Annotated in this window: 58 protein-coding genes (1 of these 58 cut by a window edge); 45 read left to right on the top strand and 13 right to left on the bottom strand. The window is 67.2% G+C overall.

The features are described 5' to 3' along the window. Window positions 1-108: 108 nt before the first annotated feature. A complete protein-coding gene (locus tag QNO06_RS14990) occupies window positions 109-1503 on the bottom strand; it encodes a sensor histidine kinase (RefSeq protein WP_227911836.1) in 1395 nt (464 codons plus the stop codon). 363 nt (window positions 1504-1866) lie between these two features. Between QNO06_RS14990 and QNO06_RS14985 the strand changes: the two genes are divergently transcribed. After that, entirely contained in the window at window positions 1867-3042 is a 1176-nt protein-coding gene (locus tag QNO06_RS14985; RefSeq protein WP_227911835.1) for a M20 metallopeptidase family protein, read from the top strand. Window positions 3043-3083: 41 nt separating this feature from the next. Further along, on the top strand, window positions 3084-3545 hold the full coding sequence (locus QNO06_RS14980; protein ID WP_227911834.1) for a DoxX family protein: 462 nt from the start codon (window positions 3084-3086) through the stop codon (window positions 3543-3545). 12 nt (window positions 3546-3557) lie between these two features. Here QNO06_RS14980 and QNO06_RS14975 read toward each other — a convergent pair whose 3' ends face one another. Continuing rightward, complete coding sequence (locus QNO06_RS14975) at window positions 3558-4112, bottom strand: hypothetical protein (RefSeq protein ID WP_227911833.1); 555 nt, start codon at window positions 4110-4112, stop codon at window positions 3558-3560. Window positions 4113-4311: 199 nt separating this feature from the next. On the opposite strand from QNO06_RS14975, the gene QNO06_RS14970 reads away from it, so the two are divergent. The 9 genes from QNO06_RS14970 (at window position 4312) to QNO06_RS14930 (ending at window position 11965) form a co-directional block, all read left to right on the top strand. Then, complete coding sequence (locus QNO06_RS14970) at window positions 4312-5115, top strand: Rv1352/Rv1906c domain-containing protein (RefSeq protein ID WP_227911832.1); 804 nt, start codon at window positions 4312-4314, stop codon at window positions 5113-5115. A 14-nt stretch (window positions 5116-5129) separates the two neighbouring features. Continuing rightward, window positions 5130-5690 (top strand): hypothetical protein, encoded by a 561-nt coding sequence (locus QNO06_RS14965; RefSeq protein WP_227911831.1) that lies wholly within the window; start codon window positions 5130-5132, stop codon window positions 5688-5690. A 71-nt stretch (window positions 5691-5761) separates the two neighbouring features. Then, the gene (locus QNO06_RS14960) at window positions 5762-6478 is read left to right on the top strand and encodes a DUF6308 family protein (protein WP_227911830.1); all 717 of its coding nucleotides are present in this window, start codon (window positions 5762-5764) and stop codon (window positions 6476-6478) included. Between the two features lie 371 nt (window positions 6479-6849). Beyond that, window positions 6850-7491: an ABC transporter permease gene (locus tag QNO06_RS14955; RefSeq protein ID WP_227911829.1), complete on the top strand. Its 642-nt coding sequence runs from the start codon at window positions 6850-6852 to the stop codon at window positions 7489-7491. Further along, window positions 7484-8770, top strand: coding sequence for an ABC transporter ATP-binding protein (locus tag QNO06_RS14950; protein WP_227911828.1), 1287 nt, complete (start codon window positions 7484-7486; stop codon window positions 8768-8770). The genes QNO06_RS14955 and QNO06_RS14950 overlap by 8 nt, the downstream gene beginning before the upstream one ends. A 128-nt stretch (window positions 8771-8898) precedes the next feature. Then, complete coding sequence (locus QNO06_RS14945; protein ID WP_227912406.1) at window positions 8899-9558, top strand: ABC transporter permease; 660 nt, start codon at window positions 8899-8901, stop codon at window positions 9556-9558. Then, entirely contained in the window at window positions 9558-10601 is a 1044-nt protein-coding gene (locus QNO06_RS14940) for a glycine betaine ABC transporter substrate-binding protein (protein WP_227911827.1), read from the top strand. The genes QNO06_RS14945 and QNO06_RS14940 overlap by 1 nt, the downstream gene beginning before the upstream one ends. Window positions 10602-10610: 9 nt before the next feature. Continuing rightward, complete coding sequence (locus QNO06_RS14935) at window positions 10611-11273, top strand: DUF6308 family protein (RefSeq protein WP_227911826.1); 663 nt, start codon at window positions 10611-10613, stop codon at window positions 11271-11273. 107 nt (window positions 11274-11380) lie between these two features. Then, a complete protein-coding gene (locus QNO06_RS14930; RefSeq protein WP_227911825.1) occupies window positions 11381-11965 on the top strand; it encodes a DUF3592 domain-containing protein in 585 nt (194 codons plus the stop codon). Here the strand turns inward: QNO06_RS14930 and QNO06_RS14925 are convergent. Next, on the bottom strand, window positions 11962-12258 hold the full coding sequence (locus tag QNO06_RS14925; RefSeq protein ID WP_227911824.1) for an EthD family reductase: 297 nt from the start codon (window positions 12256-12258) through the stop codon (window positions 11962-11964). The genes QNO06_RS14930 and QNO06_RS14925 overlap by 4 nt on opposite strands. 78 nt (window positions 12259-12336) lie before the next feature. On the opposite strand from QNO06_RS14925, the gene QNO06_RS14920 reads away from it, so the two are divergent. The 4 genes from QNO06_RS14920 (at window position 12337) to QNO06_RS14905 (ending at window position 15606) form a co-directional block, all read left to right on the top strand. Further along, on the top strand, window positions 12337-13464 hold the full coding sequence (locus tag QNO06_RS14920) for an NAD(P)-dependent alcohol dehydrogenase (protein WP_227911823.1): 1128 nt from the start codon (window positions 12337-12339) through the stop codon (window positions 13462-13464). An 88-nt stretch (window positions 13465-13552) separates the two neighbouring features. Then, window positions 13553-14098 (top strand): thioesterase family protein, encoded by a 546-nt coding sequence (locus QNO06_RS14915; protein WP_227911822.1) that lies wholly within the window; start codon window positions 13553-13555, stop codon window positions 14096-14098. A 92-nt stretch (window positions 14099-14190) separates the two neighbouring features. Continuing rightward, entirely contained in the window at window positions 14191-14787 is a 597-nt protein-coding gene (locus QNO06_RS14910; protein WP_227911821.1) for a dihydrofolate reductase family protein, read from the top strand. 57 nt (window positions 14788-14844) lie between these two features. Next, window positions 14845-15606: an IclR family transcriptional regulator gene (locus QNO06_RS14905; RefSeq protein WP_227911820.1), complete on the top strand. Its 762-nt coding sequence runs from the start codon at window positions 14845-14847 to the stop codon at window positions 15604-15606. A gap of 113 nt (window positions 15607-15719) precedes the next feature. Here QNO06_RS14905 and QNO06_RS14900 read toward each other — a convergent pair whose 3' ends face one another. Further along, on the bottom strand, window positions 15720-17336 hold the full coding sequence (locus tag QNO06_RS14900; RefSeq protein ID WP_269437358.1) for a hypothetical protein: 1617 nt from the start codon (window positions 17334-17336) through the stop codon (window positions 15720-15722). A 333-nt stretch (window positions 17337-17669) separates the two neighbouring features. On the opposite strand from QNO06_RS14900, the gene QNO06_RS14895 reads away from it, so the two are divergent. After that, window positions 17670-19076 carry an OFA family MFS transporter gene (locus tag QNO06_RS14895; protein ID WP_227911819.1) on the top strand — a complete coding sequence of 469 codons (1407 nt, stop codon included), beginning with the start codon at window positions 17670-17672 and terminating at the stop codon, window positions 19074-19076. Beyond that, complete coding sequence (locus QNO06_RS17050) at window positions 19073-19177, top strand: MFS transporter small subunit (protein ID WP_442860145.1); 105 nt, start codon at window positions 19073-19075, stop codon at window positions 19175-19177. Before QNO06_RS14895 ends, QNO06_RS17050 begins: the two co-directional genes overlap by 4 nt. Window positions 19178-19180: 3 nt before the next feature. Here the strand turns inward: QNO06_RS17050 and QNO06_RS14890 are convergent, their stop codons facing one another. The 4 genes from QNO06_RS14890 to QNO06_RS14875 all read right to left on the bottom strand — a co-directional run bounded on the left by QNO06_RS14890 (window position 19181) and on the right by QNO06_RS14875 (window position 23098). Continuing rightward, on the bottom strand, window positions 19181-19717 hold the full coding sequence (locus QNO06_RS14890) for a hypothetical protein (protein WP_227911818.1): 537 nt from the start codon (window positions 19715-19717) through the stop codon (window positions 19181-19183). A 63-nt stretch (window positions 19718-19780) separates the two neighbouring features. Continuing rightward, the gene (locus QNO06_RS14885) at window positions 19781-20878 is read right to left on the bottom strand and encodes a phosphotransferase family protein (protein ID WP_227911817.1); all 1098 of its coding nucleotides are present in this window, start codon (window positions 20876-20878) and stop codon (window positions 19781-19783) included. 3 nt (window positions 20879-20881) lie between these two features. Then, the gene (locus tag QNO06_RS14880; RefSeq protein WP_227911816.1) at window positions 20882-22135 is read right to left on the bottom strand and encodes an acyl-CoA dehydrogenase family protein; all 1254 of its coding nucleotides are present in this window, start codon (window positions 22133-22135) and stop codon (window positions 20882-20884) included. 117 nt (window positions 22136-22252) lie between these two features. After that, the gene (locus tag QNO06_RS14875; protein ID WP_227911815.1) at window positions 22253-23098 is read right to left on the bottom strand and encodes an SDR family oxidoreductase; all 846 of its coding nucleotides are present in this window, start codon (window positions 23096-23098) and stop codon (window positions 22253-22255) included. A gap of 112 nt (window positions 23099-23210) precedes the next feature. Between QNO06_RS14875 and QNO06_RS14870 the strand changes: the two genes are divergently transcribed. Then, a complete protein-coding gene (locus QNO06_RS14870) occupies window positions 23211-23819 on the top strand; it encodes a TetR/AcrR family transcriptional regulator (RefSeq protein WP_227911814.1) in 609 nt (202 codons plus the stop codon). Window positions 23820-23826: 7 nt separating this feature from the next. On the opposite strand, the gene QNO06_RS14865 is transcribed toward QNO06_RS14870, so the two are convergent. Next, complete coding sequence (locus tag QNO06_RS14865) at window positions 23827-25800, bottom strand: acyl-CoA dehydrogenase family protein (RefSeq protein ID WP_227911813.1); 1974 nt, start codon at window positions 25798-25800, stop codon at window positions 23827-23829. Between the two features lie 186 nt (window positions 25801-25986). Between QNO06_RS14865 and QNO06_RS14860 the strand changes: the two genes are divergently transcribed. The 8 genes from QNO06_RS14860 (at window position 25987) to QNO06_RS14825 (ending at window position 32967) form a co-directional block, all read left to right on the top strand. Further along, window positions 25987-26616, top strand: coding sequence for a TIGR03085 family metal-binding protein (locus QNO06_RS14860; protein WP_227911812.1), 630 nt, complete (start codon window positions 25987-25989; stop codon window positions 26614-26616). Between the two features lie 179 nt (window positions 26617-26795). Beyond that, a complete protein-coding gene (locus QNO06_RS14855) occupies window positions 26796-27182 on the top strand; it encodes a MarR family transcriptional regulator (RefSeq protein WP_227911811.1) in 387 nt (128 codons plus the stop codon). 110 nt (window positions 27183-27292) lie between these two features. Beyond that, complete coding sequence (locus tag QNO06_RS14850) at window positions 27293-27637, top strand: bifunctional 3-phenylpropionate/cinnamic acid dioxygenase ferredoxin subunit (RefSeq protein ID WP_227911810.1); 345 nt, start codon at window positions 27293-27295, stop codon at window positions 27635-27637. Continuing rightward, on the top strand, window positions 27634-28878 hold the full coding sequence (locus QNO06_RS14845; RefSeq protein ID WP_227911809.1) for an NAD(P)/FAD-dependent oxidoreductase: 1245 nt from the start codon (window positions 27634-27636) through the stop codon (window positions 28876-28878). The genes QNO06_RS14850 and QNO06_RS14845 overlap by 4 nt, the downstream gene beginning before the upstream one ends. Window positions 28879-29039: 161 nt before the next feature. Beyond that, entirely contained in the window at window positions 29040-30086 is a 1047-nt protein-coding gene (locus tag QNO06_RS14840; RefSeq protein WP_227911808.1) for an iron-siderophore ABC transporter substrate-binding protein, read from the top strand. Between the two features lie 68 nt (window positions 30087-30154). Beyond that, on the top strand, window positions 30155-31372 hold the full coding sequence (locus tag QNO06_RS14835) for a mechanosensitive ion channel family protein (protein ID WP_227911807.1): 1218 nt from the start codon (window positions 30155-30157) through the stop codon (window positions 31370-31372). A 106-nt stretch (window positions 31373-31478) separates the two neighbouring features. Continuing rightward, window positions 31479-31799, top strand: coding sequence for a PRC-barrel domain-containing protein (locus tag QNO06_RS14830; RefSeq protein WP_227911806.1), 321 nt, complete (start codon window positions 31479-31481; stop codon window positions 31797-31799). Window positions 31800-31890: 91 nt separating this feature from the next. After that, window positions 31891-32967: a YihY/virulence factor BrkB family protein gene (locus tag QNO06_RS14825; protein WP_227911805.1), complete on the top strand. Its 1077-nt coding sequence runs from the start codon at window positions 31891-31893 to the stop codon at window positions 32965-32967. A gap of 120 nt (window positions 32968-33087) precedes the next feature. On the opposite strand, the gene QNO06_RS14820 is transcribed toward QNO06_RS14825, so the two are convergent. Further along, on the bottom strand, window positions 33088-34443 hold the full coding sequence (locus QNO06_RS14820) for an APC family permease (RefSeq protein WP_227911804.1): 1356 nt from the start codon (window positions 34441-34443) through the stop codon (window positions 33088-33090). 69 nt (window positions 34444-34512) lie between these two features. Between QNO06_RS14820 and QNO06_RS14815 the strand changes: the two genes are divergently transcribed. Then, window positions 34513-35493: an NAD(P)/FAD-dependent oxidoreductase gene (locus QNO06_RS14815; protein ID WP_227911803.1), complete on the top strand. Its 981-nt coding sequence runs from the start codon at window positions 34513-34515 to the stop codon at window positions 35491-35493. Between the two features lie 9 nt (window positions 35494-35502). On the opposite strand, the gene QNO06_RS14810 is transcribed toward QNO06_RS14815, so the two are convergent. Beyond that, window positions 35503-36549 carry an NAD-dependent epimerase/dehydratase family protein gene (locus QNO06_RS14810; protein ID WP_227911802.1) on the bottom strand — a complete coding sequence of 349 codons (1047 nt, stop codon included), beginning with the start codon at window positions 36547-36549 and terminating at the stop codon, window positions 35503-35505. Between the two features lie 128 nt (window positions 36550-36677). Between QNO06_RS14810 and QNO06_RS14805 the strand changes: the two genes are divergently transcribed. From QNO06_RS14805 to QNO06_RS14770, 8 genes are all read left to right on the top strand, one after another. Beyond that, complete coding sequence (locus QNO06_RS14805) at window positions 36678-37706, top strand: glutathione S-transferase family protein (protein ID WP_227911801.1); 1029 nt, start codon at window positions 36678-36680, stop codon at window positions 37704-37706. Window positions 37707-37809: 103 nt separating this feature from the next. Further along, window positions 37810-38922 (top strand): FecCD family ABC transporter permease, encoded by a 1113-nt coding sequence (locus QNO06_RS14800; protein ID WP_442860144.1) that lies wholly within the window; start codon window positions 37810-37812, stop codon window positions 38920-38922. 89 nt (window positions 38923-39011) lie between these two features. Continuing rightward, the gene (locus QNO06_RS14795) at window positions 39012-39983 is read left to right on the top strand and encodes a FecCD family ABC transporter permease (protein ID WP_227912403.1); all 972 of its coding nucleotides are present in this window, start codon (window positions 39012-39014) and stop codon (window positions 39981-39983) included. Window position 39984: 1 nt separating this feature from the next. After that, a complete protein-coding gene (locus tag QNO06_RS14790; protein ID WP_227911800.1) occupies window positions 39985-40884 on the top strand; it encodes an ABC transporter ATP-binding protein in 900 nt (299 codons plus the stop codon). 131 nt (window positions 40885-41015) lie between these two features. Further along, window positions 41016-42014, top strand: a complete 999-nt coding sequence (locus QNO06_RS14785; RefSeq protein WP_227912402.1) for a siderophore-interacting protein — start codon at window positions 41016-41018, stop codon at window positions 42012-42014. 90 nt (window positions 42015-42104) lie between these two features. Continuing rightward, window positions 42105-43133, top strand: a complete 1029-nt coding sequence (locus tag QNO06_RS14780; RefSeq protein ID WP_227911799.1) for an iron-siderophore ABC transporter substrate-binding protein — start codon at window positions 42105-42107, stop codon at window positions 43131-43133. Next, window positions 43117-44247, top strand: a complete 1131-nt coding sequence (locus tag QNO06_RS14775; protein ID WP_227911798.1) for a FecCD family ABC transporter permease — start codon at window positions 43117-43119, stop codon at window positions 44245-44247. The genes QNO06_RS14780 and QNO06_RS14775 overlap by 17 nt, the downstream gene beginning before the upstream one ends. After that, complete coding sequence (locus tag QNO06_RS14770; RefSeq protein ID WP_284162469.1) at window positions 44244-45332, top strand: FecCD family ABC transporter permease; 1089 nt, start codon at window positions 44244-44246, stop codon at window positions 45330-45332. Before QNO06_RS14775 ends, QNO06_RS14770 begins: the two co-directional genes overlap by 4 nt. Here QNO06_RS14770 and QNO06_RS14765 read toward each other — a convergent pair. Beyond that, window positions 45284-45991, bottom strand: coding sequence for a hypothetical protein (locus tag QNO06_RS14765; protein WP_227911796.1), 708 nt, complete (start codon window positions 45989-45991; stop codon window positions 45284-45286). The two genes, QNO06_RS14770 and QNO06_RS14765, sit on opposite strands and share 49 nt — an antisense overlap. Before the next feature lie 282 nt (window positions 45992-46273). Here QNO06_RS14765 and QNO06_RS14760 point away from each other — a divergent pair, with 282 nt between their 5' ends. Further along, window positions 46274-47107 (top strand): M23 family metallopeptidase, encoded by an 834-nt coding sequence (locus tag QNO06_RS14760; protein WP_227911795.1) that lies wholly within the window; start codon window positions 46274-46276, stop codon window positions 47105-47107. A gap of 10 nt (window positions 47108-47117) precedes the next feature. Here QNO06_RS14760 and QNO06_RS14755 read toward each other — a convergent pair whose 3' ends face one another. Then, complete coding sequence (locus tag QNO06_RS14755; protein ID WP_227911794.1) at window positions 47118-48080, bottom strand: diacylglycerol/lipid kinase family protein; 963 nt, start codon at window positions 48078-48080, stop codon at window positions 47118-47120. Between the two features lie 94 nt (window positions 48081-48174). Here QNO06_RS14755 and QNO06_RS14750 point away from each other — a divergent pair, with 94 nt between their 5' ends. The 9 genes from QNO06_RS14750 to QNO06_RS14710 form a co-directional block, all read left to right on the top strand. After that, window positions 48175-48948 carry an SGNH/GDSL hydrolase family protein gene (locus QNO06_RS14750; protein WP_227911793.1) on the top strand — a complete coding sequence of 258 codons (774 nt, stop codon included), beginning with the start codon at window positions 48175-48177 and terminating at the stop codon, window positions 48946-48948. Between the two features lie 213 nt (window positions 48949-49161). Then, entirely contained in the window at window positions 49162-50745 is a 1584-nt protein-coding gene (locus QNO06_RS14745) for an MFS transporter (protein WP_227911792.1), read from the top strand. Between the two features lie 144 nt (window positions 50746-50889). Further along, window positions 50890-51384: a MarR family winged helix-turn-helix transcriptional regulator gene (locus tag QNO06_RS14740; protein WP_227911791.1), complete on the top strand. Its 495-nt coding sequence runs from the start codon at window positions 50890-50892 to the stop codon at window positions 51382-51384. Window positions 51385-51464: 80 nt separating this feature from the next. Further along, on the top strand, window positions 51465-52607 hold the full coding sequence (locus QNO06_RS14735) for a glucose-1-phosphate adenylyltransferase family protein (protein ID WP_227911790.1): 1143 nt from the start codon (window positions 51465-51467) through the stop codon (window positions 52605-52607). 374 nt (window positions 52608-52981) lie between these two features. Further along, the gene (rpmB, locus tag QNO06_RS14730) at window positions 52982-53218 is read left to right on the top strand and encodes a 50S ribosomal protein L28 (RefSeq protein ID WP_146360594.1); all 237 of its coding nucleotides are present in this window, start codon (window positions 52982-52984) and stop codon (window positions 53216-53218) included. After that, window positions 53218-53385, top strand: a complete 168-nt coding sequence (gene rpmG / locus QNO06_RS14725; protein ID WP_013602737.1) for a 50S ribosomal protein L33 — start codon at window positions 53218-53220, stop codon at window positions 53383-53385. The genes rpmB and rpmG overlap by 1 nt, the downstream gene beginning before the upstream one ends. A 2-nt stretch (window positions 53386-53387) precedes the next feature. After that, window positions 53388-53693, top strand: a complete 306-nt coding sequence (rpsN, locus tag QNO06_RS14720) for a 30S ribosomal protein S14 (RefSeq protein WP_227902692.1) — start codon at window positions 53388-53390, stop codon at window positions 53691-53693. Between the two features lie 302 nt (window positions 53694-53995). Next, window positions 53996-54280, top strand: coding sequence for an HU family DNA-binding protein (locus QNO06_RS14715; RefSeq protein WP_269437355.1), 285 nt, complete (start codon window positions 53996-53998; stop codon window positions 54278-54280). A gap of 133 nt (window positions 54281-54413) precedes the next feature. Next, window positions 54414-55675 carry the 5' portion of a bifunctional copper resistance protein CopD/cytochrome c oxidase assembly protein gene (locus tag QNO06_RS14710; protein ID WP_442860143.1) on the top strand. 949 nt of this gene lie beyond the right edge of the window, so only the first 1262 of its 2211 coding nucleotides appear in the window; it begins with the start codon at window positions 54414-54416; its stop codon lies beyond the right edge, outside the window.

The raw sequence follows: 55675 nt of genomic DNA, 5'->3' as shown, positions 1-55675 counted from the left end.
CCCCGGCAGCCACGGTAGCGGGCAGCGGCGCGGGTCGGGAGGGAATCCCCGGCGCGGCCCGGGATGTGACGGGACTGTGACCGTTGGCGGCGGTTCGCGGCTCGGGCCTCAGCGCACCGGGAAGCGGACCCGGACCCGCCAGCCCCCGCCGGATCGGGGACCGATTTCCGTCTCGCCGCCGTGCAGTGCGGCCCGTTCCCGGATGCCGCGGATGCCGAAACCGGAGCCGGCGGTACTGCTCGAGCGGGGCCGCCCGTCGTCGACGGTCTCCACCTCCACCCAGCTGCCGGTTTCCGCCTTACCGGTGCGCAGGGCGACGACGGCGGACCCGGCCGTGGAGTGCCGGCGCACGTTGGCCAGCGATTCCTGGATGGTTCGGTAAATGGACAGGGCCATGGGCGCGGGGACTGCGTCCAAGTCCCCGGGAGTCTCTTCGGAGCGGTGGTAGGTGACCGACAAGCCCAGCTTTTGGTGCTCGGCCACCAGCGCCGGCAGCTCCGCCAGCCCCGGCTCGGGCGTGCGCCTCGCCCCGCCGTCGGACGCTGCGGGTGGTTCCTCGCCGGCACGGAGCACACCGAGCAGCGAACGCATTTCCGCGACCGCTTCCCGGGACGAGGCCTCGATGGTCTGCAGGGCGCCGGCGGTGGCCTCGGGCTTTTTCTCCAGGACCCGCCGCGCGGCACCGGCCTGGACGCCGATCACCGCAATGTGGTGGGCGACGACGTCGTGCAGTTCCCGGGCAATGCGCAGGCGTTCGTCCAGCACCGCCTGCCGTGCCAGCTCCGCGGACTGCGCCTCGAGCTGGGCGGACTGCTTCACCAGCAGCTCCCGCCGGTGGGCAGCACGCCAGGCACCCATCCCGAAAATAATGGCCCCGCCGAAGTATGCCGCGTTGATCAGCGAGTTGTAGATGGCCAGGGATGCCAGGGGCGGGAGGACACCGCGGTAGGTCTCGTCGCCCTCCATCAGGCGTTCCAGCATGCCGTCATAGGCGGAGGACACGGTGAAGGAGAGCAACACCCACAAAGCCATCACGGCAATGACCACCGCAGATCCCATCCACAGGATCCGGCGGTCCCGGGACCACGCCACGGCCGTATAGAGGGCGGCGAAGTAAGCGCCCGCGAACGTCAACTGCGTGCTCACCGACGGGACCAGCAGGGACAGGCACAGGAAGCCGGTGCTGCACAGCAGCATGACCGTCACGGGGAAGCGGCGCCGAACCATCAGCGGCAGGATGATCAGGGCCAAGGCCAGGTGCTGGAGCCAGATGGGCCGGGTTTCACCCGCTGCCGCGCCGATGCCGCGGCTAACCTCCAGAACCAGTGCCGAAACCAGCAGCAGGACCACGGCGCCGACTACGTCGTTGCGCTGCTGATTAGGCGTGGGCCCGGGACGTTCCCAGTCTTCGCCGGTACGCCAGGGGAGGCGGGCGCGCCAGTGCGGCGCGGGCGGGGTTTCCGCACGCCGGCCGGGGCTGTCGAAGGCCAGGGTGTCAATCATGCTGCCCAGTCTAGGAGCCGGAAAGGGTGCGGGGCTCCGCCGCGGGGATGAGGGACGTGGGAGGGAAGGCGCCGTCGTCGGACCGGAACCCGGACACGGATGCGGCCTTGCTGGCGCAGCCATTCCCCGCGCTTTGTCCGGTTCGCCGCGTTTTGCGTCATTCCCCGCGCCGCGCAGTGCGGGAATTGCCACAAGGTGCGGGGAGCGGGAGCGGAACGCCTGCGGAGGCGCCGTCGTCGGACCGGAACCGGCCAGGTTTGCCCGCCCAAGGCTGTGCTGGAGTGCAAGGAGTGATTTACTGCGTAGGTAGCGGCAACCGGGTACGGACGGCCGGGCATCAGCGTGGATGACAGGACTCAAAGCATGTTTGTTGAAGAAGCACAGGCCATTCTTCCGGAGCTGGTGGCGCTGCGCCGCAGCCTGCACCGCGAACCGGAGACCGGCCTGGACCTGCCGCTCACCCAGGAGAAAATCCTCGCCGCCCTGGAGGGCCTGGATCTGGAAATCACCCTGGGGATGAAGTCCACCTCCGTGGTGGCGGTGCTGCGCGGCGCCGAACCCGGACCGGTGGTGCTGCTGCGCGGGGACATGGATGCCCTTCCGGTGGCCGAGCTGACCGACCTGGACTATGCCTCCACCAACGGCAACATGCACGCCTGCGGGCATGATCTGCATGTGGCCGGGCTGGTCGGCGCGGCCCGGCTGCTCAGCGCCCAGCAGGAAGACCTCTCCGGCAGCGTGGTCTTTATGTTCCAGCCGGGGGAGGAGGGCCACGACGGCGCCAGCGCCATGATCGCGGAAGGCGTGCTCGACGCCGCCGGGCAGCGTCCCGTGGCGGCGTACGGCATCCATGTGCGGCCGGGCCCGCTGGGGGTTTTCCGGACCAAGCCGGGCACGCTGATGGCCGGCGCCAACGAACTGCGGATTACCGTCAAGGGCTCCGGCGGGCACAGCTCCCAGCCGCAAACCGCCATTGACCCGGTGCCGGCGCTGACCGAGATCGCCACTGCGCTGCAGACCATGACCACCCGCCGGTTCTCCGCCTTCGACCCGGTGGTGCTCACCGTCACCCAGCTATCCGCCGGCGAGGCCATCAACGTCATCCCCGATACCGCCAGCCTGGGCGCCTCGGTGCGGACCCTGTCCGAGGAATCCCTGGACCGGGTGATCATCGAATCCAAGGCGCTCGCCGAGGGCATCGCCTCCGCGCACGGCTGCACTGCCGAGGTGGACTTCACCATCCGCTATCCCGTCACCACCAACGACGCCGGCCGCACCCGTGAGGCGGTCACCGGGCTGCGGGAAATCTTCGGCGAGGAGCGGGTGCAGGAATCCCGGGACCCGCTCATGGGCTCGGAGGATTTCTCCCTGATCCTGAACGAAGTGCCCGGCACCTTCATCTTCCTGGGCGCCACCCCGCCGTCGCTCAATCCGGTGACCGCCGCCTGGAACCATTCCCCGCGGGTGGTTTTTGATGACTCGGTGCTGGGAGACCAGGCCGCCGCCCTGGCCCAGCTCGCTTACAACCAGCTGACCTAGGACCGGCCGTGAGCAGCAGCGGTGGTGCTAGCCTCGGCGGGATGATGGAAAAACTCCGGGCCGCCGTCGTCAGCCCCGCCCCGCCTACCTCGAAACCCCGGCGCGCCGGCGCCGTCGCGCTGGGTGCGTTCCTGCTGTTCGCCGGAACCTCGCACCTGACCGTCGCCCGGCAGGAATTCCGGGCCCAGGTCCCGGACTGGGTGCCGCTGGACGAGGACGCGGTGGTGCTGCTCTCCGGCGCGGCCGAGCTCAGCCTGGGCGCCGCACTGATCCTGCTGCGCAAACGCCGGGTGCCCGTGGGTCTGGCTGCTGCGCTGTTCTTTGTGGCGATTTTCCCGGGCAACATTTCCCAGTACGTCACCCACACGGACGCGTTCGGGCTGGACTCGGACCGGGCCCGGCTGGTGCGGCTGTTCTTCCAGCCGCCGCTGGTGCTCTGGGCACTGTGGTCCACCGGGGCGTGGAAGGCCCTGCGGGCGGGAACCGGCGCTCGGCACTCCTGACGCAAGGGTGGCCTAGGAACGCCAGGTTTTTGACCAGATGACCTTCTCCTCAACCTCGATGGTGATTGAGGGCGTTCCCACGGGATCGGTTTCGTTTAGGGGCGGGCGTGCGCCCTGCTCCTTGGCCAGGCGGCGTTTTTCCCGGCGGAGCCGGCGCTGGGCACGGCGCTGCTTATCCTGGCGCGCCTCCCGTTCGAATTGTTCCGCTTCCCAGTCCCGGTACCACTGCGGGAGCAGCACGGGGCGGAGGAATTTCGGGAGGAAGAACTGGTGCATCACCGCAATGGCGATGCAAACACACCAGAAGGTGGTGAAGACGGCCTCCGAACCGGGAATTCTGACGCCCATCTCCTGCAATCCGATAAGCAGAAAGCATCCGGTGACCCCTAGCCCGCCCCAGAACAGCACGAACCCCAGGCGGGAATGCTTTGCCGTTGACTGCGCTGTCAAAGCCAGCCACGACGTCCACCGGCCGGTGTATGCCCGCAGCCCCATCACAATCATCACCGGACCGAGGCCCAGGGCCGAGGCGCCGATCAGGATGTACGCATACAGGGGTGAGTCCATGGACCGACACTCTAGGGGACGACGCGCACGGCAGCAGGGATTTGTGCGGTGCGTTTATGCATCCTCCTACCGAGTGACCACCATCACGCCCCTCGGGGTGCACCACTCGCCCTGCCGCGCCGATGGTAGGTAGGGGATGGTGCCGACGGCGCTTATTAGCAGCCCCGTTTTGGCCCCTCCGTAGAAAAGAACATCAGCAATGGCGCAGCACCAACCGGACCATGCCCCTTCCACCACGCTCGGCGAGGATCCGGTGGGCGATGCACCTCTACCGGAGGCGCCTGCAGCGCCTGCAGCACCTGCAGCGCCTGCGGCTCCCGCCTTCGACCTGACTATGCCGCCACCACCGCCCGCACCTCCTGTGCCGGACGAACCGGCGGAGACCAGCGGGACGCGCAAGACCCTGAAGGGTGCCAACGCGGCGAAGCAGTCTCCGGCCGGCGTCCCGGGCGGGCGGAAAGGCAAGCGGATCTGGCTGGCCGCGGCCGGCGTCGTACTGCTGGCCGGTGGCGCTGTGGGCGGGCACTTCCTGACCGATCCGACGCGCAGCGACGAATACGCGGCAAAGGCAGGCGAGTCCGAACAGCGGCAGGCGCGGCTGGAGAAGTCCCAGAGCGACTACAACGCCATGAAGGCTGACTACAACAAGCTCTCCGCGGGCATCTATGACCGGGAGAAGAAGGTGGGGGAGCGGGAAGAAGCGGTTACCGCGGCCGAAGCTGCCGTGAAGGCGCGCGAAACCGCGGTGACCTCCGCCGAAGCCACCAAGGCAGCCAACACCATCACCGACGGCACCTGGACGGTGGGAAAGACCGTCGCGGCGGGCACTTACACCACGACGACGGACGTCGGCTCGAGCTGTTACTGGGGCATCTACCGCAGCGGCTCCAACGGCGACGACATCATCGAAAACGACATTCCCGGCGGCGGACGCCCGTCGGTGACCATCTCGGAGGGCCAGGACTTCAAGTCCAGCCGCTGCGGAAAGTGGGAGAAGCAGTAATGAAGGAAAATGGCATGACACAGAACCCGCAAAACCTGACACCGCCCGTCGCCGACGGCGGCATGCCGGTGCCGCCTCCTCCGCCCGCGGCGCCGGTGAACACGGCACCGGCCGCACCGTACGTCATGGAGCCATACCGGACAGCGCCCGATCCCGTATCTCCGCGGCGCAACTACGCGTTGTTCGCAGGCGCCGGACTGGTGCTGGGCCTGGGTGCAGGATTCCTGCTCGCGCAGATCGATTTTTCGTCCGAGCCCGAGCCCTCAGTGGCACTGACCAACGCGGTGAGCAGCTGCGGGGTTGAGGACACGACCGGCATCGAACTCGGAGACGAGGGGCAAAGCCTGACGATGGACAGCGAGGGCAAGGAATCCTACGGGGCCGATTTCGCCGACATCACCTGCGTGCTGGATGCCATCGACATTCCGGACAGCGTCAGTAACCGCATGAATGCCACCCGGTCCCTGGACGGCCGGCTGACCGCCGAGTGGGATGAGTTCGCCGCGTCTTGGAGCTACCACCCGGACAGCGGGATGAACGTGGTCATCGAGATTCTGGAACCCAGCGAAGACTAGCTGCAGCCTGCCGGGTGCCGGACACCATTGTCGGTACTATCGGGCCAGTCATTAGACAAACAAACCACCGAATGGGGAACGTCGTGGAATTGCCTGGAATCCTTTCTGAAGACCGCACCGGCGAAGCTGCCAAGCTTCTGAGCCGGTACTACACGGAGAAGGTGATCACCGGTTCAATCCGCACCGGCGCACGCTTTGATTCGTGGGCAGGCGGCGGCGACGCGCCGGCAGTAGCCAACGCCGTCACCTCCGACGACCTGCTGGCACTGGCCTTCCTGGGCGTGGAGGTTAAGGGCCCAGCTGTAGTGGGGTTGTTGGACACCCATGCTGCGGAGATCACCCGGCTGCTGGAGCAGATTCCCACGGATGTAGATATGGCCGATGTGAAACCGCAGGACTACGAGCGGTTTTACGGTGAGGGCAGTGCCGCCTGGGAACTGTGGAAGGTGATCCGCGGTTCCAAGGGTGCACGGTGGAAAATGGGGTCCACGAAAACCAGCAAGCTGCTGGCCCGAAAGCGGCCCCTGCTGATACCGGTCTGGGATTCCGTGGTTAAGAAAGAGACCCAGCTGAAAGGCTCGCTCACCCAGTGGTCTGAATGGCATGACCTGCTCACCCGGGACGGTGGCTTGGTGGCAGACCGGTTGGACGCAATCCAGCAGCAGGCCAACCTCCCGCACCCCGTCTCCCGGCTCCGCGCCATGGACGTTGTCCTGTGGATGCACGGAACTGACGGAGGGCTTCTGGAGCCGGCAGCCGGCGAAGCCGATGATAGTGGCGCCGCCTAGCTTCCGGACCGCTGGTTCCTGACCGGATGGCGTTTCCGCTGCCATTCCGGGATTCTCCTGCCAGTTTGGGAAATCCCTGCCGCTATGCAGTGGCAGGGATTTCCCAAACCGGTCGATTTTTCCCAAACCGGCAGGGTTTTCCCCCGCCAGCGCTCATTCCCAGCACCGCCCCTCCACCCACCTCCCGCATCCGGCGTCAACCCCGGCCCCGAAACCGGCGCCAAAGCCCCGCGTTGTTCCGCTATGGGGCCTTTAGGCGCTTAATGTGAGGGTGGTAACGGTAAGTTTGCTTGCTCGTTTTCGCCCCGCCGCCTTCGGGCCGGCGGCGGCTTGGACAAGAAACATACGTACCAAAGTGAAGAGGTCTTGATGTGTGGGAATTCGTGGCGGACAGGTATCCGCAGATCCTGTTCGCCGGATGGCAGCACTTCAGCCTAGTTATTCAATGCCTGGTCCTGGCCACTGTGTTGGCGGTGGTCATCGCTGCACTGGTTTACCGGAACAAGACCCTGACCGGGCTGGCCAACGGCGTTTCCGCCGTCGGCCTGACGCTGCCGTCCTTTGCCCTGATCGGCCTGCTGATTGGCCCCGTGGGTTTCGGTGCCACCCCGGCCGTGATCGTGGTGGCGTTCTATGCCACCCTGCCCGTCCTGCGCAACGCCGTGGTGGGGCTGGCCGGTGTGTCGCCCGCCGTCGTCGAATCCGCCCGCGGCATCGGCATGGGCCGGCTGCGTACGCTGCTGCGGATCGAACTGCCGCTCGCCTGGCCGGTCATCCTGGCAGGCGTACGTGTGTCGGCGCAGATGGTGATGGGCATTGCCGCCATTGCCGCATACGCCCTGGGTCCGGGCCTGGGCGGCTTCATTTTCTCCGGCCTGTCCCGGCTCGGAGGTGCCAATTCCCTGGAATCCGTGGTGGTCGGCGTGGTTGGCGTCATTTTGCTGGCCATGATCCTTGACCTGCTCCTGGTCGGCCTGGGCCGGCTCACAACCCCGCGAGGTATCCGTGTCTGAGACAGAATCCCCCCAAGCTAACGACGGCGGTTCCGTCACCGGAGCCAGCATCCTCTTGGAGGACGTCACCAAGCGTTACCCGGGCCAGGAGAAAGCGGCCGTGGACGGGCTCACCCTGGAAATCCCGAAAGGCAGCATCGTGATGTTGGTGGGCCCCTCCGGCTGCGGCAAAACCACCACCTTGAAAATGATCAACCGGCTGATTGAGCCCACCAGCGGACAGATCATCCTGGGCGGCGAGGACGTCACCGGGATGGACGGCGACCAGCTGCGCCGCGGCATCGGCTACGTGATCCAGGCCGGTGGACTGTTCCCGCACATGACCGTGGCCGCGAACATTGCGGTGGTACCCAAAATGCTGAACTGGGACAAGGACCGGATCAGCGCCCGGGTGGACGAGCTGCTGGAACTGGTCTCCCTGGATCCGGCCGCGTACCGGGACCGGTATCCGAAGGAACTCTCCGGCGGGCAGCAGCAGCGCGTGGGCGTGGCCCGGGCGCTGGCCGCGGACCCGCCGGTGCTGCTGATGGATGAACCGTTTGGCGCAGTGGACCCGATCACCCGCCAGCGGCTGCAGGACGAACTGCTGCACATTCAGTCGGCGCTGCACAAAACCATTGTGTGCGTCACCCACGACTTCGATGAAGCTGTGAAGCTGGGGGACTGGATCGCGATCTTCGAGGAGGGCGCTCACCTGGTGCAGTACGACTCGCCGGAACGGATCCTGGCCAACCCGGCCAACGAGTTCGTGGAAAATTTCATCGGCTCCGGCGCGGGCCTGAAGCAGCTCACCCTGACCCGCGTCAACGAAGTGGACCTGGCCATGCCGGTCACCGCGAACGCCGGGGACCTGGCCAGCGACACCCTTTCCCGGCTGCAGGGCGAGGGCCAGCAGAACGCCGTGGTCCTGGACGGGCGCGGCCGGCCGGTGCAGTGGCTGTCCCGCCGCCAGCTCAGCCGGCTGGACCGGCACACGGACACTCCGGACCTGAAGCTTCCGGTGATCGGCGACCAGGCCACCCTCAACGACGCCCTGGACACCATGCTGGTTTCCAGCACCGGCGCGGCGCTGGTGACCGGGCCGAGGGACCGTTTCCTGGGCCTGGTCACCGTGCAGACGGTCATGGAAGCCATCACCGCTGCGAACGAAGCCGCGCAGCTGGGCTCCTCCGGGGCGCCGGTGGGGATCAACAGCGGCCTCATTGCACGGAACGGCGCCGACGGTTCCGGCAGTACGGTCGACGACGCCGGTGCCGCCGCCGGGCGGGGGTCCCGGTGAGCGCGGCCCAGCCGGCGGTCCCGCTGACGGCCCGGACCCAGGTTGATGCTCAGACCGGCATGGATCCACAGTCCTGGCGGCCGCTGCTGCTGCAGCTGGCAGGCATTGCGGTGGCCTTCGGGCTTCTGATGCTCTGGCTGACCACCGTGGAGCTGAGCGCCACCGAGCGGGCCACCCTGGCACCGGAAGCCCTCTGGGCGTACACCGTGCAGCACCTGCTGCTCACGGGAGTCGCCGCCGTGATTGTGCTGGTGGTAGCCATTCCGCTGGGCATCCTGCTCACGCGCGGTCCGCTGCGCCGCCTGACCGGGCCGGTGATAGCGGTGGCCAACATCGGTCAGGCCGCCCCGGCCATCGGGCTGCTGGTGCTGCTGGCCTTCTGGCTCGGTTTCGGGTTCTGGGCGGCCATTACCGCGCTGGTGGTGTATGCCCTGCTGCCGGTCATGCGCAACACCATGGTGGGGCTGCAGCAGGTGGATCCGCGCATAGTGGAGGCCGGCCGCGGGGTGGGCATGAGTTCCGCCGGGGTGCTGTTCCGCCTGGAACTGCCGCTCGCCGTGCCGGTGATGCTCTCCGGCGTGCGCACCGCCCTGGTGCTGCTGGTGGGTACCGCCACCCTGGCCACGTTCGTCAACGGCGGGGGGCTGGGCATCCTCATTACCACCGGGGTGAACCTGAACCTGGACAAGGTGCTGGTGGCGGGGGCGCTGCTCGTGGCGCTGCTGGCACTGGTGGTCGACTGGATCGGGCGGCTGGTGGAACACGTCGCCCGGCCGAAAGGACTGTGATGGTTCGCCCAAACAACCCTGCCCGCCCAAAACCGGCCCGCCGCCGCCCGAACCTGCGCCGGGCTGCCGGCGCCGCCGCAGCCGGTACCGCCGCCGTCGGGCTCCTGCTTTCCGGCTGCGGCCTGCAACCGGCTGATTCCTACGTGCCCGAGGCCGATCCCGGCCTGATCCAGCCAATCGAGGGCCTGCCGGATCCTGCCCCGCTCACGGTCACCGGCAAGAACTTCACCGAACAGCTGATCCTGGGCAAGATCTCGGTGCTGGCCACCAAGGTTGCCGGGTTCGACGTCACCGACCTGACCAACATTCCCGGCAGCCAGCCGGCCCGCGAACTGATGGTTTCCGGCCAGGCGGACATGACCTGGGAGTACACCGGCACCGGCTGGATTGCCTACCTGGGGCAGACGGAAGGCATAGCGGATAAGCAGGAGATGTGGCAGGCGGTGCATGACGCGGACCTGGCCAACGGGCTGACCTGGGGCGACCCGGCGCCAATGAACAACACGTATGCCTTCGCCATCCGCAGCGAAGCCGCCGAGGAGCTGGGGGTGGACAGCATCTCCGACATTGCCTCCCTGCCTGTCCAGGAGCGAACCTTCTGCCTGGAATCCGAATTCAACTCCCGCCCGGACGGCATGAACCCGATGCTGGAGAAATACGGCATTCCGCGCGGCTCCCCGGACGGGGTGCCGGACGGGAACATCGGCATCTATGACACCGGTGCCGTGTATTCGGCCACCGACGCCGGGGAATGCAACTTCGGCGAGGTGTTCGCCACGGACGGGCGCATCGATTCGCTGGGGCTGACGGTGCTCGAGGATGACCTCGCTTATTTCCCGGCCTACAACGGTGCTCCGGTCTTCAACACCAAGGCGCTGGAGGAATATCCGGAGCTGGTGGACGTGTTTGCGCTGATCACCCCGCTGCTGACCGATGAGGAGCTGCGGAAAATGAACCTGGAGGTGGACGTCAACGGCCAGGAACCGGCCGAGGTGGCGTACGACTGGATGATATCCAAGGGGCTGATTACCGCTCCGGAATGAGGTGGCTCCGTGGATCTACCGGCAATCCTTGGGCAAAGGAACGTGCAGCAGGCGGCCGGGCTGCTGCGCAGCTATTACACGCGGAAACTGACCTCCGGGCACGTCCGCACGGGCGCGTTCTTCGACACGTGGGCCGGCGGGGGAGACGCGCCCGACGCCGTGAATCGGCTGACGGCCGATGACCTGGTGGCGGTCACCCTGCTGGGCGAGGACATCAAGGGCCCGGCCGCCCTGGGTTTGCTGGGCACCTACGCCGCTCCGGTTGCGGAGCTGCTGGAACAGATCCCGGCGGATCTGGACATGGCGGATGTTCCGCCGCAGGACTACATCCGGGTGTACGGCCGGGACAGCGCCGCCTGGCAGCTGTGGGACGTGGTCCGCGGCTATGCGGGCGGACAGTGGCGGATGGGGGCGGCGAAAACCAGCAAGCTCCTGGCCCGGAAGCGGCCGCGGCTGATTCCCATCTGGGATCCGGTACTGGCCCGGGCCGCGGACCTGGATACTTCGCTGACCTACTGGGAAGAGTGGCACCGGCTCCTCACAGCCGACGACGGCGCCCTGGCCCGGCGGCTTGGTTCCGTCCAGGACGCGGCGGACCTGCCGGTGCGGATCTCCGCGCTGCGGGCCATGGACGTCATCCTCTGGATGGACGCCAAGCAGCGCAGCTACTGACGCGCGGGAGCCGGAGGGCACCGGGGCGGCGGTGGTTGGCGGTAGGATCCCACGTGGCAGAAACTGCCGCACTTTTGACAAAAATACTGATTTCGGGGGGATTTAGTATGACGGTTAACACCGATCCGGGTTTGCCCAGGGAGGACGGCAGCAGCGCCTCCGCCAAGGGTGCCAAGACCGCCAAGGGCAAGCACCATCCGCTGACCGACCTGGCCGTTGGGCTGGTGCTGCTGCTTGCGGGCCTCTTTCTCGGCATTGACGATATCTCCGACAGCCATCGGGATCATCAGCTGATATCAACGGGTGTCCAGACGCAGGGCACCGTCACCGAAGTGGTCTTCGAGCACCGACGCAAGAAGGGCGACAAGAAGGTTGTCACCGCTTCCTATCAGGACACCAAGGGACACACGCATTCGGTGACCTACAGGGATCCGTACCGGAGCAAGGAAGAAGGTTCCAAAGCCGAGGTGTCCAAGAAGCTGCGCGGTGCCGGCGTTACTGTCTTTTATGAGCGGTCCAACCCCGGGGAAGCCGTAGTGCAGGGCCAGGAGGCTTCTACTGGCGTGGGCTACTTCATCATTGCGTTCTTTGGCCTCTTGAGCTGCCTTTTCCTGGTGCCGCTGGTCAAGGGCCTGAAGAAAAAGGCGAAACCTGCTGACGAGGGCGCCGGATCGGGAGCTGCGGGCAGCTAGCTCGCGTAGGTAAACACCGTCACCCCGCCGGAGGCGAAGTTGGGGATGTCGGCGTTGGCCAGCTGGCCCTCGGCGGTGGTCATGGCCTCCTGCATGGCCGGCTCGTCGTCGAAATCCGCCTCGAACAGCGCGAAGAACGGAGCCTGTCCCTCCGGGGAGCTGAGCCGCTGGGACTGCCGGAAAGCACGGATACCCGGAATGTTCCGCACCAGCGGCAGATGCACGTCCCGGTAGTGCCGGCGGAACGCGTCATGGTCCAGGGGATGGCCGTAGAGGACAACAAGGGTGTGCATGCCGGGCAGGGTAGCGCGAACGACGGCGGCGGGCACGAGTGGTTCCGGCCCGCGGCCGCAGGGGCTAGGGTCCTGTCTATGTCGCTTACCACCAGCCCCGCTTCCGCCGTCCCGACGCCGGACCTTCCGGCCACCATGCGCGTCTCGGTCCTGCGCGTCCCCGCCGCCCACCCCGGTGCCGATGACCCCGGTGCCGACGATCCGGCCGCCGCCGCCGGCACCGAGCACCCCAACACGCTCACCGTCGAGGAACGTCCTGTCCCGCAGCCGGGCGCGGGCGAGGTGCTGGTCCGGGTGGCCGCCGTCGGCGTCTGCGGCAGTGACGTGCACTATTACCGGCACGGGCGGATCGGGCCCTTTGTGGTGGAGGATTCGCTGGTGCTCGGGCACGAGGCGTCCGGTACCGTCGCCGCCGTCGGGCCCGGGGTGGACCCGGAACGGATTGGGCAGCGGGTCTCCATTGAGCCGCAGAAACCCTGCCGTAAATGCGGGCAGTGCAAGCAGGGCCGCTACAACCTCTGCCCGGACATGGCGTTCTATGCCACTCCGCCGGTGGACGGCGCCTTCGCCGAATACGTGGTGATCGAGGCCGACTTCGCCCATCCCGTCCCGGACTCCGTCTCGGACGAGGCCGCCGCCCTGCTGGAACCGCTGTCCGTGGGAATCTGGGCCTGCCAAAAGGCGGGCATCGGCCCGGGCCAGCGCCTGCTGGTAGCCGGGGCCGGTCCGGTGGGCGTCATCATTGCGCAGGTGGCGCGGGCCTTCGGGGCCAGCGCCGTCTACGTCAGTGACATTTCCCGGGAACGGCTGGACTTCGCCGCCGGGCACGGTGCCACACACACCCTGCACGCTTCCCAGCCGGTGGACCGGCTGGGGGTGGACGCGTTTATCGACGCGTCCGGTGCTCCCTCCGCTGTGCGCGCCGGCATCCGGGCGGTAGCGCCGGGCGGCCGGGCGGTGCTGGTGGGCATGGGCGCCGACGACGCCGAGCTGCCGGTGAGCGTGATCCAGAACCGCGAGCTCTGGGTTACCGGAGTCTTCCGCTACGCGAACACCTGGCCCACGGCCATAAGCCTCGCCGCCGAAGGCAGGGTGGACCTGGATGCGCTGGTGACAGATCTGTTCGGCCTTGGGCAGGTGGCGGAGGCGCTCGACGCCGGACGCCGGCCCGAGACGCTCAAGGCACTGGTCCAGCCGTGGCGCTGACGCCGTGGCGGACCTGCTTTTCAGGCCAACCCGCCGCACCGCGCACGAGTCCTTCCGCCTCAAGTTACTGAGCGGTAATATAGCGGCCATGCACCTGATTCTGCGCACACTGCTGATCCTCTTCCGCGCCCGCCGCCGCTCCAAGCTCGGCTTCTTCGACAACTCTTCGGTGCCCATGCGCGTGCTGCCCACGGACATCGACGTTGCCATGCACCTGAACAACGGCATGTACCTGTCCCTGATGGACCTGGGCCGGTTTGACCTGCTGGTGCGCAGCGGCATGTGGGACATCATGAAGAAGAACAAGTGGAGCCCGGTGGTGAACAACGAGACCATCAGCTTCCGCAAGTCCCTGCAGCTGAACCAGCAGTACAGCATTGAAACCAAGATCATCGGTTTTGATGACCGGGCCATCTACCTGGAGCAGCGGATGGTGGCCGACGGCGAGATTTACGCCAGCGCGGTGATTGGCGCCCGCTTCCTCTCCGCCAAGGGCCCGCTGAGCAACGAGGAGATCTTCAAGAAGGTGGGCGCCGTCCCGCCGTCGGACCTGGTCCTGCCCGAGTGGATCAGTGAATGGCGGGCCAGCGTGGCCCTGCCCAGCACCCGCCGGCCCGCCCCGCACATCTGGTAGAACGCCGGCGCGGCCCAGCCGCCGGCAAAACCGTTGACACCCCCGCACCCCGGGCAGAACCTTGAAGCAGCAGGGGAGAACAGGGGTGTCCGGTGAAACTGACAGTTAATGCCTTCCTGACGCTCGACGGCGTGATGCAGGGTCCGGGCAGTGCCGACGAGGACACATCCGGCGGGTTTGCCGGCGGCGGCTGGATGATCAACCACATGGACCCCGCGGTGGCCCGCATTGCTACGGAGTGGTTCGACTTCGGGGACGCGCTGCTGCTGGGGCGGACCACCTACGAGCTGCTCTGGCCCTATTGGCAGGACGCCCTTGACCCGCTGGACCTGGTGGCTGACCACATCAACCGCATGCCCAAGTACTTGGTTTCGACAACCCTCACGGACCCGGGCTGGAACAACACCCGGCTCATCCGCGGCGACGTGCTGGCCGGTGTGCAGGAGATCAAGGCCCACGGCACGGGCGAGGTCCAGGTGCACGGCAGCTACCAGCTGGCCCGGTCCCTGTACGACGCCGGGCTGGTGGACGGCTACCGGCTGCTGATCCTGCCGGTCACGGTGGGGGCGGGGAAGCGGCTGTTCAACAGCGCGGCCGATCTGGGTGACTACGCCTTGACCCGCAAGGAAACCACGGACTCGGGTGCGCTGGCGGTGACCCTGGTCCACCGGGCAGCGGACTCCTCCTGACGAGAACCCTTTTCCGCCATGCGATAAACTCCCCGCAGATCGTCGGAAGGGTCAACAATGGCTGAACGTGCCGCCGGGGCCGGCGTGCAGTCGGTGGAGCGCGTTTTCGAACTGTTGGAACTGATTGCCGATGCGGGCGGGGCCGTGTCGCTGAGTGAACTCGCCGGGTCCGCCGGGCTGCCCCTGCCCACCATCCACCGGCTGCTGCGCACCCTGGTGGGCCTGGGCTACGCGCGGCAGCTGCCCAACCGCCGCTACGCGCTGGGCCCGAAGCTGATCCGGCTGGGGGAGGGCGCCAACCAGCAGCTCGGCGCGCTGGCCATGCCGCAGCTGAAGCAGCTGGTGGACGCGCTGGGGGAGACCGCCAATATGGCGGTGCTCGACGCGGACATGGTGGTTTACGTGGCCCAGGTCCCCTCCCCGCACGCCATGCGGATGTTCACGGAAGTGGGCCGCCGCGTGCATACCCATGACACCGGCGTTGGCAAGGCCATCCTGGCCCAGCTGCCCGAGGAGAAGGTCCGCAGTTTGGTGGCCCGGGCCGGGATGCCGACCCCCACCGGGCACAGCATCGGCAGTGCGGAGTCGCTGCTGGCGGACCTGGACCGGATCCGGGAGCGCGGATACTCGGTGGACGAGCAGGAACAGGAGCTGGGGGTGCGCTGCTTCGCCATGGCCGTGCCCGATGCCCCCGCGCCCGCCGCCGTCTCGGTCTCCGGGCCGGTGTCCCGGGTGGACGCGGCCTTTGCGGAACGGGCGGTGCCGGCGCTGCAGAGCGCGGTGGAGCAGATTTCCGCTGAGCTGAACCGCGCGGGCTAGCGGGCCCGCCAACACCGCACCGAACACGCGGCAGTACGGGGAAGGGCCGGTACCGCAGCTGCGGTACCGGCCCTTCCGTTAGTGGTGCGAGGTGATGCGGTAGTGCTTAGTGCTTAGTACTGGCTCTTGCGGCGGGTGCCGGCGATCAGCATGCCGATCGGGACCAGCAGGAGCAGCAGCGGGATCAGCACGGCCAGGATCTTCGGGGAGGTCATGATCTCGCCCGGAGTCAGTGCCGTGGTGCTGGCCCGCATGGTGTCGGCGCCGTCAGCGATCTTGCCGTTGCCGTCGGCCAGGGTCTTGCTGCCGTCGGCCAGCTTGCCGTTGCCTTCAGCCAGGTCCGAGGCGCCGGTCTTGAGCTCCTTGGTGCCTGCCGTCAGGGTCTTACCGCCGTCGTCGAGCTTGGTGACGCCCTCGTCCAGGGACTGGGTACCGGTGTTCAGGCGGCTGGTGCCGTCGGCCAGGGTGATGGTGCCGTCGTAGATCTTGTAGTTGCCGTCGGCCAGCGTGTACGCACCGGTTTCCAGTGTGTCTATGCCGGTGTAGAGGGTGCCTGCACCGGTGGCCAGCTGGCCGTTGCCCTGGGCGAGGGTGCCTGCGCCGGTTTCAAGGGTCTTCAGGCCCGTGTTGAGCTCGGTGGCACCGGCGGAAAGCGTTCCGGCACCTGCGTAGAGCTGGGCAATGCCGTCAGCGGCGGACCGTGCACCCGCAGCCAGGGCGGGAGCTGCAGCCGGATCGTTCAACTGCGCGAGGCCCTGGGCGATGGCTCCGGTGCCGTAGATCAGACCGTCCGTGTCGTATTTGATCGTTCCATCCTGGTTCAGGTGATACGGAACAGGCCCATCAACCTTGGGGTCGTAGCCGGTGAGGGCGTTGTCGACCCCGGCAACAATTCGTTCCAAACCTTCGAGCTTGTTTGCAACGTCTGCCAGACCCGGTACGGGAAGCGTGCGAAGTGTGGCGGCGCCCGCGGATACTCCGTCCCTGCTGTAGGGAACCAGATCTTTGCTGATGTTTTCGTAGGCGGTCTTCCCGTCCGCTCCCGGGGTAGCGTGAATGGCCTTCCAGATTTCAATCTCTGCACCGCTGACCTTTACGGAGCCGGGGGCCAGCTGCGCGACGCCCGCAGCAGCAGCCTCTGCGCCCGCAGCCAGCGCCGGTGCTCCTTCGGCCAGCGGAGCCATCTTCGTGTAGAGCTCGTTGGCGCCAGCGGCAAGCTTGTCGGAGCCTGCGCGTGCATTCGTGGCACCAGCGGCAAGCTGGTTGGCACCCTCAGCAGCGCTCTGCGCACCGGCAGCCAGGGTTCCGGCGCCGGTCCGGGCGGTGGTGGCGCCGGCGGCGAGCTTGTTGGCTCCGGTGTTGGCGGCTTCCGCGCCGGTGAGGAGCTTGGCAGCGCCCTCATCCAGGCTGGTGGCGCCGTCCTTCAGGGTGGTGACCCCGGACTTGGCGCTGGAAATGCCGGTGGCCAGCGTGTTGGCGCCGGTATCCACCTTCTCGGAACCGGCGGCAACCTTGTCCGCGCCTTCCTTGGCCTTGTCCGCGCCTTCCTGCAGGTCACTGGCTCCCGTGTTGGCGCGCTCAGCGCCGTCGCTCAGCTCCGTTGCACCGGCGGACACTTTGCCCGTGAACAGCACAAAGAAGGCCAAAAGGAGGATCAGGAACAAGGCCAGGAGTGCGGTTAAGAGTGTGTGGGGGCGGGAAGTGGCACGCCCGGACGTGGAACTCGTCATTGAATATCCTTTTTCTGCTTCATGCTGTCGAGACTGACTGGGCTGCGTGCAGCACGCCGGTAGGCGCAGCCTTCGCGGTGCGACCGGACGGGTCCGTCCCACCGAAGTGGAAACAACATGACGAAATCAGTCCGGGCTAGTGTGATGTCTGTTACATCTAAGCTACCCAGCGGTAACAAAGCAAGCATTTCGAGAAATTAGTTACCGAAGAGTAGGTTGCGCGGTATGTTTCCCTCCGCTAATGGGAAAACGCGTGTCGCACCGGGACATGGCGCGCGCGGAGGGGCATCCTGACTCCTGATGCACCGTCCGACCTCTGACAAGGGAGTCCGCATGAGCTGGCTGGATCGTGACCGCACCATTGCCCCGCCCGGCTTCAACCGCTGGCTCATCCCGCCGGCAGCTCTGGCCGTCCACCTGTGCATCGGCCAGGTGTATGCCACCAGCGTCTACAAGACGGCCCTGGTTGACTACTTCGACGCCAGCCTCACCCAAATCGGCATCATCTTCTCCATTGCCATTGTGATGCTAGGGCTTTCCGCCGCGGTGATGGGCACTTGGGTGGACACCAACGGACCCCGCAAGGCCATGTTTGTCTCGGCAATGTTCTGGGTAGGCGGATTCGTGGTCGGGGCCGCAGGCATCTTCACCCATCAGCTATGGCTGCTGTACCTGGGATACGGGGTGATCGGCGGTATCGGCCTGGGGATCGGCTATATCTCCCCGGTCTCCACGCTGATCAAGTGGTTCCCGGACCGGCCCGGGCTGGCCACCGGCATGGCGATCATGGGATTCGGCGGCGGGGCGCTGATCGCCAGCCCGCTGTCCTCGGCGCTGCTCACCTTCTACGATCCGGAGTCCGGAACCCCCGGCTGGGTGGCCAGCGGCGACGCCGTGGGCAAACTGTTCCTGACACTGGCAGCCATTTACCTCATCTACATGCTCTACGGCGCCGCGACCATCCGGGTTCCGGCCGCCGACTGGAAGCCGGCGGGCTTTGACCCCGCCACCGTCGCGTCAAAGTCCCTGGTCACCACCAACCACGTTTCGGCGGCCAACTCCATTAAGACCCGGCAGTTCTGGCTGGTCTGGATTGTGCTCTTCTGCAACGTGACGGCCGGCATCGGCATCCTGGAACAGGCCGCCCCCATGATCCAGGACTTCTTCCGCCAGCCCGACGGCGCGTCGCTGGTGACCGCCGCCGTCGCCGGCGGTTTCGTGGGCCTGCTTTCGATCGGCAACATGGGCGGGCGCTTTGTCTGGTCCGCCACCTCGGACCTGATCGGCCGCAAGCGCATCTACATGCTCTACCTCGGCGGCGGCGCCGTCCTCTACACCCTGCTCTCCTTTTTCGGAGACACCTCCACCATTCTCTACGTGGCCCTGGCCTTCGTGATCCTGTCCTTCTACGGCGGAGGATTCGCCACGGTTCCGGCGTACCTGCGGGACCTCTTTGGCACCTACCAGGTGGGAGCCATCCACGGCAGGCTCCTCACCGCCTGGTCCGCGGCAGGAATTGCCGGTCCGCTGATCGTCAATTCGTTCCTCGACGCGCAGGGCACTCCCGGTGAGCTGACCGCCAGCGCTTATATCCCGGCATTGCTGACCATGGTGGGCCTGCTGGTAGTCGGGTTCATTGCGAATCTGCTGGTCACCCCGGTGAACTCCCGCTACCACGAACCGCAGTCCGCGCCGCCCGCTGCGGCCCAAACCGCAACCCCGGACGGAGAACACGCATGAGCAACAAAGCCATGGTGACAGTGAGTTGGCTGCTGGTGGGGATTCCCCTGGCCTACGGTGTCTTCCAGACCCTGACCCGTGCCGCGGCGCTCTTCGGCTGAAACCTACTGACGAGCAGTCGGGGTCCCCTTGGAGCCCCTGCCGTCCTTGCCGTCCATCACCGCGTCCATAACAAGGGACCACAGTGCTGCCGCCCCTGCCATCGCCACGCGGGGCTTGGCCACGCCGCGCCGGACCAACCAGGTTTCGATGCGCGCGTCAACCAGCAGGGACACTGCAGTGGTTCCGCTGACTGCTGCCCCGGCGACGGCGCCCAGGCCCAAAAGCGCCATTTCCGTCCCTCCGGTCCCGGAACCGGAGGGGCGGGCGGCCACATACGAAGGAACGGCGGAATCGGCGCCCGCCTCCTGTGCACCGCGGGCAGTGGTGAACGGCGTGACAAGGTCAACGGTGCCGGCAGCGGCCAGTTCCCTCCCTTTCCGGCTTCCCTTGCGGACCGCTACGGCGGCCATGGCGCCGACGGCGGCGCCGGGAACCAGAATGTAGGCCCGGCGCAGCCGAGGGGGCCAGCCGGCCGGACGGGACAGCGTGAAGGCTCCGACGAAAGCGGCCAGCGCAAGCGACCGGGGAAGATTCTTCATGCCACACACGGTACCGGATGCTCCCGGGGCCCGGGCTGGGGCCGTCGAGTATGACGCCCGGAGCTACAGCGGCGCCGGGGCCAGGCCGGCGAACCCGGCAGCGCTGCGCAGCAGCTGCGGCACTCCCGCCTCCAGCGACGGCGCGAAGCGCGTGTCATGGGGCCGTTCCCCCTTGAGCCACCGGGTGTAGATGGCTTCACAGAAGATGGACGCCTTCCACAGCGCCAGGGCCTGGTACCAGGGCAGCGCCTCCAGGTCCAGATCCGTCCGGTCCCGGTACGCGTTGATCACCTCCGCCCGGGTGAAGTAGCCGGGGTTGCGGGTGACGCCGGTCAGCTCCAGCGGCGTGGATTCACTGCCCGGTTCCGAATACGTGGCGGTGAGATAGCCCAGATCTGCGAGCGGATCGCCGATGGCGGACATTTCCCAGTCCAGGACGGCGATCACGCGGGCCGGGGCGGAGGGGGCGAACATCAGGTTTCCGGGCCGGTAATCCCCGTGCAGTACCGCCGCGGCGGAGCTGGCGGGAATGTTATCCGCCAGCCAGCCGCCGATCCGGGCCACCTCGGGCAGGCTGCGGGTGGTGTTGATGTCCCACAGCCCGGAAAACCGGGCAACTTGGCGCTGCAGGTAGCCGTCCGGCTTACCGAACGCCGCCAGGTCCCCGCTGCTGACGTCTACGGCATGGATGCGGACCAGAGTGTCAACGACGGCTTCGCTGGTGGCCCGGCGCTGCTCCATGGAGGACAGGGAGTCCGGAATGCTGTTGGTGATCACCAGTCCGTCCAGATAGGCCATGACATAGAACGGCACCCCGAGCACGGCGTCGTCTGCACAGACAGCCAGGATTTCCGGCACCGGCACGCCCTGGGTCCGCAGCAGCTGCTGGATCCGTGCCTCGCGGACCATGTCATGGGTGGAACGCGGCAGCGGCGGGCGGGGCCCGCGGCGGAGCACAAAGTCCTCGGCGCCGCGGCGGATCCGGTAGGTGATGTTGGACTGCCCGTCCCCAATCGGTTCCCACGACAGCGGGCCGCTCCCCAGATTATGGGCGTCAAGGAAGGCGGTGACCTCGTCCAGGATCAGCAGCGGGGGAGAATCCAGCGCTTCGGCGTCGGCGCGGGTGGCCACAACTTCACGGCCGTCAGGAGTGGTGTGCATGGGTCAGGCTTTCGCGTCGGCGGGGGAGGCGGCGTCGTTCTCCGCCACATCGGCAAGGAAGGGTGCGCCGCGTTCCACTTCGCGGCGGCGCGCGGCGGAGGCGCGGCGGGCAATGGCCCACTTGTGCGTCTCATTGGAGCCGTCATAGATGCGGAAGGCGCGGACCTCGTTGAGGTAGGCGGCCAGCGGCAGCCGGTCGGTGACGCCGTCGCCGCCGCACAGCTGCAGACTGCGGTCAATCACCCGGTACACGGCCTCGGAGGTGTGGGTCTTGGCCACCGAGGACAGGGCCGACCCGGCTTTGGCGTCCGTTTCCAGCAGGGCGGCGGTCTTGGTGATGATCGCGTCCGAGGTTTCAATGTCGATCACGGACTGGGCAATCATTTCCTGCGCCAGGCCCAGCTCGTTCATCACGGATCCGAAGATTTCCCGGCGGTTGGTGCGGTCCAGGGCGATATCCAGGGACCGGCGGGCGAGCCCGAGCCAGCGCATACAGTGCGTCAGCCGCGCCGGACCCAGCCGAACCTGCGCGTACCGGAAGCCTTCGCCGGGAGCACCCAGCACGGCGCCGTCGGGCACAAACACGTCCTCGAAGTGCACGTGCGGATGCCCGCCGCCGATGGCCCGGTCCATGGTGTGCAGCTGCTCGCCGATCCGCACCCCGGCGGCGTCCATGTCCACCAGCAGCATGGTGGCGCCGGCCGGCGCGCCGTCCACCGCGTCCGTGCGGACCATGGCGATGCAGAACGAGGCGTTGTTGGCGCCGCTGGTGAAGCGTTTATGGCCGGTGATCCGCCAGCCGCCGTCCACCTTTTCCGCCCGGGAACGCAGCGCGGCCGGATCCGAGCCGGCGCCGGGGTGCGGCTCGGTCATGCCGAAGCAGGAGCGTGCCTCCCCGGCGACCAGCGGAGCCAGATAGCGGCGCTTCTGCTCCTCGCTGCCGATCAGGTGCAGCATGTGCATGTTGCCCTCATCCGGGGCCATGCAGTTCAGCGCGGACGGTCCGATCAGCGAATACCCGGCCTCCTGGAAGATGGGGGACCAGTGCTGCAACGGGACCCCCTGCCCGCCGTACTCGCGCGGGGCGTGCGGCGCGAACACGCCGGCGGCCTTCGCGGCGGCGCGCAGGTCCGCGAGCAGCTCCTCGGGCACGACGGCGCCCGGCCGCCGTTCGGCGGGCAGCACCGTCCCCCGGATGAACTCCCGGGTGCGCAGGCGCAGGTCTTCGATCTCCGGAGGCAGGGAAGCGGTGCTCATGGGCGGGTCCTTTGGCTGGAGCGGGCTGCGTGGGGGAGGGGCTGGGGAGGCGCTGCTTGGGAAGGGGGAGGGGGAAGGCGGCCGGTGGTGTTGCCGGGCGGCGGAAACTGCGGCGGGCTAGGCGGAGCCGCCGGCCACCAGCAGGCCGCCGTCGAGGTTCAGGACCTGCCCGGTGACCCACGCGGCGTCGTCGGAGACCAGGAAAGCGGCGGCGCCGGCCACGTCTTCGGGGGTGCCGAGGCGCTTCAGCGGATAGGTGGAGCTGACCTTTTCCTCCCGGCCCTCGTACAGTGCCCGGGCGAACTGGGTCTTCACCACGGCGGGGGCCATGGCGTTGACCCGCACGGAGGGGGCCAGTTCCATGGCGAGGGTGCGGGTGAGCTGTTCCACGGCGGCCTTGCTGATGCCGTAGAAGCCGATGCCGTGCGCCGGGGTCTGTGCCGAGACGGAGGAGAGGTTCAGGACGGACCCGCCGCGGCCGGTGAAGTCCAGGGCGGGATGCGCGCAGAGGGCCTGCACCCAGGCCAAGGTGCCCAGCACGTTGACGTCCAGGATGCGGCGGGCGGCCTCCGGGTCCAGTTCCGTCAGAGGGCCGTAGACGGGGTTGATGCCGGCGTTGTTCACCAGGATGTCCAGCGTGCCCCAGGTCCGGGCCACGGTGTCCAGCACCTCGGCACGGTGGTCCGGGTCATCGGACTTGCCGGCCAGGAACAGGACGCTGCCCTCCGGGAACTCCGCGGCGGCCTCCTTGAGCGGACCGATGTTGCGGGCGGTGATGAGCACCTTCGCCCCTTCGGCCGCGAACCGGCGGGCGATGGCCAGCCCGATGCCCCGGCTGGCACCGGTGACGACGGCGGTTTTGCCCGCCAGACGGGATTGGTTGGCCGGTGCGGGCTCCGGCAGGTCCTGCACCGTGTACTGCCCCTGGTCCGCTGACTCGTCCGCTGCTGACTGCTCTGTCATATGCTCCGCCTGTCCCTACTACCGAGCGACCGCTCGGTATGGGTAGTCTGGTGCAGGCCCGCAAGTTGTGTCAAGGGTCACAACTGTTCCCCGCGAACCCCGGAAGGATGCCATGAGCGCCGCACCCCAGCCCGACTGGCGGGACTTTTCCGTTCCCGTCCTGCCGCCGCTGCTGGCCGCCGCACTGGAATGCTTTCTGGAACACGGCTACCACGGCACCGCCATCCGCACCGTGGCCGCACGCGCCGGACTGTCCGTGCCCGGGCTGTACCACCACTATCCGTCCAAGCAAGCGCTGCTGGTCGGGATAGCCGAGTCCGCCATGGCGGATCTGTATGCCCGCAGCACGGCGGCCTTGGCCGAAGCCGGGGAGGATGTGGAGGAACGGTTCGCGCTGCTGATCGAATGCCTGGTGCTGGTGCACGCCTACCGGTGGGAGCATGCCTTTATCGCCGCGAGCGAGATCCGCAGCCTGGAGGGCGCGGCCCGCAGCGGGCACATTGCGGCGTGGGACCGGCAGCAGAAGCTGCTGGACGACGTCGTGGCCGATGCTGTCCGGCTCGGGCGGTTCTGCACCGCCCATCCCAAGGACGCCAGCCGGGCGGTGACCACCATGTGCACCGGGGTGGCCCAGTGGTACCGCGCCGGCGGGCCGCTCAGTCCCGAGGAGCTGGCGGCCCGCTATGTGCAGATCTGCCGGGGCGCGGTGGGTGCCCGCTAGACGGTCCTTACCGGTACCAGCGGTGCAGGTTCTCCTTCGGTTCGTCCCCGCGGGCAGTCTCGGAGATCCACGGGCCGGTGCCCTCGGACGCGTCCAGCACGCCCTCCTCGAGCCAGGTGTAGCGCCCGTCCAGCACACCCTTGGACACCTTGCGGTCCGCGGCGTCCGAATTGCGCCAGAGTTCTTCGAACAGGGTCTCGATCCGCACCCGGGATTCGGTGCTGAACGCGTCAGCCAGCTCAAAAGCGCTCCGGCCCTCCTCCGGATCCTTCCCGCGGATGTTCATGGCCCGGGCGCAGGACGCGGAAATGGCAAAAATCTCCGCGCCGATGTCCACAATCCGGCCCAGGAACACCTGGTGGTGCTCCAGCCCCGCCTGCCAGCGGGCCATGCCGTAGAACGTAGACCGGGCAAGCCGGCGTGAAGCCCGCTCGGCGAAACGCAGGTGCTTGGCGAGGATGCCGAACTCGGCGTACGACGTCGGCACGCTGCCCTTGCCTGCCGCGAGTGTGGGCAGCCACTTGCCGTAGAAGCCGCTGGCCTTCATGGCCGCCTTTGCCTTCGCGCCGAGCGGGGCATCCGCCACGGCCAGGTCTCCGGCGGCGGAGAGGTGTGCGTCCACGGCTTCCCGGGCAATAAAGAGGTGCATGATCTCGGTGGAGCCCTCAAACACGCGATTGATCCGCAGGTCCCGCAGCTGCTGCTCGGCCGGCACCGCGCGCTCGCCGCGGGCGGCCAGGGAATCCGCGGTCTCAAAGCCGCGGCCGCCGCGCACCTGCACCAGCTCGTCCGCTATGTTGTACGCCATTTCGCTGGCCCACAGCTTGGCAAGGGCCGCCTCGATGCGGATGTCCTTGGTGCCGGCGTCGGCCAGTTCTGCGGATAGCTCGAAGACCGCCTCCAGTGCGAAGCCGGTGGCGGCAATGTAGGCGAGCTTTTTGCCCACGGCCTCGTGCCGGCCGATGGGCCGGCCCCACTGCTCCCGGGCATTGGCCCAGCCGCGGGCAATCTTCAGCGACCACTTGCCTGATGCCGCGCACATGGCCGGAATGGACAGCCGGCCGGTGTTGAGCGTGGTCAGTGCGATCTTCAGGCCCTGGCCCTCCCGGCCCAGGCGGTTCGCGGCGGGGACCCGGACGTTGGTGAACCGGGTGACGCCGTTTTCAATGCCGCGCAGGCCCATGAAGTTGTTGCGGTTCTCCACCGTGATGCCCGGCGAGGACATTTCCACCACAAAGGCGCTGATTCCGCCCTTGGATTCCCCGTGCGGGGGCACTGCGGCCATCACCACCACCAGTTCGGCAATCACGCCGTTGGTGGTCCACAGCTTGACCCCGTCAATGACGTATTCGCTGCCGTCTTCGGACGGGATGGCTGTGGTGCGCAGCCGAGCGGGGTCGGAACCGACGTCGGGCTCGGTCAGGAGAAAGGCCGTCACGGCTCCGGCGGCGCAGCGCGGCAGGTATTCCTGCTTCTGCTCATCGTTGCCGAAAACCTTCACCGGCTCCGGCACGCCGATGGACTGGTGCGCCGAGACCAGCGCCCCCATGCTGGGATGCACGGTGCCCAGCAGCATCAGCGCGCGGCCGTAGTGCAGCAGTGACAGCCCCAGCCCGCCGTAACGCCGGGGGATCTTGATGCCGAACACACCCAGGTCCGCCAACCCGCGCAGGTACTCGTCCGGGATGACGCCGGTGCGTTCAATCAGGCGGCCGTCCAGGGTGCGGCAGTACGCCGCCAGCTCCTCCAGGAAAGCCTCCGCCCGGGCCTCCTCGGCCGGATCCGGGGCCGGCAGGGACCGGATGAGGTCCAGGTTGTAACTGCCCAGGTAGATTCCCTTGGCGAAGCTCGGGCGGGATTCGCCCGTGTCCCGGGCTTCTTCGGTGGCGTTGCGGGCATCCTGTTCCGTGACCACCCGGTCCTTGATTTTTCGAGCGCTGCTGTCGGGGCCGGACCCCTGGGCAAGATCAGTGGTGCTCATGGGATTTCTCCTCTGTTTTGGCCGCATGGAGGGGCGGCCTCGGCTCACTGTGGGGACCATGCTACGCCGCGGTAGCTAAGGGTAAAGAGGGTTCGCGGCTAATGTGGGGCGCAGGCAGCATTGCCGTGGGAAAGTACCTCCAACGGGTGGAAAATCGGCGGCAGTACAACGCAAAAGGAGACGGTTATGGCTTGGGTGGACAGCGAACGCGCGGAATTGGTCCGGACACTGCGGGAGGCGGATCCGCTGGCGCCCACGCTGTGCGAGGGCTGGGATGTGCGCCGGCTGCTGGCACACCTGGTGCTGCGCGAGCACGCGCCGTGGAAGATGGCCGCGGACGTGCTGCGCCGGCCCAAGCCCGGGCAGGAGAAGAACCTGGGCGCCGAGGCCTCCGCTGCAGCCACCCCCCACGGCTATGCCGCCCTGGTGGACCGTTTCGCTGCCGGACCGGGCCGGTTCTCCCCGTTCCGGGCCGACGCCGCGAATCTGGTGGAGTACGTGGTGCACCACGAGGACATCCGCCGCGGCACCGGTGCCGCCGCACCGCGTGAGCTGCCGGCCGGGCAGCAGCAGGCACTGTGGAAGCAGCTGGGGCTGATGGCGCGGATGGGCTACCGGAGCTCGCCGGTGGGTGTGGAACTGGCCGTTCCCGGGTTCGGCCGGAGGCGGGTCCGGGCGGGCGACACTCCCGTGCTGGTCTCGGGAAACGTGGTGGATCTGGCCCTGCACGCCATGGGCCGGCGGGCAGCGGCCAACGTCAGCGTGGAAGGCAGCGGCGAATCCGTGCGTGCCTTCCGGGAATGGGCCGGCGAGTAGGTGCTCCCGGCTTGACAAGCACCCCTCCTATGCCGTTGAAATAGTAAGCACACTGATTTGTTTCAGCGGAGCTGGATCGCCTACCAATGACGTATCAGGGAAGCAGGAAGATGCAGAACGAGGGGGATTGGGAACCCGTGCGGCTGCTGTCAACAGCTGCACGCTTGGTAAGACGGGAAGTGGATAACAAGCTGCGCGCCCTGGGGCTGACCCAGGAACGGGTGACGGTTCTGCGGGTGCTGCTCACGGACGGACCCATGCGGCGGGCGGAACTGGCCCGGCGGCTGCGGGTGACCGCGCAGACTCTCGGAACATCACTGGTGAGCATGGCGGGACAGGGCCTCGTTGAAGAGGTTCCGCCCGAAACTACGGGCCGCAGCGGCCGGCTCATGGCCATCTCGGAGCGCGGCCAGAAGATGCTCGCCGACGCGGAAAACCTGGAGCAGAACACTTCCACGGCCGGCATCGGCCCGGAACTGCGCGCAGAACTAATATCCCTGATCCGCGGCTTGGAACCGGCCCGGCAGTACGGGACGGCGTCGTCGACCGGACCAGGCACGGCCTAACGGACCGCCGCGGTGTCCACCGCGGCAGCAGCCGGCCGACCCGCTGGGCCGGGGTAACGTGTTGAGGTAAGAGCAGCACGTTTTTGGTCTTGGCGCCGGGAAGGACAGGCATGAGCGAGGGTATCCGAGTTGCCGATGCGGATGAGATTGAAGAGGGCGAAGCCCTCACGGTAGACGCCGAAACGGCGGGCACCGCGGATGACATTGCCGTGTTCCACAGCGACAACGGGAACTTCTACGCCCTGAATGACACCTGCACCCATGAAGAGGCCTCCCTGGCGGACGGCTGGATTGAGGGCGACGAGGTGGAATGCCCCATCCATTCCGCGCGTTTCTGCATGCGCACAGGCGAAGCGCTCTGCCTGCCCGCCCTGGTCAACACCCGGGCGCACCGGGTGGAGGTGCGCGACGGCGAAGTGTGGCTGTACCCCAACCAGGCTCCGCAGGACGCGTGAATGCAGGCCCGGCCCCTGCAACGGTAGCCGTTGTGGGCGGGGGCATCGCCGGTTTCAGTGCGGTGCGCGAACTCCGCCGCCGCGGCTACGCAGGTACCCTGCAGCTTATTGATCCCGACGGGTTGCCCTATGACCGACCGCCGCTGAGCAAGGCGTTCCTGGCCGGAACCCTGGACCTGCCGCAGCTGGAACTGGCTCCGCGCGGCTGGTACGCGGACAACGCCGTCGAGGTGGTCACGGACACTGCGGTGAAGCTCGACGCCGGACACGGCACCCCCGCCCTCACCCTCGCCTCGGGCGGGCAACTCCGTGCCGACGCGGTGCTGCTGGCCGCGGGTGCGCGCGCCCGCCGGTTGCCGCTGCCGGGCATGGACCTGCCCGGTGTCCTGACCCTGCGCTCCGCCGCGGATGCCCTGGCGCTGCGGCAGCGGCTGTTCCCCGGCGCGCACCTGGTGATCATCGGTGCCGGACTGGTGGGGGCGGAAACCGCATCGACGGCCCGGGCCCTGGGCGCTGCCGTGACCATGGTGGATCCGGCTTACCTGCCGTTTGAGCGGGCGGCCGGTCCGGATATGGCCCGGTACCTGCACGGACTGCACGCCGCACACGGCACTGCCTACCTGCAGGACACTCCCGCAGCCATCGTCGCCGGTGCCGGTGATGACGCCCTGACCGTGGTCCTGGCCGCAGGAGCCGCGCTCCCCGCCACCACCGTCCTGGTCTCGGTGGGCAGCGAGCCGGAAACTGCGCTCGCAGAAGAGGCCGGGCTCCAGGTCCACGACGGCATCCTGGTGGATGGCTCCGGCGCCACCTCGCAGCCCGGAATTTTCGCCGCTGGTGACTCCTCCCGGCTGCGGAACAGTGACGGCACGCCGGGCCGGCGGTTCGAGCACTGGGACGCAGCCCGCCGCACCGGTGAGGCAGCTGCGGCCGGGATCCTCGGCGTCGAGCCCCCGCAGGCCGCACCCGACTGGTTCTGGTCCGACCGCTACGGGATCCACCTGGAGATGGCCGGCAGCATGGCCGGTCCCGGCCGGACGGTGCTGCGCGGAGAACCCGGACCCGGGTTCATGGTGTTCCGCGTCTCTCCCGCCGGCACGCTGGCCGGAGTGGCTGCCGTGGACGGCGGGACGGCCGTGCGTGCGGCGCGGAAGCTGATCGAATCGGGCCGGGCGGTTGATCCGGCGCAGTTGCAGGACCCGGCGGCTGACCTGCGCAAGATGGCCCGTGGGAAGTCCTGAACCGCCCTTCCATATGGAACTGGCCGGTGTAACTGGAAGCTGTGCGGAGTATTACGCAACGTTAGCGTTGCGTAATTGAGCCAAACCTAGGTTAACCTTATTTTGGATCCGCGTCCGCAGGGTCCGTTCCGTCCGTTTTACGTGATTCCAAGGAGCCCCATATGGCCCTGTCCAGGATGCGCCGCGCCGCTGCCGCGGCCGCCGTCGCCGTTCTGTCCCTTTCCGCATGCTCCACCGGTGCCGCAGGCGAAAATGAGTCCACCGGCAGCGCCGCCGCCGGTGACCAGTTCCCCGTCACCATTGAGCATGCCTTCGGCGAAACAGTTATCGAAGAGGCCCCCGAACGGGTGGCGACAGTTGCCTGGGCCAACGCCGAGACCGCGCTGGCGCTTGGTGTTGTTCCCGTAGGCATGCCCACCATCGAGTTCGGCGGCAACGAGCAGGGCACCACGCCCTGGATCGACGAGGCCCTTGAGGACCTGGACGCCCCCATCGGCTCGGAGAACGCCCCGGCACAGTACTCCGAAGCGGACGGGATTGCGTTCGACGACGTCGCTGCCACCAACCCGGACGTCATCCTGGCCTCTTATTCCGGACTGTCCCAGGAGGACTACGACAAGCTGAGCAAGATCGCTCCCGTCGTGGCCTACCCGGACGCCCCCTGGGGCACCTCCTGGCAGGACACCGCCACCATGACCGGCAAGGCGCTGGGCCTGGAGGATGAGGCGCAGCAGCTGGTGGCGGACACTGAAAAGGCCATCACCGAGAAAGCCGCCGAATACCCGCAGCTCGAAGGCAAGACCTTCATCTACGGCAACCTGGCACCGGGGGCGGAGAACTCCGTCTACACCGCGCTGGACAACCGCCCCAAGTTCATGGAATCCCTGGGCCTGACCCAGGCACCCGTGGTGGCCGAGAACACCAAGGGCGACGAGTTCTACATCCCCTGGTCCGATGAAAACCTCAACCAGCTGGATTCGGACATCTTCATCAGCTGGGTGGCCAGCGAGGACGTTGCCGACACCATCGCCGCCGACCCGCTGCTGAGCCAGATCCCCGCCGTGAAGAACGGCGCACTGGTGGCCGACGCAGACCCGACCCGCGTGTTCTCCACGTCCGCCATCAATGTCCTGAGCATCCCGTACGCCCTGGACAACGTAGTGCCGATGATCGCGGACGCCGCCACCGCCGCGGACAACGCACAGTAACCGCACTTCCGCCCGCAACGAACATCCGATTGGACAGCACCCCACCGGGGTTTGGGATCATCGAAAGCATGGAAGACCTGCTTGACCTTGCAGTTAGCCTCAAACCGCTCTTCGCCGTCCTCGTGGCAGTGGGCATTGCCCTGATCATCGCCTGGATCGCACGCGAGGGCGCCAACCGGGCGTTCCGCAAGGTGCCCAGCATCCGGGAGATCTCCGTCAAGGCCCGGAACCCGCTGCGGCTGGTGCTGGGACTGATCGGCATCAGGATTGCCCTGGGCGCAACAGCGCCCGGGGCGTCCTGGCTGCCGGTCCTGGACTACCTGCTGGTGCTGGGGCTGATCGGCGCGCTGGCCTGGTTCGGCGTCGTGACGCTGCTGATCATCGAGGCGATGATCCTCACGAAGTACAGCACCGACACCCGGGACAACCGCAGGCTGAGACGCCTGAAAACCCAGGTGAACCTGGGCCGGCGGATCGGCATCGCCGTGCTGATCACCATCGCCGTGGCCTTTGTGCTGCTGACCATTGACGAGGTCCGCGCGCTGGGCGCCGGTATCCTTGCCTCCGCCGGTTTGCTCTCCATTGTGGCCGGCCTTGCCGTGCAGGGAACCCTGAGCAATGTCTTTGCCGGGCTGCAGTTGGCCTTCACCGACGCGATCCGCGCCGACGACGTCGTAGTGGTGGAAGGCGAGTGGGGCACCATCGAGGAAATCACCATGACGTACGTGGTGGTGCATATCTGGGATGACCGGCGCCTGATCCTGCCCTCCACCTACTTCACCACCACCCCGTTCCAGAACTGGACCCGCCGGCAATCCGCAATCCTGGGCACAGTGGAACTGGACCTGGACTGGCGGGTACCGGTGGGAGACCTGCGCACCAAGCTGAAGGAGACCCTGGCCGGCACCGAACTGTGGGACAAGCGCACCAGCGTGCTGCAGGTCACCGAGGCCGTGAACGGCGTCGTGCGGGTCCGCATCCTGGTCAGCGCCGTGGACAGCGGCACCCTGTTCGACCTGCGCTGCTTGATCCGCGAAACCATGGTGACCTACCTGCAGGAATGGCACCCGGACGCCCTCCCGCGCCAGCGCTGGGAAGAGGTGCGCAAGACCGGCACGGATGTCCACAGCGGACCGCGGACCGCGCCGTTGGTGCGCAGCTCCGACACCAGCGATTCCCAACTGTTCACCGGCAGCATCGACGCCGTCGAACGCCGGCAGAGCTTCTCCGGTCCGGGTGAGGACGTCATGGCCGAACGCGAGGAGAACGCGGACACGCCGCGCTGATTTCCCCTGCCCGGCCGCCGTGCGTCCGGCACTGTTGACAGGAGGCCGCCCGCCGGGCGGCAATAAGAGCCCCGGCTGTTGCGCCGGACCGGCGAAGGGATCAACGATGGCGGACGCCTTTGTGCTTCACGAAATCCAGGGATCGAGTGTGTGGGCGAATGACGGCGAGCGGCTGGGCCTGGTGGGGGAAGTCCACCTGGACCGCGACACCGGGCAGCCCGCGTGGATCACCGTTAACCTGGGCCTGTTCGAGTCGGCTGAACACTACGTGCCGCTCGCTGCCGCGCGGCGCGACGGGCAGGACATTTTTGTGAACTACTCCAAGGAAAAGGTTTCCAAGTCACCCGGCGCCAATCCGGAAAACCCGTTGAGCCCGGCCGAAGAAAGTGTCCTGATGGAGTACTACGGCCTGGGCCGGAACACTTGAACCCGGCCGGCCTGTTTGTGGTGCCCCTTTGTTACTAAGGACACTTACAAATACGATGGGGATCTGACATCGATCCACCCAGGAGGCCGTAGTGGCGCAGGACACCAACAGCAAAGCCGAGACAGCACCAAGTCCCGACGATGCAAGCAAACCGGACAAACCGACCGAGGTCTCCAAGCCCAGCTGGAAATACATCCTCAAGAAGACGGTGCGGGAGTTCTCCAAGGACCAGTGCACCGACCTGGCTGCGGCACTGACCTACTACACGGTCCTGGCGATCTTCCCGGCACTGCTGGCCATGGTTTCCATCCTCGGTCTGGTGGGGCAGGGGGAAAGCACCACCAATGCACTGCTGGACTTCGTCAAGCAGTTCGCGCCGTCAGACGCTGCATCGGTCCTTGAAGATCCCATTAAGCAGCTGACCACCTCCAGCACCGCCGGACTCGCGCTGATTGTCGGTATTCTCGGCGCCCTGTGGTCCGCCTCCGGCTTCGTGAAGGCGTTTGGCCGTTCCATGAACCGCATCTACGAAGTGGATGAAGGCCGGCCCGCCTGGAAGCTGCTTCCCACCCAGCTGCTCGTGACCCTGATCCTGGTCCTGATGGCGGCGGCACTGCTGCTGATGCTGGTGATCTCCGGCCCGATCGCCGAAGCCATCGGCAACGTCATCGGCCTGGGCAGTGAAGCGGTGACCGTCTGGAACCTCGCCAAGTGGCCGGTCATGCTGATCTTCGCAGTTCTGATTATCGCGGTCCTTTACTACGCCACCCCGAACGTGAAGCAGCCCAAGTTCCGCTGGATGAGCATGGGCTCGCTGATTGCCCTGGTGATCCTGGCGATTGTGACCGCGGGCTTCAGCTTCTACGTCTCGAACTTCGGCAACTACAACGCCACCTACGGTGCCATTGGCGGCGTGATAGTGCTGCTGCTGTGGATCTGGCTGGCCAACGTGTCCCTGCTCTTCGGTGCCGAGTTCGACGCCGAGGTGGAACGCGGCCGCGAACTCCAGGCCGGTATCCAGGCCGAGGAATCCGTGCAGCTTCCCCCGCGCGACACCCGCCAGACGGAGAAGCGCCAGGAACAGGAAGAGGAAGACATCGCCGAGGGCCGCAAGCTGCGCCAGCAGCACGCCGGCAAGGACTACGACGACGACCTGCACGAGGACTGACCTGCCCGGCTAGCCCTGGCACGCCCGACCTAAAAAACCGCCCCCGGACCAACTGGTCCGGGGGCGGTTTTGTTTTAGGGGCCCGGCTGGACGTTCAAAGTGCAGCAGGTGCCGGGTGGGCTAGTGCCCGGTGTCCTTGGCGCCGCCGTGGTTCCGGGTGCTCAGGTTCTTGCCCTTGGAGAACCGGCGGGCGAAGTACAGCACCAGGCCAACGGCCATCAGGGCAGCTGCCCGCAGCCACGTGTCACCGCTCTGCTGGGTGAGCAGCAGGACGCAGGAGGCAATGGCAAGGTAGGGCAGCACGATGGGGGTGCGGAAGTGCTTTTCCTCCACCTTGTCCTTGCGCAGCACGATCACCGCCACGTTGGTGCTGATAAAAACGAAGAGCAGCAGCAGGACCACGGTTTCGGCCAGCGCGGCCACCCCGCCGGTCAGGGTCAGGAGCATGGCCACCGCGGTGGTGGCGACAATGGCCACCCACGGAGTCTTGCGGTTGGGCAGCACCTTGCTGAAGACCTCGGGCAGCAGCGATTGCTCGGACATGCCGTAAACCAGCCGCGAGGACATGATCATGGTCAGCAGGGCGCCGTTGGCCACAGCTACCAGGGCAATCGCGCTGAAGATCCAGTCCGGGATGCCGAAGCCGGTGGCGCTGACAACGTCCAGCAGCGGCCCCGTGGAACCGGAGAGGTCCTTGGTGGGCAGGGCGATGGACGCCGCGATGCCGATCAGCACGTAAATGAGCCCGGCGGTAAGCATGGCGCCGAAAATGGCCCGGGGATAGACCCGTCGGACATCGCGGACCTCTTCGGCGATGTTGGCTGAAACCTCAAACCCTACAAACGAGTAGTACGCCAGGATGGAGCCCGCCAGGACAGCCAGCGCTGGATTCGTATCCGCAGGGAACTGCGTGATCTGCTCGGGGTGTCCCTCGCCCTTGCCCACCATCAGGGAGACGAGCACAATCACCAGGACCAGGCCGGAGACCTCGATAACCGTCATCACCACATTGCTGCGGACGGACTCGGAGATGCCGCGGGCATTCAGCAGCGCCACGAGCAGCAGGAACACAATTGCGGCCGGCACCGTGGGGACGTCCAGGAAGGACTTCAGGTAGTCGCCGGCGAATGCCTGGGACAGGCCGGCGGCACTGGTCACTCCGGCAGCCAGCATGGCAAAGCCGACCAGGAACGAGATGGCAGGCACCTTGAAGGCACGTTGGGCGAACACTGCCGCACCGCCGGCTTTGGGGTATTTGGTGACCAATTCCGCGTAAGAGGCTGCGGTCAGCATCGCGAGCACGAGGGCAACCACGAGCGGAACCCAGATGGCGCCTCCGACTTGCACGGAAACATCGCCCACCAATGCGTAGATTCCTGCCCCGAGCACGTCGCCGAGGATGAACAGATAGAGCATGGGGCCGGTGATGCCCTGCTTGAGTTTGGATGCAGGTTTTTCCTGCGTGGTTTCTCCCATAAATGGAAAGTTTAGACAAGATACTAAGAATGCTGATGATTTCCCGCGGATCCTGTAGAAATATTGTCTATGAGCACTCCCACACCCTCTTCTTCCACGTATGACGCAGTGATCGTGGGCGGCGGAATCGCCGGCCTGACGGCGGCCCTGGTCCTGGGCCGGGCACGGCGCCGGGTAGCGGTGATCGACGCCGGCAGCCCCCGCAACGCCCCGGCCGGGCACGTCCACGGCTTCCCGACCCGGGACGGCGTGCCGCCGGCAGAACTGTTGGAGCTGGCCCGGGCCGAGGTGCGCGGGTACGGCGTGGAACTGGTGGAAGCAACCGTGGCACGGGTGGCCGCCGACGGCAGCGTGCGGACCACCGACGGCCGGGACTTCCGCGGACGGCAGGTGGTGCTGGCCACCGGACTGCGCGACGTCCTGCCGCAGATTAACGGGCTGCGGGAACGCTGGGGCCGGGACGTGCTGCAGTGCCCCTACTGCCACGGCTACGAAAACGCGGACAAGGTGCTGGCCGTGCTGGGTACCGCGCAAACCTCCATCCAGCAGGCGCAGCTCGTGCGCACCTTCTCCGACGACGTGACGCTGGTCCTGCAGGCCGGCCTCGAAGTGGGCGAGGAGGACGCCCGCGGGCTTGCCGCCATGGGCATCCGGGTAATCGACGGCGAGGTGGCCGGCCTGGAAATCGAAAACGACGCCCTGACCGGCCTGGAACTGGCGGACGGGCACACTCTGCGGTGCGAGGCGCTGTTCCTGGAACCGGAGGCCGAACTGGACGCGGACCTCACAGCGGACCTGGACCTGGACGACGACGGCTGCATTGTCACCGACGAGCTCGGCCGTACCAGCCGGGAACGGATCTGGGCGGTGGGAAACGCCACGGATCCCTCCGCGCAGGTGGTGGCCGCCGCCGGAGATGCCTACCGGCTGGCCGTGGTGGTCAACGCCAAGCTCCTCGAAGAGGACCTTGGCCTGGCTGTAGGCGGCGACGGCGACGGCCCGCGCCCGGTGGGTCCGGTTGAGGCAGCCGCCGTGCGCGAAGCCCTCTAGCCGTACCCGCTAGCTCCGGGCCCGGCTGCGCGGGGCGAGCAGCGGGGAGCCGGCCACGCCGTCGCCGGCGCTCATCCCGTCCAGCACAAACTGCAGGGCTTCCAGGGAGGTGCGGCGCGGCCGCCAGCCGAGCACTTCGCGCGCCCGGGTGGTGTCCATGACCGGGGCCCCGGCGGCCATGTCCACCCAGCCCGGATCGGTGGCCTGCAGGTGCGCGGCCCAAGTGAGGCCGACGAAGGCGCGGACCAGTTTCACCGGCACGTTCAAGACCCGTTTGGCACCCAGCATGCCGGCGAGCAGCTCCGGGGTGATGATCGGATCCGCTGCAATGTTGAAGGCTCCCTCGGCCCGCTGGTCCACTACGCGCCAGTAGGCGTCCGCAATGTCGTCGGCGTGCACGGCCTGGAAAATGAAGGAATCCGGCAGCGGGATCAGCGGCAGGGACAGCTTGTTCAGGAAGAACTTGGGGATCAACCGGCCAATGAAATAGTGCCCTATTTCGCTGCCCGCGTCGGAGGAGAAGATGAGTCCGGGCCGCAGCCGGGCCACCGGAATTTCCGGGTACTCCAGTTCAAACCGGTCCAGCAGGGCCTCCTGCTCGCCCTTGTGCCGGCTGTAGTGGGAGCTGGCAATGCCCCGGGCGGGCCAGGATTCATCCGTGAGCCGGTCCTTGGGGGCGGGACTGTACGCTCCAACGGAGGAAGCGCAGACAAACTGCCGCACGCCTGCCGCCGCAGCCGCAGCCAGGGCGTTTTCCGTGCCCTGGACGTTGACCCGGTGCAGCTCCGCCTCATCCCGGTTGGGCTGGATCAGCCAGGCCAGGTGGATCACGGCTTCGGCGCCGCGCAGCGCTTCGGTCAGTTCCGGCACGTTGGCCGTGTCGCCGACGTCGATGCTGTGCCACTCGACGCCGTCGTACGGAGGCTGGGTGGTGTCCGGGATCCGGCGGGCAATTCCCGCCACTTCCAGCTCTCCGAGTTCCTGGCGGGCCTCCGCCAGCCGGCGCAGAACTGCGGTCCCCATGTTTCCGGTGGCCCCGATTACGGCTACTCGCATGGTCAAAGTCCTTCCGTCGCACTGCCGGCTGCATTGCACTCGACTCTACCGCCGCACCGGATTTCCGGCAGCGGGGCGGCCCTTCGGAAGCCGTTCGCAGCTCAGGGTGCAGGGGCTAGTGTGAGCGTATGACTTCGCACAGCACCAAGGGCTCCTACGTGACCGGTGGAACCGAGTACACCCGGGACACCAACTACATTGAAACCCGGATCACCCGCGACGGGCGGGACGGCTACCCGGTAGAGGCCGGACGGTACCGGCTGATCGCGGCCCGGGCCTGCCCGTGGGCCAACCGGACCATCATTGTCCGGCGCCTGCTGGGACTCGAAGACGCCATTTCCCTGGGCCTGCCCGGCCCCACCCACGACGCCCGCAGCTGGACCTTCGACCTGGATCCGGACGGCAGGGACCCGGTGCTCGGCATCGAACGGCTGCAGGAGGCCTTCTTCAAGCGCGTCCCCGACTATCAGCGCGGCATCACCGTTCCCGCCGTCGTGGACGTCCCTACGGGTGCGGTGGTGACCAACAACTTCCCGCAGATCACCCTGGACTTCTCCACCGAGTGGAAGGACTTCCACCGCGAAGGGGCCCCGGACCTGCTGCCGGCCGAGCACATGGCGGAAATGGAGGCCGTGAACAAGCGGATCTTCACCGAGGTCAACAACGGTGTGTACCGCTGCGGGTTCGCCGGTTCGCAGGAAGCCTACGACGCCGCGTATGACCGCCTGTGGGCGGCGATGGACTGGCTGGAGGACCGGCTTTCGAAGCAGCGTTACCTGGTGGGGGACACCATTACCGAGGCCGATGTCCGGCTGTTCACCACGCTGGTGCGTTTTGACCCGGTCTACCACGGGCACTTCAAGTGCAACCGGAACAAGCTCACCGAAATGCCGGCGCTGTGGCGTTACGCCCGGGACCTGTTCCAGACCCCCGGCTTCGGTGACACGGTGGACTTTGAGCAGATCAAGGCGCACTACTACGTGGTCCACGAGGACATCAATCCCACCGGGATCATCCCCAAGGGACCGGACCTGTCCAACTGGCTTTCCGAGCACGGACGCGAGGAGCTGGGCGGGCGCCCGTTCGGCAACGGAACACCGCCCGGACCGGTACGCGACTCTGAGCGGGTGGCCCCCGGGCACGGGGCCGGGAACTAGGCCGCCGGGCGCTTCCTAATACGCAACACAAACGTTTCTTAAAGCACCTGAGCATAGGCTAGCCTTACTTAAGAAATTGCTGCTGCTTAGGGGAGGTGCCTACGTGAGCGTTGCCGCACGCCCTGCCGGCGTTCCTTCCCGCGCACCCTCCGCCACGGCCCGGGACAACGGGTCCCCGGGCACACTGGTCCCGGGCGGCGGTACCCCGCACGGCAGGCGCGGACCCGGCACCCGCACGGCCCTGCTGCTGCTCACCATTGCGGTTTTGGTCCTGGCCTGCACCGCCTCAGTGGCCATCGGCGCCCGGCCTGTCCCGCTGGCCACGGTCTGGGACGCGCTCACCAACTTCGATCCGTCCAACGGAGACCACGCCGTGGTCTCCTCCCGCATTCCCCGCACCGTCCTGGGCCTGGTTACCGGCGCGGCCCTGGGCCTGGCCGGCGCAGCCATGCAGGGCGTGGCCCGCAACCCGCTGGCGGACCCGGGCATCCTGGGCGTCAACGCCGGCGCCGCGTTCGCGGTGGTGCTGGGCATCTACATCTTCGGCATCACCAACCTGACCGGCTACATCTGGTTCGCCCTTGCCGGTGCGGCGCTGGCCGCCGTCGTGGTCTACGTAGTGGCGAGCATGGGCCGTGACGGCGCCACCCCGGTGAAGCTGGCCCTGGCCGGCGCCGCCCTGAGCGCCGGGCTCATGTCCGCGCTCAGTGCCGTGCTGGTCTCCAGCCAGCAGACCCTGGACACGTTCCGGTTCTGGCGGGTGGGCAGTGTATCCGGCAGGGACTGGGACACCATCCTGTCCGTGCTGCCGTTCCTGGCCATCGGCGCCCTGATCACCCTGTTTGCCGGCCGGGCGCTCAACGGGCTGAGCCTGGGGGACGACGTCGCCCGCGGCCTCGGCCAGCGCGTGGGACTCAGCCGCGGCATCACCGCGCTGGGGGTGGTGCTGCTGTGCGGTGCCGCCACTGCCGCCGCCGGTCCCATCGCCTTCATCGGCCTGGTGATTCCGCACATGGTGCGCAGTTTCACCGGCCCGGACTACCGCTGGATCCTGCCCTTCTCCATGCTGCTGGCCCCGGCACTGCTGGTCGTGGCCGACGTTGTGGGACGGGTGCTGCTCCCGCCGGGCGAAATCCCGGTGGGCATCACCACCGCGGTGCTCGGTGCACCTGTGTTCATCTGGCTGGTCCGCCGCCGGAAGCTGGCCGAACTGTGAGCGCCGCCGTCGACACCCGCCCGGCGGCTCCCGCCGCAGCAGCCGGAGCCGTCCGCGCGGCCCGGAAACAGTCCCGCCGCCGCCGGGTCCTGGTGCCCTCGCTGCTGGCCGCCGCCGTGCTGGTCCTCTTCGCGGTGTACGTGCTGCTGGGTACCTACACCTTCACCATTCCGGACTTCTTCCGCATCCTGTCCGGCGAGCAGATCCCCGGCGCCAGTTACATCCTGATGGAGAGCAAACTGCCGCGCGCGGTGATCGGCACCATGATCGGAGTGGCTTTCGGTCTTGCCGGAACGGTGTTCCAAACACTGCTGCGCAACCCGTTGGCCAGCCCGGACGTGATCGGCATCAGCTACGGCGCCAGCGCCAGCGCCGTGGCTGCCATTGTGCTCTTCGGCGCCGCCGGAACCACTGTGTCCGTTGTGGCCCTGGTCGGCGCGCTGGTGGTGGCGCTGGCCATCTACCTGCTGGCCCGCCGCGGTTCAGTGGCCGGCTACCGGCTGGTCCTGGTGGGCATCGGCTTCGCCGCCGTGATGCAGGCCCTGGTCAGCTACCTGCTCACCCGCACCGACATCCGGACGGCCTCCGAGGCGCTGGTGTGGCTGAACGGGTCCCTGAACAACAGCAGCTGGGACCGCGCCGCCGTGCTGGCGGTGTCCCTGCTGGTGCTGCTGCCCGCCGCGGCCGTGCTGGCGCGGAGCATGCGCGGCTTGGAACTGGGCGACGACGCCGCCGCCGGGCTGGGCATCCGGGTGGAAACCGCGCGGCTGGCCCTGATCATTACGGCGGTGGCCCTGGCCGCCGTCGCCACCGCCGCCGCCGGTCCGGTGGCCTTTATCGCGTTCCTTTCCGGGCCCATTGCCCGCCGCCTGATGCACGGGGAAACCACGCTGCTCACGGCCGGGCTGGTGGGCGCCTGCATTGTCCTCGCCGCCGATTTTGCCGGCGCCAACCTCATCCCGGGCGTCGCCATGCCCGTAGGGGTCGTCACCGGCGCGCTGGGCGCACCTTTCCTTCTGTGGCTGCTGGTCACGTCAAACCGCGTAGGCCAAGGAGGCTGACATGGAGAACCTTCTTTCCGCAGAGAAACTGGAGCTCGCGTACGACGAGCGCAAGGTGGTGGATTCCCTTTCGCTGACCCTGCCCGCGGGCAAGATCACCATCATCGTGGGCGCGAACGCCTGCGGGAAGTCCACACTGCTGCGCGGGCTGGCCCGGCTGCTCAAGCCGACCGGCGGCACGGTCTACCTCAACGGCAAGGACATCCACTCGGTGCCCAGCCGCCAGGTGGCCCGGACCCTGGGCCTGCTTCCGCAGACCCCCACGGCACCGGAGGGCATTACCGTGGCGGATCTGGTGGGCCGCGGCCGCTACCCGCACCAGGGCTGGTTCCGGCAGTGGAGCGCCGACGACGACGCCGCCGTCGCCGCCGCGCTGGCCGCCACGGACACCGTTGACCTGGCGGCACGGAACGTGGACGAACTTTCCGGCGGACAGCGCCAGCGGGTCTGGATTGCCATGGCCCTGGCGCAGGAAACGGACATCCTGCTGCTGGACGAGCCCACCACCTTCCTGGACGTCACCCACCAGATTGAAGTGCTGGACCTGATTACCGACCTGAACCGGCGCGCCGGCACCACGGTGGCCATTGTGCTGCATGACCTGAACCTGGCCGCCCGCTACGCGGACCACCTGGTGGCCATGAAGGACGGCCGGATTGCCGCCGAGGGAGTCCCGGCAGATGTGGTGACCGAGGACCTGGTCAGCACCGTCTTCGGCCTGTCCTCCCGCGTGATTCCGGACCCGGTGTCCGGCACGCCCATGGTGGTTCCCCTGGGCCGCCACCACAGTGCGGCACCGGAGCCGGAGGCGGAGCCGGAACCGGAACCGGAACCGTCGCAGGGGTATATGCCCAACCCGGCGGACCGCCGCCCCACCGAACGCCTGGAGGCAGCATCATGACCCATGGTTCCACCAACGGGGCCACGGCTGCCTCGGCTGTGCCGGCTGACGCGGCTGTGCCGGCTGACGCGGCTGTGCCTGCCGGTACCGCACCCGTCCGGCCGCGCCGGGCACGCACTGCCGGGGCGGTAATGTCCTTCGACGTCGAGGTGAAGCGGATTGTCCGGCTGGGGGCCAACTTCCAGCGCATCACCTTCGCAGGGGCCTGCCTGTCCGACTTCGGCATCTCCGGTGAAACCCATGACCTGCGGATCAAGGTGATTGTGCCCTGCGTGGACGCCGAAGGCACCTCGCTGCCGCTGCCGGACCTGTCTGAGCTCTCGGCCGGCTGGTACCAGGACTGGCTGAAGCTGAACCCGGCCACCCGCGGCTGCATGCGTACCTACACCGTCCGCGGTGCCCGCTGCACCGGCCCGGAGCCGGAGATCGACGTGGACTTCGTGCTGCATTTCGATGAAGACGGCAATGGCGGGCCGGCCTCCAGCTGGGCCGCTGCCGCGCAGCCCGGCGACCGGGTATGCATCATCGGCCCCAACGCGGCCCAGTGCGTGACCGCCGAAGCCTACGGCGGCATTGAATGGCGCCCGGGGATGGCCCGGCATGTGCTGCTGGCCGGCGATGAAACTGCCGTCCCGGCCATCACCGCCATCCTGGAATCCCTGCCCGAAGATGTCACCGGCCACGCCCTGATGGAAATCCCCTCCACCGCCGACCGCCAGCCGGTCCGCACCGCTTCCGGGGTGCAGATGATCTGGCTGGCCCGGGGTAACCGGCCCCACGGTGAACTGCTCGACGCCGCGGTGCGGCAGACCGTGGCACTGCCGGGCTGGGCCTCGGTGGAAACCGCTGACGGCGTGCCGTTCCGCCAGCGGCCGGCGCTGTCGGAACCGGAGGAAATCAACGTGGACGAGGCAATCCTGTGGGAGACCCCGCAGCGCCTGGACCCGGCCGCCGTGCAGGCCACCCCCAATCCACACGCCCCTTCCGGTGCCCTGCCCTTCTATGCCTGGATTGCCGGCGAGGCGGCCGTGGTCCGCGGACTGCGCCGCTACCTGGTCCGCGACGTCGGCATTGACCGCAAGCAGGTGGCCTTTATGGGCTACTGGCGCAAGGGACGCGCCGAGTCCTAGCCCTGCCGGCGGACCCGCCGGCCCGCTCCACCCCGTTTTTGGCTTTACCGGCCCGCCGTTCGGCGGGCCGGACTTCTGAGAGGACAAACCATGAAACGTGCCCCCAAGGCCGCCCTGCTGGCGGTTCCCGCGCTCCTGCTCGGTTTGAGCGGCTGCGGTGCCGAGGCTTCGGACTCGAGCCCGGTCGAAGAATCCGGTACGGCGTCCGCGCAGTTCCCGGTGACGGTGGAATCCGCGCTGGGTGAGGCCGTCATCGAAAAGAAGCCCGAACGCGTGGTGACCATCGGCTGGGGATCCGCAGACACCGCCGTCGCGCTGGGCACCACGCCCGTAGGCGTGGAAGAAGTCACCTGGGGCAATGACGGGCACGGCAACTACCCGTGGGTCACCGAAGCCATCGAGGAACGGGGCGACGACCTCCCCGCCACCTTCACCGGCGGCACCGACATCGACATTGATGCGATCGTGGCGCTGGAACCGGACCTGATCCTGGCCCCGAACTCGGGCATCACGCAGGAGGACTTCGACATCCTCAATGACCTGGCGCCCACGGTTGCCTACCCCGAAAAGGCCTGGAACATCGACTGGGATGACCAGATTTCGGTGATCGGGAAGGCACTGGGCGAGCCGGAGGCCGCAGAGGAAGCGGTAGCCGGTATCAAGACGTCCCTGGCCGACAGCGCCGCGGAGCACCCCGAATTTGCCGGCAAGACCTTCGCCTATGTGTGGGGCGGCGGCGCACCCGGTTCCCTGGTGCTGTACAACGAGGGTGACGCGCGGGTGGACATGCTCACCGCTCTGGGCATGACCGTGGCGCCCGAGGTGAAGGACATTCCCTCGAGCGAAGGCAGCTTCACCTCCGAGCTGGGACTGGAAAACGCCGAGAAGCTCAACAACGTGGACGTGCTGTTCACCTGGTACAACGATGAAGCCGAGCAGCAGCGCACCGAGGAACAGCGGCTGTTCGCCTCGATTCCCGCCGTGGAACGCGACTCCGTGGTCCGCAACCTGGACCGCCAGGTAGGCATGGGCTCCAGCTTCCTCACCCCGCTGAGCGTCCCGTGGGTCCTGGATCGGTTCGAACCGATGATCGAAGAAGCAGTTGCCAAGGTCGGCTGATTCGCTTCCGCCTGGGGTCCGGGCGGAAGCCGCGGACCCCGCAGCGGCCGGTGCATCAGCACCGGCCGCTCCCGGCGCTCCGGCGGGGCCCGCACCGGCCCGGCGGGCGTCCGTTGGCGCGGGCCGCGGGGCGGTGCTGCTTAGTGCGGGTGCAGCCCTCCTGGTCCTGGCCGTGGTGACCAGCCTGGCCGTGGGAGCACATCAGCTGAGTCCCGGCGAGGTGGCTGCCTCCCTGTGGACCGAGCTCACCGGCACCGGCAGCACCTACGCGGATGACGTGGTGGCCAGCCGGATCCCGCGCACCGTCCTGGGCATCATGGCCGGTGCAGCACTGGCCGTGGCCGGGGTGATCATGCAGGGCCTGACACGCAATCCGCTGGCGGACCCGGGCATCCTGGGCGTTAACGCCGGTGCCGCCGCGGCCATGGTCACCGGCATGGCGTTCTTCGGGGCCGGCGCGGCCGGCGCCAATGTATGGCTGGCCCTGCCCGGCGCGCTGCTTACCGTCGTCGTGGTGTACGGCCTGTCCTCGGGCCGGCGGGGTTCGACCCCGGTGCGCCTGGTGCTGGCCGGCACGGTGATGTCGGCGGTGCTGATGTCCTACATCCAGGCCGTTGCCCTGACGCGTCCGGACGTTTTCACCATGTACCGGTTCTGGGCCGTCGGGTCCCTCAGCGGCCGCACCCTGGAGCAGGCCCAAGACGTCCTGCCGTTCTTCCTCGTGGGACTGGCCGCGGCCCTGGCAACCGGCCGGTCACTGAACGCGCTGGCGCTGGGGGAGGAAGCGGCGGCGTCGCTGGGCCTGCACCCCCAGGCTGCCAAGATTACCGGCGCCCTGGCCGCCACACTGCTGTGCGCCTCCGCAACCGCCGCCGTCGGCCCCATCGGGTTTGTCGGCCTGGCCGTGCCGCACATAGTGCGCAGCTTCGCAGGCCCGGACCACCGCTGGCTGCTGGTCCTCAGCGCCCTCACCGGCCCGGCACTGCTGCTGTTCGCCGATGTCCTCGGCCGCCTGGCGGCGCAGCCCGGGGAACTGCTCACCGGCGTCGTGACCGCCCTGCTCGGTGCACCGCTGCTGATCCTGGCCGTGCGCCGGATGCGGGCCGTCGCATGAGCGCCCGGACGCGGGTCGCACCCGCTGCGGCCCGTGGGTCCAGTGCGGTGCCACCCAGCGGCGCGCGTACCCTCCGGCTGGGCTCAAAGCTGAGTATCCGGTACCGCCGGCGCAGCCTGCTCCTATCCGTTCTCCTGGCCGTGGCCGTGCTGCTGGTTGGTGCGTTCACTTTGACCGCCGGGAAGCTGGGACTGTCCTGGACCGAGCTGCTGGCCCTGGCCGTGTCACCGCCGGAAGGCAGTGGCGCCTTTGTCCTGGAACGTTTGCGCGGGCCCCGATTCCTGACCGCTGTGGGCGCCGGGATGGCGCTGGGTGTCGCAGGTTCCCTCTTCCAGACTGTCACCCGCAATCCCCTGGGCAGTCCTGAGGTGGTTGGCCTGACCAGCGGCGCTGCCGCCGGCGCCGCAGCCACCGCCCTGTGGCCCGGCTACGTGCCCGTCCCCGTGGCGGCGATCCTGGGCGGCGGACTGGCCGTGGCCCTGGTCTGGCTGGGCACCGGACGGGGCTTTGCCCGGCCCGGGAAAATGATTGTGGCCGGCATCGGCATTTCCGCCGTCGCCTCCGCGCTGACTTCGCTGGCGATGACGACCCTGGGCGAGCAGCAGGCCCAGACGCTGGCGTTCTACCTCAACGGATCCCTGGCATCCCGGTCCTGGTCCCACGTTGCCATCATTGGGATTGCCGTGGCCGTGGTGCTGCCCGCGGCGGCAGCCCTGCAGCGTCGGCTGAACCTGGTGGCCCTGGGCGATGAGCTGGCCGAATCCCTCGGCGTCCGGGTGGATCGGACCCGGACGGTGGCCGTGCTGCTGGCCGTGGTACTCGCCGCTACCGCCGTCAGCGTCTGCGGGCCGGTGGCCTTTGTGGCCCTGGTGGCCCCGCAGATTGCCCTGCGGCTGCTGGGGACCTCCTCGCCCGGAGTCGTTGCCCCCGCCCTGGTGGGTGCCCTGGTGCTGACGCTGTCCGATTTCACCGTGCAGCAGATCGACGTCGGCCCGGCCCTGCCCGTGGGGATTTTCACCGCGGGCCTGGGCAGCCTCTACTTGGGCTGGCTTTTGTGGACCGAAGCCCGGAAAGGCTTGTTCTGAGGAGAATCCTCCTCATCCAGGCCCCAATCCTCCTCATCCGCCAGGGGCTCCGGGTACTCCGCCGGCAGCGCCAGCTCGGAATACCCTGCCGGCAGCGGCTTCAGTTCCAGCGGTGCATGCGGCCAGGGCAGCGGATCCGCCTTTGCGTTGTCGCGCACGTAGGCGTCCCACTTGGAAAGTTCACCCAGCAGGAGCCTGACCTGCCGGCTGGCTTCGCCCCAGTTCAAGGTGCCCTTGGGGTGTTCCGCGGCAACCCGCACCAGCGTTCCACCGTCGGGGCCGGGCGCGGACACCACGAACAAAGGTTCGCTCGCCAGCACCGTGCGGTTCCGGGCCAGCGTAAAGACGCCTCCGGGTACCTCCTGGATACCGCGGTAATACAATCCAACCGCGCCAAAAACGGTGTCCAGCAGTTCGGCGCACTGTGCAGGGGAGCGGTTGACCAGTACCTGGCGGTCAGCCCTCCGGCCCTGCAGCCGGATGCCGGCGGCCCGTGCGGCGCGCCGGTTGTTCAGCACATAACCACAGGTCCACAGCGTCAGGACCACGATCACCGCAACCACGGCCGGACCGAACCGGGGAGCGTTGCAGTAGGACAGGACGAGCCAGGCTGCAGCAAAGGTGCCGGCGCTGATGAAGAACAGGTGATGCGGCCGCATGAGTATCCCCCGGGATGGTTCGGCCCGCCGTCTACGGCAGGCACTTCAGCTAGTGATGCTAATCCATCTACAACCGGTCCGTGACGGCGGACACAGGAGCAGGGGCGCCGGTCACGCAGGAATTTGGGATTGCCCACATATTGTCGAATGGGCTCACCGCCCTTCCTAGAATCGAAATATGGCCGGTGTCGAAGGCACACCAGGCCCGATGCATAGACAGGGACCCGGACAAGGGTCCGGTGCATGAAGAGTCCTTGACCAATACTCACGCTGAGGTGATTGTTGACCGAGCACTTTTTTGAACCCGCACAGGCATATGAAACCGTCTCCGGCCGGATCCTGCTCCGCACCATGCATAACGTCCGGGACCGGGCCCGCGACCTGGTGGAACGGCGCCCCCGGGGAGCGCACGCGGCCACCCCCAAGCCCCGCGACCTGCGTACCCAGGCGAAGGACTGGATCCACGAGCACGACACCCCGGCGAACCGGACCGGAGCGCTGGGGGTTGCCGCCGCCGTCGTTATTGCCGGCCTGGTAGGCGGGGCGGCAGGTTCCGCCGAACCGGAGCTGCAGCTGGAACGGCAGGCAGTGGTTGCGTCGCTGAGCGCTGAAGCCGCGGCTGCGACACCGGCGGCCCCTGAGTCCGGAGGAGGTCCGGCCGCCCCGGCGGCGCAGGCCGGGCCCGCAGGCGGGGGCACGGAAGCAGTTTCCGTGCCCGTCCCGCAGGGACCGGTGGCTCCGCTGGACGACGCCCCCGTCACGTCCCCGTTCGGCTACCGCGAGAATCCGCTGGCGCCGGGCGCCCTGGAGTTCCACACCGGCACCGACTTCGGTGCAGGCACCGGCACTCCGGTGAAGGCTTCTGCCGCCGGCACCGTGGTGGAAGCGGGCTGGCACACCACCGGCGGCGGCGGGCTGCGGATCGTCATTGACCACGGAGACGGCCTGCAGACCACCTACAACCACCTCAACAGCATTGACGTTGAAGTGGGCCAGACCGTCGAAGCGGGGCAGGTCATTGCCGGCGTGGGCAGCACCGGCAACTCCACCGGCCCGCACCTCCACTTCGAGGTGCTGCGCCACGGAGCCTACGAAGACCCGATGGGCTGGCTGTAGCCGGGGCGGGCTACGGCACCGGGTTGCTCAGGACTGCCGGATCCTTCTTGCCGTACGGCATCCGGATGCGCAGGGCATTCGACTCCGTTTCGAACAGGATGTGCGTGGCGCTGCCGAGGTGGTCCCCGTCCATCTCGAAGTCCAAGGGGGACTCGGCCCACACCTCGGCGCGCTTGCACTGGTAGTACTCCACGGCGGTGCTGCTGCCCTTGCCGCGGCGCAGCAGCCCCGTCACTACACCGAACCAGCCCAGCTTGCCCTTCGGAGCCAGGGTCAGGATGTCCAGCAGGCCGTCATCAAGGCGGGCGCCGGGGAAAATTTCCAGTCCGCCGGTGATCTTGCCGCAGTTGCCGCCCATCACGCTGCGCAGCCGGCGCTGGATCGGCTTGCCGCCGTCAATCGAGATGGTGGTCTTCACCGGTTTGCCGGGCAGGTTGCGGATGCCGGCATCCACGTAGGCCAGCCAGCCGATCTTGTCCTTGAGGGCGTCCTTGGTGTCCGCCATCATGCCGGCGTCGTAGCCCAGTCCGGCCATCACCAGGAACGTGTCGCTGTCCACGTTCTCGTCAACGGTCACGTGCACGACGTCGATGCGCCGCTCGGTGCCGTTCAGGGCGGCGCGGACCGCCTGCTCGGGATCGTCGACGCCGATGTCGAGGTTCCGTGCCAGCAGGTTGCCGGTGCCCAGCGGCAGCAGTCCCATGGGGAAGGTGGTGCCGGCCAGTTCGGCAGCCACGCAGCGGACGGTGCCGTCGCCGCCGGCGGCGATGACCAGGTCCACGCCGGCCTCCATCGCCTTGCGGGTCATGGAATGCCCCGGGTCCTCCGCCTCGGTGTCGAAGAACAGCGGTTCCTCCCAGCCTTCGTCCGCGCAGATCTCGGCCACGCGGACGCGCACGTCGAAGTCCGTTTTCTTGATGGGGTTCACAATGACAGCGGCGCGCTGGCGCTTCTGTGGTTCCTGGCTGGTCATGGTGTCCTTATCGTAAGCATGCGAACTGTTCCGCTCCGAGTCTAGCCCGGGGGTGTGGTGAAAGGGTCCGGGTCCGAGCTTGTAACCTGTGGTGGTGAACTTTACGCAACGATATGTGGCCCTGGGGGATTCGTTTACGGAAGGTGTGGGGGATGAGGATGAAACCCGCCCCAACGGTGTGCGGGGCTGGGCGGACCGGGTTGCCGAACAGCTGGTGCTTGCCGACAGCTCCTGGGGGTACGCGAACCTGGCAATCCGGGGCAAAAAGCTGCACCAGGTCCTGAACGAGCAGGTGGATGCGGCTATTGCCATGTCTCCCACCTTGGTCACCATCTACGCCGGCGGCAATGACATCCTGCGCCCGAAGGTGGACATTGACGCCATCGTGGCTGCCTACGAAGGAGGCATCGCGAAGCTGCGCTCCAGCGGCGCAGCGGTGATGGTCTTCACTGGGTTTGACTCGGGCAGCGCACCGGTCATCGGCCGGACCCGGGGGCGCACAGCCGTGTACAACGAGCTGGTGCGGGAAATCGTGGAGAAGAACGAGGCCGTGCTGGTGGACTACTGGCGGATGCGGGAGCTCCAGGACGAACGCTACTGGGCGGTGGACCGGATCCACATGTCTCCCGCCGGTCATATGCTCACCGCCAAGAAGGTCCTGGAAGTGCTGCGCGGAACCGACGCAATCGACGTGCCGGAACTGGAGAACCTGCCCTCCCGCAACCGGGTGGAACAGCTGCGCCGGGACGCCCAGTGGGCTCGGGTTTACCTTGGCCCCTGGGTGAGCCGCAGACTGCGCGGCGTCTCCTCCGGAGACAACCTCACTGCCCGTTATCCAGAGCTGACACACCCACCGCTGCCTGCCTGAACCGGCGGTTATGGGCCAAATCACATAACTGAAGATAAGTCCCCTGTTTATTGGGCTGAATCGCCTTCCCTGCCGCGTAAAACCGGCGGAATTCGCCCCTTCGATTCGGTGTGGCCAGGAGATTTTCCTAAACTTGTAGGTCTGCCCGGCCCTATTTGGCGCCGGGCGGCTGCTTCTGTTCCCAGCAGCTGACTTCATCGAGGGAAGGCCGACATGTCGAAAGATGCACCGCCCCACATTTCCGGAACCCCGGAATCATCCGCTAAGGCAAGGGCCCGCAAGCTGCGGATGCCACCGCTGAGGCGGCGCAGGCTGGAGTTTGACGACGTCAACGTGGTCGACAAGGCCATGATGAAAAAGGCAGTGGGCGGAACCGTCGTTGGCAACACCATGGAGTGGTTCGACGTCGGCGTATACGGCTACCTCGCCGTCACCATGGGTGCCGTCTTCCTGTCCGACGCCGACAAGGATGCGCAGCTGCTCTTCAGCCTGGGTGTCTTCGCGGCCACCTTCATTGCCCGCCCGCTGGGCGGCGTCGTCTTTGGGCGCCTCGGTGACCGCATTGGCCGGCAGAAGACCCTGGCCATCACGCTGATCATGATGGCTGCGTCCACGTTCATCATCGGCCTGCTGCCCAGCTACGACACCATCGGCATCTGGGCTCCGATCCTGCTGGTGCTCATGAAGCTGCTGCAGGGCTTCTCTACCGGCGGTGAGTATGCCGGTGCCACCACCTTCGTTTCGGAATACGCCTCCGACAAGCGGCGGGGTTTCCTGGCCAGCATCCTGGACCTTGGCAGTTACATGGGCTTTGCCCTGGGCGCCGCCGTCGTTTCGGTGATGCAGCTGCTGCTCTCCGAGTCCGACATGGTGGGCTGGGGTTGGCGCATTCCCTTCCTTATTGCGGGACCGCTGGGTGCCTTCGCCATCTACTTCCGGCTGAAAATCGAAGAATCCCCGGCTTTCCAGGCCACGCTGGACGCCCAGGAAGCCAGTGCCAAGGCCGGTGACGAAACCGAGTCGCTGGGCACCATGGGAATCTTCCGCGCCTACTGGCGTCCGATTGTGTTGGCTATGGTCCTCGTGGCCGCCGTCAACTCGGTGGGCTACGCACTTACGTCCTACATGCCGTCCTACCTGACTGATTCCAAGGGCTACGACCCGGTCCACGGCACCCTGCTGACCATTCCCGTCCTGGTGGTTATGGCCCTGTGCATTCCGCTCGCCGGCAAGCTGTCGGACCGGATCGGCCGCCGCCCCGTGCTGTGGATCGGTGCCGGATCCACCATCGTGCTGGCTGTTCCTGCCTTTATGCTGATTGGCCAGGGTCCGGTTGCCACTACGCTGCTGGGCCTGCTGCTGCTCGCCGTCCCGGTGACCTTCTATGTGGGCAACCTGGCCGCCACGCTGCCCTCCCTGTTCCAGACCTCCAGCCGGTACGGCGCCATGGGCATCTCCTACAACGTTGCCACCGCCGTCTTCGGCGGTACCGCTCCGCTGATCATGCAGGGCCTGATCGCCCTCACGGACAATGACATGTCCCCGGCGTACTGGCTGATGTTCACCTCAGTGGCCGGCGCCATTGCGGTGATCTTCATGAAGGAATCCGCGCAGCGGCCCATGCCGGGGTCCATGCCCAGCGTGGACACGGAGGCCGAGGCATACGAGCTGGTAGCCGGGCAGGATGAGAACCCCAATCTGGACGTTGACTCGCTGCCCTTTGAGACACTCGGCAGCCAGCAGGGCACGCAGTCGGACGCCGACCCGGCGCCCGCGGGCACTGCAGACCACCGCTAGCCGGGGTCGGCACCAGCCGTAGCGCTTCCCAACCGCACCGGTCGGACACCTGTCCGGCCGGTGCGGCGTTTAACCCGGAGGTTGGAACGTTGCCCGGGGCCTGCGATGATTGAAAGGTAAACCATTGACGAGAGGACAGCCGGCATGACCGAAAACAGCCCCCGCTGGCTCAGCCCCCGGGAGCGGCAGGCCTGGCTTGCCCTGTATGCCGTTTCCAGCCTGCTGCCCGCCACCCTCGACGCCGATCTTTTCCGCCGTGCCCGGCTGACCCTCTTCGATTACCACGTCCTGGCCATGGTCTCCGAGTCCGAGCAACGCTGCCTGCCCATGAGCGAACTGGCTGCCCGCTCCAACGCGTCCCTGTCCCGGCTGTCGCACGTGGTCAAGAAACTCGAGCAGCGCGGCTGGATGTCCCGCTCGCCGTCGCCCGACGATGCCCGGGTGACCACTGCGTCGCTGACCGACGAGGGGATGGCCGCGCTCAAGGCACTGGCGCCGGACCACGTGGAATCGGTCCGCAGCGTGGTCTTTGACGGCCTCACCGAGCAGGATGTGGAAGACCTGGAGCGGGTGGGCAAGAAGATCCTCACGCGGATTAATCCCGGCAACGGCATCCTGGGCCCCTGCCAGCGGCCCTAGTCCGTCCCGCTTGTGCCGTGCCCGCGCGGGGTTGTTAGCGTGGAAAGTACCGAACACGGCACGACGAGAGGCACAAAAGCATGCGCGTACCCCGAATCCTGACCGTAATCCTGGCCGGCGGTACCGGCGGCCGGCTGGGGAGCCTGACCGGACACCGGGCAAAACCGGCCATGCCGGTGGCCGGCTCCTACAGCCTGATCGACATTTCCCTTTCCAACCTGCACAACAGCGGCTTCGGCGACGTGTGGATTGTGGAGCAGTACAAACCCCAGTCACTTAATGACCAGCTGGCCAGCGGCCGGCCCTGGGACCTGGACCGTACCAACGGCGGACTGCGGGTGCTGCCGCCGTTCCAGGGCGGCGAGGGCGAAGGGTTCGCCCAGGGCAACGCGGACGCCCTGTACCGGCAGGCGGACTACATACGTGAATTCGATCCGGACCTGGTCCTGGTCCTCAGCGCCGACCACCTGTACCGGCTGGATTACCGCGAGGTTGTAGACACCCACCAGGAGAGCGGGGCGGCGCTGACCGTCGTCACCACTTTGGCCAACGACAATCCCGGAGATCACGGGGTGGTGGAGGTATCGGACGGGACGGTCACCGGATTCGAGTACAAGCCCGAGGACCCCAAGTCGGATCTGGTGGCTGCGGAGATCTTCCTCTATGACGCCGATGTGCTCCTGGATGCCCTGGACGAGCTGGTGCGTCGGGACGGGCAGCTCGAAGACTACGGGGACCAGCTCATTCCCTACCTGGTGGAAAACGCCAAGGTGGTGGAGCACCGGCTGCCGGGTTACTGGCGGGATATGGGCACCCCGCGCAGCTACCACCAGGCACACATGGACCTGATTGACGGACGCGGACTGGATTTCGATGACCAGCAGTGGCCCATGCTCTCCGCCAGCCCCCGCCGGCTGCCCGGTTTTGCAGGCCCGGTTGCCCGGGTCGAGAGCAGCCTCCTGGCCCCCGGGTCCCGGGTGGAAGGGTCCGTGCGGCGCAGCGTGCTCAGCGCCGGCGCAGTGGTGGAAGCCGGTGCGGAAGTCGACTCCTGCGTCCTGCTGGAGGATGTGGTGGTCCGCTCCGGCGCCCGTATCGCCAACCTGGTGGTGGACTCCGGAACGGTGATCGGCCAGGGACGCAAACTCGACGGCGCGGAGCAGGATCCGGAAAACGGCGTGGCAGTGGTGGGACGGGATTCAAAGGTCGATCCGCCGTCGTCGTGATACCCGGCACCCGGGGCCGCTGCGAGTTTGAACGAAACGCCCGTTGGCCCTAGGATGGAGAGGCGTTAAGTCGTGCGTATGTTAATCTGCCTGCCCCGCGCGGGCGGAGGAGTATTTGCGCGGCCACCCGTATAAACCTAGAATTGAGGGCTGTCGAGCCGGGTTTCCCCGTTCGGCTACCTGAACTTCACCGTCTTCCCCGCGGCGAGGCACTTCGGCTGGATCTCACCCCGCCAGGTCAACCTCCGGAAAGTCGCAGTAATAACGGTGTCAAAACTGGTGGCGGGACGCTCTTTATGGCAGGTGCTTAGGCGCTTTGGCCTTGTGTCTGTTTTTTGAGGACCGTCATATTTACTACAACTGGAGGAGAGATCATGGCAGCTTACTGCCAGGTAACCGGAGCCATCCCCGGCTTTGGTCACAGCATTTCGCACTCGCACCGCCGCAACAAGCGTCGGTTCGACCCGAATATTCAGAAGAAGCGCTACTGGGTTCCGTCCCTGCGCCGCAACGTGACGCTGCAGGTTTCTGCACGCGGCATCAAGACGATTGACATCCGCGGCATCGACGCTGTTGTTACCGACCTGATCGCGAAGGGTGTGAAGCTGTAGTGGCTAAGGATAAGGACGTACGTCCGATCATCAAGCTGAAGTCCACTGCGGGCACCGGCTACACCTACGTAACTCGCAAGAACCGTCGCAACGATCCGGATCGTATGGTTCTGAAGAAGTACGATCCCAAGATCCGCCAGCACGTCGAATTCCGTGAGGAGCGCTAAGAATGGCAAAGAAGTCCAAGATTGCCCGCAACGAGCAGCGCAAGGTCGTTGTTGAGCGCTACGCTGCAAAGCGCCTCGAACTGAAGAAGACCCTGGTAGACGAAAACGCTACCGACGAAGCCCGCGAAGCTGCACGCCTCGGCCTGCAGAAGCTCCCGCGCAACGCTTCCCCGGTCCGCCTTCGCAACCGTGACCAGATTGACGGCCGCCCCCGCGGTACCCTCCAGAAGTTCGGTATCTCGCGTGTGCGTTTCCGCAACATGGCCCACGCAGGCGAACTGCCGGGCATCAAGAAGTCCAGCTGGTAAGCACTGCTTTACCGCCAAAAAGGGCGGCCCCTTGAAGGGGTCGCCCTTTTTGCTGTTAATTGGGCTTCAGGGCCGCGCTGTACCAGCTGGGGCGCGGGACGGTATCACGCAGGAGGCCGGGGACGCGAGTTGGTGGTCCGGCCAGCCGAAATTGGCCTTTTTCGGCTCGAAAAACCGGAAAAATCCGCTGAATGCAGGGGTTTTTGCCGGAGTTGGGGGTCCAAGCTGGTAAGTTTTCGAACAGCGGCGGTTTCGCATCCGCGTTTCCGCACGAAATACCCCAGAGTCCAGGAGGACATAAATTGGCTATGAACCGCAGTGAACTTGTTGCCGCAGTTGCAGAAAAGTCCGGCAACAGCCAGACCGCAGTCAACGGCGTGCTGGATGCCGTCTTCGACATCTTCGCAACCTCCGTTTCCAACGGCGAGAAGATCACCATCCCGGGCTGGCTCGCAGTTGAGCGCACCGACCGCGCTGCACGCACGGGCCGCAACCCGCAGACCGGCGAAACCATCCAGATCCCGGCAGGCCACAGCGTCAAGCTGACCGCCGGCTCCAAGCTGAAGGCCGCTGTCTCCAAGAAGTAGCATCCGCAGCGGCCTAAGCCGCAGCGTACAGAGGGCCGGCATCCATGATGCCGGCCCTTTCTGCGTCCGGGCGCACCGTGAGGGCGGCAACAATGATTGGCCCTATTTTTACCGGGGGTAGAGAATGGGTACTGTGCCAAAATCTGCCAAAACCTCCACCGCCCGCTCTGCAGGCGCTGACCTGCGCCCGCAGCCGCGCACCGGGAATGATCCAAGCGCAGCGGACGGCGGGAACGCTGACGCTGGCGCGGTGCGGACCGGCTGGCTGGCGGCTGCCGGCGCCCTCGTTTTTATTGCCCTCGCCTCCGCGCTGCTCTTCACAGGCGCAGCCGGTGCTTCGCAGCTGGGGGACCCCGGTGCGCTGACCCGCTGGGCACTGCCAGCGGCCAAAGCGGTACAGAACATCTCCATGGCGGCGGTGATCGGCTCACTGCTGTTCGCGGTGGCTATTGTTCCCAAACACCTGAACTTCAAACGGACGCGCAAATCCGATACCGGCCGGGCCGCATCAGCCGAACCGGAGCATCCCGCGTTCACCCGCACACTGACGCTGGCCAGCGGAGCCGCCATTCTCTGGACCGTGTCCGCCCTGGCGGTCATGGTGTTCACGTACTCGGACGTTTCCGGCCTTCCGCTCAGCGCCGGCTCCGGGTACACCGACGGCTTGGCTTCCTTCCTCACGGACTTCTCCACCGGCCGGGCCTGGCTGGCGATCAGCATTATTGCCGCCGTCGTCACTGCACTGACGTTCGGCGTACGTTCCCTGGGCATGCTGGCCTTCACCCTGATCCTTGCCGTCGGCGCGCTGCTGCCCACCGCCCTGATTGGCCACTCGGCCGGCGGTGACGACCACAGTGCGGCTGTGAACTCCATTGGCCTGCACCTGCTGGGTGTGTGCCTCTGGATCGGCGGGATCATTGTGCTGGCCGTTGTGTCACGGCAGCTCGGTTCCATCACCGGCGTCGTACTGACCCGGTTCTCCGGCCTGGCCGGCTTCGCCTTCGCACTGGTGTTCCTCTCCGGCGTCGTCAACGCCTCGCTGCGGATCACCTCGCTGGACCAGCTCGGCAGCCGGTGGGGCGCCCTGGTGCTCACCAAGGCTGCGCTGACCCTGCTGCTGGGCCTGCTGGGACTGATGCACCGCCGCTGGATCATTCCCCGCCTTGCCGGCTCCAACCCGGCACGCACGCCCGGTACCGCCGGAGCAACGGCCGTGGCCGGTTCCAAGGGGGACCTGTCCGCGCAGCGGGTGCTGTGGCAGCTGGTGGCCGTGGAACTGGCCATCATGGGCGCCGTGTCCGGCGTGGCGGTGGCCTTGGGCCGCACCGCACCCCCGCGCTCGGAAGAACTGCCCACGGACGCGTCGCCGGCACGCATCCTCACCGGATACGACCT

Origin of the sequence: Arthrobacter sp. zg-Y20 (genome assembly GCF_030142075.1) — a bacterium.
In the GTDB taxonomy this organism is placed as follows: domain Bacteria; phylum Actinomycetota; class Actinomycetes; order Actinomycetales; family Micrococcaceae; genus Arthrobacter_B.
Note: the sequence above shows the minus strand (reverse complement) of the source record. Positions and strands in the feature narration are given on the sequence as shown.

Bases quoted from the DNA above. Each gene is read 5' to 3' on its own strand.
- QNO06_RS14850 (WP_227911810.1), top strand. From the start codon at position 27,293: ATGAGCGAGGGTATCCGAGTTGCCGATGCGGATGAGATTGAAGAGGGC.
- QNO06_RS17050 (WP_442860145.1), top strand. From the start codon at position 19,073: ATGAGCAACAAAGCCATGGTGACAGTGAGTTGGCTGCTGGTGGGGATT.
- QNO06_RS14830 (WP_227911806.1), top strand. From the start codon at position 31,479: ATGGCGGACGCCTTTGTGCTTCACGAAATCCAGGGATCGAGTGTGTGG.
- QNO06_RS14790 (WP_227911800.1), top strand. From the start codon at position 39,985: ATGGAGAACCTTCTTTCCGCAGAGAAACTGGAGCTCGCGTACGACGAG.
- QNO06_RS14765 (WP_227911796.1), bottom strand. From the start codon at position 45,991: ATGCGGCCGCATCACCTGTTCTTCATCAGCGCCGGCACCTTTGCTGCA.
- QNO06_RS14980 (WP_227911834.1), top strand. From the start codon at position 3,084: ATGATGGAAAAACTCCGGGCCGCCGTCGTCAGCCCCGCCCCGCCTACC.
- rpmB (WP_146360594.1), top strand. From the start codon at position 52,982: ATGGCAGCTTACTGCCAGGTAACCGGAGCCATCCCCGGCTTTGGTCAC.
- QNO06_RS14945 (WP_227912406.1), top strand. From the start codon at position 8,899: ATGCTCTGGCTGACCACCGTGGAGCTGAGCGCCACCGAGCGGGCCACC.
- QNO06_RS14810 (WP_227911802.1), bottom strand. From the start codon at position 36,549: ATGCGAGTAGCCGTAATCGGGGCCACCGGAAACATGGGGACCGCAGTT.
- QNO06_RS14880 (WP_227911816.1), bottom strand. From the start codon at position 22,135: ATGAGCACCGCTTCCCTGCCTCCGGAGATCGAAGACCTGCGCCTGCGC.
- QNO06_RS14930 (WP_227911825.1), top strand. From the start codon at position 11,381: ATGACGGTTAACACCGATCCGGGTTTGCCCAGGGAGGACGGCAGCAGC.
- QNO06_RS14740 (WP_227911791.1), top strand. From the start codon at position 50,890: ATGACCGAAAACAGCCCCCGCTGGCTCAGCCCCCGGGAGCGGCAGGCC.
- QNO06_RS14755 (WP_227911794.1), bottom strand. From the start codon at position 48,080: ATGACCAGCCAGGAACCACAGAAGCGCCAGCGCGCCGCTGTCATTGTG.
- QNO06_RS14735 (WP_227911790.1), top strand. From the start codon at position 51,465: ATGCGCGTACCCCGAATCCTGACCGTAATCCTGGCCGGCGGTACCGGC.
- QNO06_RS14940 (WP_227911827.1), top strand. From the start codon at position 9,558: ATGGTTCGCCCAAACAACCCTGCCCGCCCAAAACCGGCCCGCCGCCGC.
- QNO06_RS14900 (WP_269437358.1), bottom strand. From the start codon at position 17,336: ATGACGAGTTCCACGTCCGGGCGTGCCACTTCCCGCCCCCACACACTC.
- QNO06_RS14905 (WP_227911820.1), top strand. From the start codon at position 14,845: ATGGCTGAACGTGCCGCCGGGGCCGGCGTGCAGTCGGTGGAGCGCGTT.
- QNO06_RS14820 (WP_227911804.1), bottom strand. From the start codon at position 34,443: ATGGGAGAAACCACGCAGGAAAAACCTGCATCCAAACTCAAGCAGGGC.
- QNO06_RS14965 (WP_227911831.1), top strand. From the start codon at position 5,130: ATGACACAGAACCCGCAAAACCTGACACCGCCCGTCGCCGACGGCGGC.
- rpsN (WP_227902692.1), top strand. From the start codon at position 53,388: ATGGCAAAGAAGTCCAAGATTGCCCGCAACGAGCAGCGCAAGGTCGTT.
- QNO06_RS14865 (WP_227911813.1), bottom strand. From the start codon at position 25,800: ATGAGCACCACTGATCTTGCCCAGGGGTCCGGCCCCGACAGCAGCGCT.
- QNO06_RS14925 (WP_227911824.1), bottom strand. From the start codon at position 12,258: ATGCACACCCTTGTTGTCCTCTACGGCCATCCCCTGGACCATGACGCG.
- QNO06_RS14990 (WP_227911836.1), bottom strand. From the start codon at position 1,503: ATGATTGACACCCTGGCCTTCGACAGCCCCGGCCGGCGTGCGGAAACC.
- QNO06_RS14875 (WP_227911815.1), bottom strand. From the start codon at position 23,098: ATGACAGAGCAGTCAGCAGCGGACGAGTCAGCGGACCAGGGGCAGTAC.
- QNO06_RS14915 (WP_227911822.1), top strand. From the start codon at position 13,553: ATGCACCTGATTCTGCGCACACTGCTGATCCTCTTCCGCGCCCGCCGC.
- QNO06_RS14770 (WP_284162469.1), top strand. From the start codon at position 44,244: ATGAGCGCCCGGACGCGGGTCGCACCCGCTGCGGCCCGTGGGTCCAGT.
- QNO06_RS14890 (WP_227911818.1), bottom strand. From the start codon at position 19,717: ATGAAGAATCTTCCCCGGTCGCTTGCGCTGGCCGCTTTCGTCGGAGCC.
- QNO06_RS14860 (WP_227911812.1), top strand. From the start codon at position 25,987: ATGGCTTGGGTGGACAGCGAACGCGCGGAATTGGTCCGGACACTGCGG.
- QNO06_RS14805 (WP_227911801.1), top strand. From the start codon at position 36,678: ATGACTTCGCACAGCACCAAGGGCTCCTACGTGACCGGTGGAACCGAG.
- QNO06_RS14920 (WP_227911823.1), top strand. From the start codon at position 12,337: ATGTCGCTTACCACCAGCCCCGCTTCCGCCGTCCCGACGCCGGACCTT.
- QNO06_RS14960 (WP_227911830.1), top strand. From the start codon at position 5,762: ATGGGGAACGTCGTGGAATTGCCTGGAATCCTTTCTGAAGACCGCACC.
- QNO06_RS14835 (WP_227911807.1), top strand. From the start codon at position 30,155: ATGGAAGACCTGCTTGACCTTGCAGTTAGCCTCAAACCGCTCTTCGCC.
- QNO06_RS14745 (WP_227911792.1), top strand. From the start codon at position 49,162: ATGTCGAAAGATGCACCGCCCCACATTTCCGGAACCCCGGAATCATCC.
- QNO06_RS14840 (WP_227911808.1), top strand. From the start codon at position 29,040: ATGGCCCTGTCCAGGATGCGCCGCGCCGCTGCCGCGGCCGCCGTCGCC.
- QNO06_RS14885 (WP_227911817.1), bottom strand. From the start codon at position 20,878: ATGCACACCACTCCTGACGGCCGTGAAGTTGTGGCCACCCGCGCCGAC.
- QNO06_RS14985 (WP_227911835.1), top strand. From the start codon at position 1,867: ATGTTTGTTGAAGAAGCACAGGCCATTCTTCCGGAGCTGGTGGCGCTG.
- QNO06_RS14870 (WP_227911814.1), top strand. From the start codon at position 23,211: ATGAGCGCCGCACCCCAGCCCGACTGGCGGGACTTTTCCGTTCCCGTC.
- QNO06_RS14780 (WP_227911799.1), top strand. From the start codon at position 42,105: ATGAAACGTGCCCCCAAGGCCGCCCTGCTGGCGGTTCCCGCGCTCCTG.
- QNO06_RS14970 (WP_227911832.1), top strand. From the start codon at position 4,312: ATGGCGCAGCACCAACCGGACCATGCCCCTTCCACCACGCTCGGCGAG.
- QNO06_RS14975 (WP_227911833.1), bottom strand. From the start codon at position 4,112: ATGGACTCACCCCTGTATGCGTACATCCTGATCGGCGCCTCGGCCCTG.
- QNO06_RS14895 (WP_227911819.1), top strand. From the start codon at position 17,670: ATGAGCTGGCTGGATCGTGACCGCACCATTGCCCCGCCCGGCTTCAAC.
- QNO06_RS14815 (WP_227911803.1), top strand. From the start codon at position 34,513: ATGAGCACTCCCACACCCTCTTCTTCCACGTATGACGCAGTGATCGTG.
- QNO06_RS14785 (WP_227912402.1), top strand. From the start codon at position 41,016: ATGTCCTTCGACGTCGAGGTGAAGCGGATTGTCCGGCTGGGGGCCAAC.